At 28.3% G+C, this 57671-nt stretch carries 45 protein-coding genes (1 of these 45 only partly in view); 24 read left to right on the forward strand and 21 right to left on the reverse strand.

Going from position 1 to position 57671, the window contains the following annotated elements; all coding sequences use genetic code 11:
• The 7 genes from R4I97_RS02240 to R4I97_RS02270 all read right to left on the reverse strand — a co-directional run.
• Positions 1–711, reverse strand: partial view of a glycerate kinase gene (locus R4I97_RS02240; protein WP_335783512.1) — the 5' portion only. Its footprint begins 417 nt before the window's first position; the window shows 711 of its 1128 coding nt (coding positions 1–711); it begins with the start codon at positions 709–711; its stop codon lies beyond the left edge, outside the window.
• A gap of 139 nt (positions 712–850) precedes the next feature.
• Entirely contained in the window at positions 851–2365 is a 1515-nt protein-coding gene (gene garD / locus R4I97_RS02245) for a galactarate dehydratase (RefSeq protein ID WP_335783513.1), read from the reverse strand.
• A 36-nt stretch (positions 2366–2401) separates the two neighbouring features.
• Positions 2402–3295, reverse strand: a complete 894-nt coding sequence (dapA, locus tag R4I97_RS02250; RefSeq protein WP_335783514.1) for a 4-hydroxy-tetrahydrodipicolinate synthase — start codon at positions 3293–3295, stop codon at positions 2402–2404.
• A gap of 45 nt (positions 3296–3340) precedes the next feature.
• Entirely contained in the window at positions 3341–4753 is a 1413-nt protein-coding gene (locus R4I97_RS02255; RefSeq protein WP_335783515.1) for a gluconate:H+ symporter, read from the reverse strand.
• Between the two features lie 43 nt (positions 4754–4796).
• Positions 4797–6125 carry an enolase C-terminal domain-like protein gene (locus tag R4I97_RS02260; RefSeq protein ID WP_295295203.1) on the reverse strand — a complete coding sequence of 443 codons (1329 nt, stop codon included), beginning with the start codon at positions 6123–6125 and terminating at the stop codon, positions 4797–4799.
• A 17-nt stretch (positions 6126–6142) separates the two neighbouring features.
• Complete coding sequence (gene garR, locus R4I97_RS02265) at positions 6143–7027, reverse strand: 2-hydroxy-3-oxopropionate reductase (RefSeq protein ID WP_335783516.1); 885 nt, start codon at positions 7025–7027, stop codon at positions 6143–6145.
• Positions 7028–7054: 27 nt separating this feature from the next.
• Positions 7055–8050 (reverse strand): NAD(P)-dependent oxidoreductase, encoded by a 996-nt coding sequence (locus tag R4I97_RS02270; RefSeq protein ID WP_335783517.1) that lies wholly within the window; start codon positions 8048–8050, stop codon positions 7055–7057.
• 229 nt (positions 8051–8279) lie between these two features.
• On the opposite strand from R4I97_RS02270, the gene R4I97_RS02275 reads away from it, so the two are divergent.
• Positions 8280–9425, forward strand: coding sequence for a CdaR family transcriptional regulator (locus R4I97_RS02275; protein ID WP_335783518.1), 1146 nt, complete (start codon positions 8280–8282; stop codon positions 9423–9425).
• Between the two features lie 178 nt (positions 9426–9603).
• A complete protein-coding gene (locus R4I97_RS02280) occupies positions 9604–11010 on the forward strand; it encodes an alanine/glycine:cation symporter family protein (protein WP_335783519.1) in 1407 nt (468 codons plus the stop codon).
• 64 nt (positions 11011–11074) lie between these two features.
• Here the strand turns inward: R4I97_RS02280 and R4I97_RS02285 are convergent, their stop codons facing one another.
• From R4I97_RS02285 to R4I97_RS02295, 3 genes are read right to left on the reverse strand one after another with little or no spacing between them, the layout of a single operon-like run.
• Positions 11075–13045: a TRAP transporter permease gene (locus R4I97_RS02285; protein WP_335783520.1), complete on the reverse strand. Its 1971-nt coding sequence runs from the start codon at positions 13043–13045 to the stop codon at positions 11075–11077.
• Entirely contained in the window at positions 13042–13533 is a 492-nt protein-coding gene (locus tag R4I97_RS02290; RefSeq protein WP_335783521.1) for a DUF1850 domain-containing protein, read from the reverse strand. The genes R4I97_RS02285 and R4I97_RS02290 overlap by 4 nt, the downstream gene beginning before the upstream one ends.
• 17 nt (positions 13534–13550) lie before the next feature.
• On the reverse strand, positions 13551–14498 hold the full coding sequence (locus R4I97_RS02295) for a TAXI family TRAP transporter solute-binding subunit (protein ID WP_335783522.1): 948 nt from the start codon (positions 14496–14498) through the stop codon (positions 13551–13553).
• 305 nt (positions 14499–14803) lie between these two features.
• Here R4I97_RS02295 and R4I97_RS02300 point away from each other — a divergent pair, with 305 nt between their 5' ends.
• The 10 genes from R4I97_RS02300 (at position 14804) to R4I97_RS02345 (ending at position 29099) form a co-directional block, all read left to right on the forward strand.
• Positions 14804–16498 (forward strand): FAD-dependent oxidoreductase, encoded by a 1695-nt coding sequence (locus tag R4I97_RS02300; RefSeq protein WP_335783523.1) that lies wholly within the window; start codon positions 14804–14806, stop codon positions 16496–16498.
• A gap of 288 nt (positions 16499–16786) precedes the next feature.
• A complete protein-coding gene (locus R4I97_RS02305) occupies positions 16787–17806 on the forward strand; it encodes a leucine-rich repeat domain-containing protein (RefSeq protein WP_335783524.1) in 1020 nt (339 codons plus the stop codon).
• 29 nt (positions 17807–17835) lie between these two features.
• Entirely contained in the window at positions 17836–18843 is a 1008-nt protein-coding gene (locus tag R4I97_RS02310; RefSeq protein ID WP_335783525.1) for a leucine-rich repeat domain-containing protein, read from the forward strand.
• 24 nt (positions 18844–18867) lie between these two features.
• Positions 18868–19836: a leucine-rich repeat domain-containing protein gene (locus R4I97_RS02315; RefSeq protein WP_335783526.1), complete on the forward strand. Its 969-nt coding sequence runs from the start codon at positions 18868–18870 to the stop codon at positions 19834–19836.
• A gap of 220 nt (positions 19837–20056) precedes the next feature.
• Entirely contained in the window at positions 20057–21970 is a 1914-nt protein-coding gene (gene flgK / locus R4I97_RS02320; RefSeq protein WP_335783527.1) for a flagellar hook-associated protein FlgK, read from the forward strand.
• 140 nt (positions 21971–22110) lie between these two features.
• Entirely contained in the window at positions 22111–24912 is a 2802-nt protein-coding gene (locus R4I97_RS02325; protein ID WP_335783528.1) for a methyl-accepting chemotaxis protein, read from the forward strand.
• Between the two features lie 76 nt (positions 24913–24988).
• A complete protein-coding gene (lnt, locus tag R4I97_RS02330) occupies positions 24989–27025 on the forward strand; it encodes an apolipoprotein N-acyltransferase (protein WP_335784052.1) in 2037 nt (678 codons plus the stop codon).
• A 12-nt stretch (positions 27026–27037) separates the two neighbouring features.
• A complete protein-coding gene (locus tag R4I97_RS02335) occupies positions 27038–28177 on the forward strand; it encodes a chemotaxis protein CheB (protein WP_335783529.1) in 1140 nt (379 codons plus the stop codon).
• Position 28178: 1 nt separating this feature from the next.
• Positions 28179–28667: a hypothetical protein gene (locus R4I97_RS02340; RefSeq protein WP_335783530.1), complete on the forward strand. Its 489-nt coding sequence runs from the start codon at positions 28179–28181 to the stop codon at positions 28665–28667.
• A gap of 24 nt (positions 28668–28691) precedes the next feature.
• Entirely contained in the window at positions 28692–29099 is a 408-nt protein-coding gene (locus R4I97_RS02345; protein ID WP_335783531.1) for a hypothetical protein, read from the forward strand.
• Here R4I97_RS02345 and R4I97_RS02350 read toward each other — a convergent pair.
• Positions 29096–29572 (reverse strand): hypothetical protein, encoded by a 477-nt coding sequence (locus tag R4I97_RS02350; RefSeq protein ID WP_335783532.1) that lies wholly within the window; start codon positions 29570–29572, stop codon positions 29096–29098. The genes R4I97_RS02345 and R4I97_RS02350 overlap by 4 nt on opposite strands.
• A 369-nt stretch (positions 29573–29941) precedes the next feature.
• On the opposite strand from R4I97_RS02350, the gene R4I97_RS02355 reads away from it, so the two are divergent.
• The 5 genes from R4I97_RS02355 (at position 29942) to R4I97_RS02375 (ending at position 36755) form a co-directional block, all read left to right on the forward strand.
• Complete coding sequence (locus tag R4I97_RS02355) at positions 29942–30214, forward strand: hypothetical protein (RefSeq protein ID WP_335783533.1); 273 nt, start codon at positions 29942–29944, stop codon at positions 30212–30214.
• A 329-nt stretch (positions 30215–30543) separates the two neighbouring features.
• Positions 30544–31392, forward strand: coding sequence for a BglG family transcription antiterminator LicT (licT, locus tag R4I97_RS02360; RefSeq protein ID WP_335783534.1), 849 nt, complete (start codon positions 30544–30546; stop codon positions 31390–31392).
• A gap of 104 nt (positions 31393–31496) precedes the next feature.
• Positions 31497–33425, forward strand: coding sequence for a beta-glucoside-specific PTS transporter subunit IIABC (locus R4I97_RS02365; RefSeq protein WP_335783535.1), 1929 nt, complete (start codon positions 31497–31499; stop codon positions 33423–33425).
• A 183-nt stretch (positions 33426–33608) separates the two neighbouring features.
• The gene (locus tag R4I97_RS02370) at positions 33609–35033 is read left to right on the forward strand and encodes a 6-phospho-beta-glucosidase (RefSeq protein WP_335783536.1); all 1425 of its coding nucleotides are present in this window, start codon (positions 33609–33611) and stop codon (positions 35031–35033) included.
• Positions 35034–35411: 378 nt separating this feature from the next.
• Entirely contained in the window at positions 35412–36755 is a 1344-nt protein-coding gene (locus R4I97_RS02375; RefSeq protein ID WP_335783537.1) for a tetratricopeptide repeat protein, read from the forward strand.
• A 262-nt stretch (positions 36756–37017) separates the two neighbouring features.
• Here the strand turns inward: R4I97_RS02375 and R4I97_RS02380 are convergent, their stop codons facing one another.
• A complete protein-coding gene (locus R4I97_RS02380) occupies positions 37018–38142 on the reverse strand; it encodes a leucine-rich repeat domain-containing protein (RefSeq protein WP_335783538.1) in 1125 nt (374 codons plus the stop codon).
• A gap of 274 nt (positions 38143–38416) precedes the next feature.
• Between R4I97_RS02380 and R4I97_RS02385 the strand changes: the two genes are divergently transcribed.
• Positions 38417–39514 (forward strand): ankyrin repeat domain-containing protein, encoded by a 1098-nt coding sequence (locus R4I97_RS02385; protein ID WP_335783539.1) that lies wholly within the window; start codon positions 38417–38419, stop codon positions 39512–39514.
• A gap of 91 nt (positions 39515–39605) precedes the next feature.
• On the opposite strand, the gene R4I97_RS02390 is transcribed toward R4I97_RS02385, so the two are convergent.
• The 3 genes from R4I97_RS02390 to R4I97_RS02400 form a co-directional block, all read right to left on the reverse strand.
• Positions 39606–40013 carry a hypothetical protein gene (locus R4I97_RS02390; protein ID WP_335783540.1) on the reverse strand — a complete coding sequence of 136 codons (408 nt, stop codon included), beginning with the start codon at positions 40011–40013 and terminating at the stop codon, positions 39606–39608.
• A 23-nt stretch (positions 40014–40036) separates the two neighbouring features.
• A complete protein-coding gene (locus tag R4I97_RS02395; RefSeq protein ID WP_335783541.1) occupies positions 40037–40429 on the reverse strand; it encodes a hypothetical protein in 393 nt (130 codons plus the stop codon).
• A gap of 77 nt (positions 40430–40506) precedes the next feature.
• Positions 40507–41271, reverse strand: coding sequence for a hypothetical protein (locus R4I97_RS02400; RefSeq protein ID WP_335783542.1), 765 nt, complete (start codon positions 41269–41271; stop codon positions 40507–40509).
• A gap of 120 nt (positions 41272–41391) precedes the next feature.
• Between R4I97_RS02400 and R4I97_RS02405 the strand changes: the two genes are divergently transcribed.
• Entirely contained in the window at positions 41392–41862 is a 471-nt protein-coding gene (locus R4I97_RS02405) for a hypothetical protein (RefSeq protein ID WP_335783543.1), read from the forward strand.
• Positions 41863–41941: 79 nt separating this feature from the next.
• Here R4I97_RS02405 and R4I97_RS02410 read toward each other — a convergent pair whose 3' ends face one another.
• Positions 41942–42250 (reverse strand): hypothetical protein, encoded by a 309-nt coding sequence (locus tag R4I97_RS02410; protein WP_219708171.1) that lies wholly within the window; start codon positions 42248–42250, stop codon positions 41942–41944.
• A gap of 242 nt (positions 42251–42492) precedes the next feature.
• On the opposite strand from R4I97_RS02410, the gene R4I97_RS02415 reads away from it, so the two are divergent.
• The 3 genes from R4I97_RS02415 (at position 42493) to R4I97_RS02425 (ending at position 46920) form a co-directional block, all read left to right on the forward strand.
• Positions 42493–43860, forward strand: a complete 1368-nt coding sequence (locus R4I97_RS02415; RefSeq protein WP_335783544.1) for a phage terminase large subunit — start codon at positions 42493–42495, stop codon at positions 43858–43860.
• Between the two features lie 462 nt (positions 43861–44322).
• Positions 44323–45432: a hypothetical protein gene (locus R4I97_RS02420; RefSeq protein ID WP_335783545.1), complete on the forward strand. Its 1110-nt coding sequence runs from the start codon at positions 44323–44325 to the stop codon at positions 45430–45432.
• Positions 45433–45744: 312 nt separating this feature from the next.
• Positions 45745–46920 (forward strand): cell surface protein, encoded by a 1176-nt coding sequence (locus R4I97_RS02425; protein WP_335783546.1) that lies wholly within the window; start codon positions 45745–45747, stop codon positions 46918–46920.
• A 316-nt stretch (positions 46921–47236) separates the two neighbouring features.
• Here the strand turns inward: R4I97_RS02425 and R4I97_RS02430 are convergent, their stop codons facing one another.
• The 5 genes from R4I97_RS02430 to purF all read right to left on the reverse strand — a co-directional run bounded on the left by R4I97_RS02430 (position 47237) and on the right by purF (position 55672).
• Entirely contained in the window at positions 47237–48145 is a 909-nt protein-coding gene (locus tag R4I97_RS02430; protein ID WP_335783547.1) for an Rpn family recombination-promoting nuclease/putative transposase, read from the reverse strand.
• A 59-nt stretch (positions 48146–48204) separates the two neighbouring features.
• Positions 48205–49488 carry an adenylosuccinate synthase gene (locus R4I97_RS02435; RefSeq protein WP_335783548.1) on the reverse strand — a complete coding sequence of 428 codons (1284 nt, stop codon included), beginning with the start codon at positions 49486–49488 and terminating at the stop codon, positions 48205–48207.
• A 153-nt stretch (positions 49489–49641) separates the two neighbouring features.
• Positions 49642–51078 (reverse strand): DNA methylase, encoded by a 1437-nt coding sequence (locus R4I97_RS02440; RefSeq protein ID WP_335783549.1) that lies wholly within the window; start codon positions 51076–51078, stop codon positions 49642–49644.
• 117 nt (positions 51079–51195) lie between these two features.
• A complete protein-coding gene (lon, locus tag R4I97_RS02445) occupies positions 51196–53724 on the reverse strand; it encodes an endopeptidase La (RefSeq protein WP_335783550.1) in 2529 nt (842 codons plus the stop codon).
• Between the two features lie 556 nt (positions 53725–54280).
• Positions 54281–55672: an amidophosphoribosyltransferase gene (gene purF, locus R4I97_RS02450; RefSeq protein ID WP_335783551.1), complete on the reverse strand. Its 1392-nt coding sequence runs from the start codon at positions 55670–55672 to the stop codon at positions 54281–54283.
• Between the two features lie 168 nt (positions 55673–55840).
• Between purF and R4I97_RS02455 the strand changes: the two genes are divergently transcribed.
• Both R4I97_RS02455 and R4I97_RS02460 read left to right on the forward strand, forming a co-directional pair.
• Positions 55841–56905 (forward strand): AAA family ATPase, encoded by a 1065-nt coding sequence (locus tag R4I97_RS02455; protein WP_335783552.1) that lies wholly within the window; start codon positions 55841–55843, stop codon positions 56903–56905.
• A 4-nt stretch (positions 56906–56909) separates the two neighbouring features.
• Complete coding sequence (locus R4I97_RS02460; RefSeq protein WP_335783553.1) at positions 56910–57569, forward strand: DUF3226 domain-containing protein; 660 nt, start codon at positions 56910–56912, stop codon at positions 57567–57569.
• Positions 57570–57671 lie beyond the last annotated feature (102 nt).

The raw sequence follows: 57671 nt of genomic DNA on the forward strand, positions 1-57671 counted from the left end.
AAATTTTTCTTTAACAATTCTTGCTATATTTTTAAGTCCGTCATCAAGTATCTGAAAGCTTTCTTCTGTAACACCTTTTTGTTTTCCGTATATAGCAGTAGCTCCATTTTCACCATATAGTGGGTTTTTCACATCACAAGCAACCTTTATTTTTATATCAAATATTCTTTTATCTACATTGCTGTCATCTATGTAAGCAACCTTTATCATATTTTCAGCAATAGCATTGAGTTCATTATTATCTTTATCTAAAAATCTATATCCTAAAGCACTAGCCATTCCAATACCGCAATCATTAGTAGCACTTCCGCCTATACCTATTAATATTTCTTTTATATTACTATTTAAAGCATCTTTTATAAGCTCTCCAGTTCCATAAGTTGAATATTTCAAAGGATTTCTTTCATTGTCATCAACTAAAGTAATTCCTGACGCTTCAGCCATTTCTATAACAGCCTTATCTTTACTAATAATACCATATTTCGCTTCTATAGTTTCACCTAATGGATTTTTTACATATACCTTTTTTATATTTCCGCCTGCTGCATAAATTATAGAATCAACTGTTCCCTCTCCGCCATCAGCAACCGGTATTTTTTTTATAATAGCATTTTTAAATACTTTTAATACGCCTCTTTCTATGCAGCTGCAAACTTCCATACTGCTAGCACTTCCTTTGAATGAATCTGGTATTATTATTATCTTTTTCATTAGATTTCCTCTTAATTATTATGAAGTATTATATACTATAATGTGTTTTTATAAAATTAAAAATAAATAGAAATTGATTATATATAAGAAAATGAAAAGAATTTTAACATTCCTTTCATTTTCTATCGTACATAAATTATTATGTAATAGGAGCAGGATTAAATATACACATATCATTATAAAGATGATATTGCTCTGTAAATGTTTTTTTTATTCCGCTTGCCACATCTAATATTTCATTAAACAGCCTTTCTCCAACCTCTTTTATATCAGCCTCTCCTGTAACAATATCTCCAGCACTAAAATCTATTAAATCACTCCACATGTCTTTCAAATCATTTCTTGATGATACTTTTATAACAGGAGCAGCAGCTAATCCATAAGGCGTACCTCTTCCTGTCATAAATACCTGCAAAGTAATCCCAGAAGCTAACTGAGAAGGTCCGCATACTATATCACTAGAAGGAGTAGCAGCGTATATCAAGCCATGTTTAGTAGGGATTTCACCAGGAGAAAGTACTTCTACTATAGGAGCTGTTCCAGATTTTGCAATAGACCCTATAGCTTTTTCAACTATATTAGCAAGTCCTCCTTTTTTATTTCCAGGAGTAGGGTTAGCACTTCTATCAGCCTCTCCTACAGCTAAATAATCATCATACCATTTCATTTCTGAAGCGAGCTTTTTTCCTACTGTATCATCTTTGCATCTTGCCGCTAATATATGCACACCATCTCTTGCTTCCGTAACTTCAGAAAACATGACTGTAGCTCCAGCTGATACAAGCATATCTGAAGCATAACCTGCTGCAGGATTAGCACTAATACCAGAAAAAGCATCACTGCCCCCGCACTGCATACCTATACAAAGTTTAGATAAAGGCAAAGTTGTTCTTTTTCTTTGATTTAATTTTTCAAGTTTCTTCTCTGCCATTTCCATGAGAGAATTCATTATATTATGAAAACCTTTCTTTTCCTGTAATATAATAACATTATCCTCATTAATTAAATTTTCATCTAAAATCATATCTACAGTAAGCTTTTCACATCCAAGCCCTACCACCATAACCTCAGAACCGAAATTAGGATTTTTTACTAAATTCCTTAAAGATCTTATAGGAATATCAGCATTTTTAGCATTTATTGCAACCCCGCATCCATAAGCATGATTAATAGCAATTATATCATCTACATTTTTATATTTTGGAAGCAGTTTTTCCTTCATCTCTTTTACAGCCACATTTAAAACTCCAGCAACACATTGTACAGTTGTGCTTATAGCAAGTATATTTCTTGTACCTGCAAATTTACTTCCCGGATTATCATAGCCTTCAAATGTAGTTCTTAAAGGTTTAGGAAGATTAGATACAATATTTTCAGCAAACACTAAATCTTCTAATTTAGGAGCTAAAGGAAGTCTTAATATATGCTCATTCACCCAATCGCCTTTTTTTATATCCTGCAAAGCAAAACCAATGCAAATACCATACCTAATAATAGCCTCATCTTTTTTTATATCTTTTAAAGCTATCTTATGTGATTGAGGTATATTAGAATTAACTTTAAAACCCTCATCGATATATTCGCCTTCCTTTAAATCCTTTATTGCTACAACTACATTATCATTTTCATTAATTTTTATAAAAGATTTTTTCATTATAATCCTCTTTTTACAAATCAATTTAATAATAATTTATTTGATTAATCCTGCTTCTCTTAGTACAGCTCTCAATTTTTCTATTTCATCATCTTTAAGTTTCTGTATAGGGTCCAAACATTTTCCTACATTAATTCCCTGCTGAACTAATCCTTCTTTAATAACTGCTGGGAAAGTTCCCATATTACTTATTATTCTAATAGGAGCAAGTGCAAATTGAGCATCTAATGAGCCTTTTAAATCTCCTGCCATAAATTTCTCATATATATCAACAGTTAATCTAGGAGCAACATTAGCACATGATGCTATAGCACCTTTAGCACCGCAGCATAAACCAGCATATATTAAAGTATCTCTTCCTAAAAGAACATTAAAATTTTCATTATCTCTAGTTAAACGAATATATTCTGTTGTATTAGTCATATCTCCAGTGCTGTCTTTTACACCAACTATATTATCTATCTTAGCAAGCTTAGCTACTGTACTAGGCTCTATAGTAACATTAGTCTTGGGTTTATTATTATACAATACTATAGGCAATGATGAATGAGAAGCTATAGTTTTATAATGCTGATATAATTCATCTTGTGTTTGAGATATAAACATAGGTGTCAATACAGAAATGGCATCCATTCCTACATCTTCACATATTTTTAATAATCTTAAAGCACCTTTTGTTGATATGCTATTAACTCCCCCGTAAACAGGTACTCTTCCAGCTGCCGCTTTTTTTACAGTTTCTAATACTTTTCTGTATTCCTCTTCATCAACAGCATAAAATTCTCCTGTTGTTCCCATAGGAAACAAACCATGAACTCCCTCTTCTATTAAATGAATAGATAACTCTTCTAAAACTTTATAGTTAATATTTCCATTATCATCTATAGGTGTTACTATAGGCGGAATAATTCCTTTTGGTTGAAAACTCATAATTATATCCTTTCTAATAGGTTATTTTTATATAATAAATTATTCTTATCTAATAAATATTTGCATAACAAATAATACTGCTAAAGCTAAAAGCGACATTATCATAGATACAGTAAATTTACACATAACCTGATCTTTTAATTCGCTTACACCAAACATACCATTAAATACCCAGAATCCGCTATCATTGAAATATGAAAACGATATAGCACCAGCACAGCAAGCCTGAGCCAACAATATAGGAGAAGTTCCTAAATCACCCATCAAAGGTGCTGTTAAAGTAGCAGCAGTAGTTATTGCAACAGTAGCAGAACCTAAAGCTATTCTCATTAAAGCAGCTATAACAAAAGGTATAAGCAAAGCAGGTATAGGCAAATTAACAACTACATCACCTAAAACATCCCCAAGTCCGCTTACTTTAATTACATTTCCTAAACATCCGCCTGCTCCTGTAATAAGCATTATCATACCTGTTGATTTTACAGAATCTTCCAAAACTTTTAACACATCTTTTTTACTGTCTTTAAAAGCAAGTCCGTAAATAGCAATAAGTGTTCCTATCATCAAAGCAACAACAGGGCTTCCTAAAAAATCTATTATACTATTTAAAACTCCAAGTTTTGCATTTGATACATCTAATATAGTTTTAGCAAAAATCAATATCAAAGGAACTACTATAGGAGCTAATGACATAACAAATGAAGGAAGTTCTTTAGAGCCCATTAATTTTTCAAGTTCTGACATAGAACGTATATATTCTGCTTTAAATTCTTTTTTATCAAATCCACCTTGCTCATTTGGTATTTGATATATTTTTGTTCCAAGCCATTTTGTATAAAATATCGCAGCTATTAAAGGAATAATAGATACTGCAATTCCTGTAAGTATCATGGCTCCCATATCTACATTAAGAAGACCTGCAGCAGTTAAAGGTCCTGGTGTAGGCGGTACCAATGAGTGAGAAAGCTGTAATCCTGCAGCCAAAGCAAGTGCCAAACCTACAACAGACTTTCCTGTAACTTGAGACATACCTTTCAATAATGGAGCAAAAATTAAAAGTGCTGAATCTGCAAATACAGGTATAGATACTATTAAACCTGTAATACCTAAAGCCCATTCTTCTTTTTTCTTACCAATAAATTTTATAAATGTAAATGCCAGCCTTTCAGCTCCGCCTGATTTCTCTAATACCCCGCCCATCATAACACCTAATCCTATAATAATACCTGTGCTTGATAAAGTGTTGCCAAAACCAGACTGTATTGCTGTTATTAAGCCTGTTATTTTTTTGCCGTCTGCATTTGTTATATCAGTTATCGGCATGCCGCCTATAATACCAGTTATCATGGCAGCTATTAATAGGGCTATAAATGTATGTATTTTTGTAAACATTACCAAAAATATCATTATGCCTACACCTAAAATAAGCCCTAATATCATTCTTGTTGCTTCATCCATACTTATACCTCTTTGATTTTAATATATATTTTTTTATTATTTATTACCTTACTAGACAAGGTTTCTTAGGATTGAATTTCCAATTAGGAATTAAATACTGCATTCCTATAGAATCGTCCCTAGCACCCAAACATTTTTCCTTATATAATTTGTTAGCTTTTAATATTTGATCCATATCAGGTTCTATACCCAAACCAGGTTTTTTAGGTATATTTACATATCCATTTTCTATTTTTAAAGGTTCTTTTGTTAATCTCTCTATGCCTTCCTGCCATATCCAGTGAGTATCTATAGCATTAATATTACCAGGTACAGCAGCAGCAGTATGAGAAAACATAGCTAAAGAAATGTCGAAATGGTTGTTAGAGTGAGAGCCCCAAGTTAAACCAAAGTCATTACAAAGCTGTCCTACTCTTACAGAACCTGACATAGTCCAGAAATGAGGATCAGCCAAAGGAATATCTACTGATTGCAATATTATAGAATGGCTCATTTCTCTCCAATCTGTTGCTATCATATTAGTAGCGGTAGGAAGTCCTGTAGCTTTTCTAAATTCGGCCATTATTTCTCTTGCTGAAAATACACCCTCAGCACCGCATGGGTCTTCACAATATGTTAATATTCCATGCATATCTTTACATATTTCTATAGCCTCTTTTAAAAGCCATCCGCCATTAGGGTCTAATGTAATTCTTGCCTCAGGATATGCTTTTTTCAAAGCTTTTATAGCTTTTATTTCTTCTTTACCTTCTAAAACTCCGCCTTTTAATTTGAAATCATTAAAGCCATACAATTCTTTTGATGCTTTAGCAAGTTCAACTATAGCTTCTGGAGTGAGAGCTTCTTCATGTCTTATTTTGTACCATTTGTTAGGTGCATTATCATCATGATAATATTCTAAATCTGTTTTGTTTCTATCACCTACATAAAACAAATATCCTAACATTAATACTTTATCTCTTAATTGTCCGTTTCCTAAAAGAGATGCAACAGATACTCCTAATGTTTGACCCAATAAATCTAATAAAGGAGCTTCAACTGCTGTCATAACATGTACGCCGGTTCTTAAATCAAATGTTTGAGAGCCTCTTACGTCGTTTTCATCTTTTAAAGAATTTTGTATTTTTATAAGAGTATTTTTATATTCACCTATGCGGCTTCCTTCAACTATTGATTTTACACTTTCAAGACCTTTAGTAATTTTTTCGCCGCCTGGAACCTCTCCTACTCCTATTTTTCCTTCACTGTCTTTTAATATAACTACATTCCTTGTAAAGTATGGAGCATGAGCACCGCTTAAATTTAAAAGCATGCTGTCTTTACCAGCTACTGGATATATTTCCATTTTTTCAATTTTTATATCAATACTCATAATATTTTATCCCCGTATTATTTTTTTAAAGAAACATTTGTGATTTTCTCATAATATTTTAATATAGCACTATGGTCATCAGCAGCACATCCATCAGATTTTAGATACTGCATTATTTCCATAACTTGAGCAGTTAAAGGCAAATAAGAGTTTACCGCATGAGAAGCATTTAAAGCATTATTTAAGTCTTTTATATGAAGTTCAATTCTAAAGCCAGGCTTAAAATTATGTTCAAGCATCATAGGTGCTTTAGCGTCCATAACTGTAGACCCTGCAAGTCCGCCTCTTATAGCTTTATAAACTAATTCAGGATCTGCACCTAATTTTTTTGCTAAAATTAAACTTTCAGAAACTGCTGAAATATTGATAGCTACTACAACCTGATTAGCTAATTTAGCAACATTTCCAGAACCTAATTCTCCTACATAAACTACTGAAGAAGCCATAGGTTTTAATAAATCAGAAACTTTATCAAAAATTTCTTTCTTACCGCCTGCCATCACAGACAAAGTACCGTCTATAGCTTTAGGTTCTCCTCCTGATACTGGAGCGTCAATGAGCTCTATAGATTTTTTAGAAAGCTCTGCACCTATAGCTTTTGATTCTACTGGGTCTATTGAACTCATATCTACAACTATAGTTCCGCTTTTAGCTCCTTCTATAATTCCATTCTCACCTAAACAAACCTCTCTAACTTGGGGAGAATTTGGAAGCATAGTTATTATAACATCACATTCTTTAGCTACTTCTGCTGGATTATTAGCTGCTTTAGCTCCCTCTTTTACTAATTCTTCAACAGATGCCTTTGATCTGTTATAAACTATGAGCTCATGTCCTGCTTTTAACAAATTTTTGCTCATAGGTTTTCCCATAATACCTAATCCTATAAATCCTATTTTCATTTTTGTACTCCTTTATTTTTTATTTTTTTATTTAATAATTATTTCATTTTGGCACTTATTAGTTTTTAAAAATTCTGATACATTGTTTAATGAAGTTTCTATTTGATTCTTTACAGCTTCATCAGTAAAAAATCCTATATGAGGTGTTACAATAATATTAGGATGTCTTAAAAGAGCAGCAAAATGTTCATCTTCTATATATTTTTCTCTATAATCAAATCTAAAATATTTGTTCTCATTCTCATAAACATCTAATGCCATTGCTGATATTTTTCCGCTATTTACTGCTTCTAAAGCATCTTTAGTGTTTAATATTTCTCCTCTTGAAAGGTTAATTATAATTACTCCATCTTTCATCTTTGATATAGAATGAGCATTAATCAAATACCTTGTCTCTTCTAATAATGGAATATGATAAATTATCACATCACTATTTTTATATATTTCATCTAAAGAAACATATTCAGCTATAGCTTTTAATTCATCTTTTTCAAACACATCATTTACAAGTATTTTTTTAGGAGAAAATCCGCTTAAATGTTTTACAGTAAGTGAACCTATTTTTCCAACACCTACTACGCCTATTACTTGATTTCTTATTTCTTTAGCAAGTAAATTCTTTATTGTGAAATCTTGATTATTGATTCTTGTTATATATTTATTATAATTTCTAAGTAGAGCAAGAACACACAAAATAGCATATTCACTTACTGAATTTGGAGAATAGCTTGGAACATTTGCAAATTTTATTTCTAACTCTTTTGCCGATTTTAAATCTATATTATCCGTTCCTGCAGATTTGGTTGAAGCAAATTTAATATTAAACTTCTTCATCATCTCTAATACTTTTCTATTTACAGTACCTGAACCTGTAAATATTACAGCATCAAATCCTTCAGCAAGATTTATATTATCTTCTGTTAAATGCTGAGGAACTAATTTTATTTCAAAACCAAGATTAAATGAAATAGAATTAAATATTTCTATCTCTTCATCTCTAACAGAATATGCTATTATTTTCATTTGAATATCCATTCATAAAATTTTATTCATGCTTAATAATTATATTCAAATTAAAGGCATAATCTTTATACAAATGGTATAATAATGAAAATCTTTTTTGTATAAAATATACAAAACTATAGATAATTACATAATATTATTGTGTATATTTTGTTTTTTTATTATAATATTTATACATATTTTGTACGAAATATCTATTATATGCAAAACAAATGGAGAATAATTTGTTATGTCTATTGATGAAAAAATAGCAAGAAAACTATTAAAAGAGATAATGGATAATATTAATTATGAAGTAAATATTAATATTATGAATGAATATGGTGAAATCATTGCAAGCGGAGATGAAAAAAGAATAGGGAAAATACATTTAGGGGCATTAGATGTTATAAGAAATGCCAAAAGTATGGAATATTTTGATTATATAGATAATGATACTGAAAGCAGTAAACCTGGAGTAAATATACCATTGTTTATAAATAACGAAATTATAGGAGTTGTAGGGGTTACAGGTAATCCTAAAGAAATTAAATTAATAGCAAATATGGTAAAAATGCTTACCGAAATATTAATTAGAAGAGAAATAGATATAGATAAACAGATATTAAAACAAACTACATTAAATAATTATATATATAAAATTATATCTAAAGATTGCCATAATTATGTATCTTCTATTAATATTTGGGCAGAAAATAATAATTATTCATTTGATATCGATAGAAATGTATGTTTATTAAAAATTGAAAACAATGGAAAATATGATATGTATAAAATATCTGAATATCTAATCAATAAATTACAAAATATAAAATATTTTTACAAACAAGATATAATAACATATATTGGTAATAAACAATTTATTATAATAAAAAGTTTTAATAGCAAAGAAAAAATACAAGATAAAAAGAAAATTATTAATTATTTTTTTACAAGCCTTAGAAATGAAATTAATATAGATATAAAATTTTCTGCTATGTGCGGCTGCATAGTAAACAATTTAGAAGATATGCATAAAAGCTTTGAACAAGCTAACTTCTTATTTAATTATATAGCACACACAAATAATAATACATATTTTATAGAAGATTATATGTTAGAATATATTATTCTAAATGAAGGATATTTTAGTTCTTATATGATATTAAAAAATACTTTGAACATAATTAATAAAAACATAGCTTTTAAAGAAACAATAATCACAATGAGTAATTGCGATATGAATATAAACAAAACATGTGAAAAACTATTTATGCATAGAAATACAATTTTATATAGAATGAAAAAAATTAAGGAAATACTAGACTTAGACCCAATAAATAATCACATGGATAGAATAAAATTTTATATAATAGCAACTATATTAAAAAAATAATTATATTTTTGCCCTATTATACATTGATAAAAATCAAATATATTTAAATACATTTCAAACTATATATAAAAACTTTTTGACAAAATTATAAAAATAATATATATTTCTTACAATACTATGATTAGTAATTTTCACAATTCTAATATTTATAATTTTTTATAAGATAAAGGATATGCTTATGAATATTATTAATGCTATTATAACAAACACAAATAATGTTATGTATGGATATTTGCTGTTATCTGTATTTTTTGTGGTGGCTGTATTTTTTACTATTAGATTAAAAGGAATACAAATTTCTCACTCTGTACATGCTCTAAAACTTTTATTTTCAAAACATGAAAAAGGTGACGGAGTATCAGGGTTTGTAAGTTTTTGTATAAGTACTGCTTCAAGAGTAGGTACAGGAAACATTACTGGTGTTATGGGTGCTATTTCTGCGGGCGGACCTGGGGCATTATTTTGGATGTGGCTTATGGCGCTTTTGGGCGGAAGTTTAGCCTTTACAGAAAGCACACTCGCTCAATTATATAAAGAAAAAGATTCTCAAGGAAAGTTTATAGGAGGAGCTTCTTTCTATATAAAAAGCAAACTAAAAAAACCAATAATAGCTACTATATTTGCATTGTGTATGATATTCACCTACACTACTTTTAACGGTGTTCAAGCAAATACTATATCAAATGCTTTATCAAAATATAATGTATCTGTAATGATTACTGCTATTGCTTTAACAATTATTACAGCATTGATATTATTCAGCAAAAAGAGAGACACTATAACACATGCTTGCGTATTTATAGTGCCTGTTATGGCAATACCATATATACTTATAGGGCTTTATATATTCTTTACTAATTTATCATCAGTGCCTTTAGTATTTCAGAATATATTCGTACAAGCTTTTAAGCCAAGTGCAATGTTTGGAGGAGCTATAGGAGCAACCATTTCAAACGGATTAAAAAGAGGATTATTTTCAAATGAAGCAGGTATGGGAGGAGCTCCTCATGCAGCAGCTGCAGCTCATACTTCTCATCCTTGTAAACAAGGTCTTATACAAATGTTCTCTGTATTTACAGATACTTTGCTTATATGTTCTATTTCTGGTTTTATACTTCTATTATCTCCTGAAGCTATGAAAGCTGTTAAAGATATGGAGGGAATAAAACTTTTCCAATATGCTATGGAATCTCATTTGGGCAGTTTTGGTTCTTATTTTATCACTATATGTATATTGTTATTATCTTATAGTTCTATACTTGGTAATTTCTTTTATATAAAAACAGGTGCTTTTGCTTTAAAAGATAATATGGTTTCATATGTAATAGTTGGGCTTATGACTATAGTAATGGTGTTTGCTGGTTCATTGGCAGAGTTTAAAACTATATGGGGAGCGGGCGACATGTTTATGGGAGTTATGGCGTTGCTTAACATTGTCATTTTAATAATACTCAATAAGCCTGTATATTTACTTACAAAACATTATGTATCACAATTAAAAGAGCATAAAGAACCTAAATTTAATAAGAACTCAATTTCAGAATTATCAAACGATGATGCCGTAAGCCAGTGGAATGCAGATTAATAAATAATAAATAATAAGTAATAAAGGGGGCTGTTAATAAGCCCCCTTTTATTTATAAGTTTATTCAAGCAATAGCCTTTTTCTTTCTTGTTAATATTTGAAGTATTACAAGGACTGCTATTAAAACTATACCTATTATGTCCGTATAAATTTCAGGATATATAGAAAGAAGACCAGCTATTATAAATAATATTCTCTCAATAATATTACATTTTCTAAATACATACCCCTCAAGCCCAGCAGATACAGCAAACATACCAATAAGCGAAGTAATAAGTATAGGTATCACTTCAACAAAAGTAGTATTAATCATAAGTATCTGAGGATTAAATACAAACATATAAGGTATAATAAAAGCACCTATAGAAAGCTTCGTAGCCTCAAAACCAGTCTTAAGCGGGTCCGATTTAGCAATAGCAGCACCAGCCATAGCAGCCAAAGCAACAGGAGGCGTAACATCGGCTATAATACCAAAATAAAATACAAACATGTGAGCCGCTAAAGGTTCAAAGCCAAGACCTATTATAGCACCAGCAGCAATAGTAGAAGTAATTAAATAATTCGCAGTAGTAGGAACGCCCATACCAAGTATAATAGAACTAATCATAGTAAGCATAAGAAGAAGTATAGATATTCCGCCTGATATAGATATAAGCCCTGCGCCAATTTTTAAACCTAAGCCTGTTAATGTAATAACCCCTATTATAATGCCCGCCATAGCACAAGCAACAGCAACACTTATAATGTTTCTTGCTCCATTGACAAATACATCTATTAAGTCATTAAAAGTAAAACTTCTCTCTCTCTTAAGAATTATATCAACTATAGAGTTAACAACAGCAACTAAACCTGCAGCTATTATCCCCATAAGCCCTGCATATATAGCAGTCTTTCCAAGAACAAAGAAATATATTATGGTAGCAAGAGGAATCACTAAATAACCTTTCTTCATTAAGAGCTCTCCAATCTTTGGAAGAGAATCTTTTGATAAACCTTTAAGTCCAGTCTTTTTAGCCTCCAAATGCACCATTATAAATATACCAGTAAAATAAAGTATAGCAGGTATAATAGCAGCCTTAGCAACTTCCTTATAAGGTATCCCCAAACTCTCAGCCATCAAAAAAGAAGCAGCACCCATTATAGGAGGCATAAGCTGTCCGCCTGTAGAAGCAGAGGCCTCAACAGCTCCCGCAAACTCTGGTCTATATCCTAAAGACTTCATCATAGGTATAGTAAAACTTCCAGTACCAACAGTATTAGAAACAGAACTTCCAGAAACAGTACCAAACATAGCACTTGTAAGTACAGCAACCTTTGCAGGACCTCCGTCATAACTTCCAGCTATAGCATTACATATATCTATAAAAAATTGACCTATTCCCGTCTTATCAAGCAAAGCACCAAAAAATATAAACAAAAATATAAATGTAGCAGAAGCTCCAATAGGTGTGCCCATTATGCCTTCAGTGTTATAATATAAATGTGAAACAAGTCTTTGTATAGAATATCCCCTGTGATTTAAAAATCCCGGTGCATACGCTCCAAATAAAGCATAAACTATAAAAACTAATGATATTATAAGTATAGGGGTCCCCACTATTCTTCTGCAAGCTTCAAACAAAATTAATATACCAATTATACCTATAATAATATCAGTAGCGTTATATATACCTGCCCTTCTTACTAAACTGTCAAAATTAATAGTAATATACAGCCAAGAACAAGCACCAACTATTGCAATTATTACATCATACCAAGGAAGTTTATCTTTAGGCATATCCTTCATAGCAGGAAAAAGTAAATATGCAAGCGCCATAACAAAAGCTAAATGTGTAGCCCTCACCACCTGAGCAGTTATCTTACCAGATAAAATAGAATAAAGCTGAAACAAACAAAAAACTACAGATATAATTATAATTAAATACTTCTTCCAATCTTTAAATCTTCTGTATCTCGATTCACTGTCATATTTGCTCATATAATCATCTAACTCTTCTGCCGTTACATGTATAATATCATGATTATTATGCTTCATTTACTCCCCCTTATAATATTTTTTATTAAATCAATTAATGACACTTTTATATATTTTATCTTTATGTTCGTTTGAGGTTTAAATAAACCTTTAAGCATTATTTCATTATCATCTACTGTTATGCTGTGCTCAGCAATAATGCCCACAAATAAATAAAAATCTTTAATAACTCTATTTATGCTATTAATTTCTATATAATCATCTCTAATGATAATATTTTCATTATTTTCAGGTTCAGCTATACCGGCACCATAAGAAACGAAAGTTGTTTTACTTAATATTATATTATATTTATCATCTATAATATAATAATCTCTAACTCTGCCTTTATTAACAGAATGCGTATATGAAATTATAAATTCTTTTTTTATTAAATTAAATATATATTTATTATTATCTTTTACGCTTTCTAATACTAATCTCGGAAAAATAGGAATAATAGCAGTAAAAAGCAGCAAAGATAATAATAGTATAATAACTTTTTTCATAAAATAATATAATTATATTATTTTACTTGGTATCCTAATTCTTGATAATATTTTAAAGCACCGCTGTGGAAAGGTATGGATATTCCTTCATAAGATTGAGCTGCATTTAATTCCTCTCCCTTAGCATGTGCCGTAATTAAATCTTCTTGTTTATCAAATAAAGTCTTTAACATATTATAAACATCTTCTTCAGGTATATTGTTATTAACAGCTATTGTAGCTTTTACAGCAACAGCTTTAGTATCATTAGTAACACCTTTATAAGTGTTAGCAGGTATCATTACTTCTGTATAATAATTATATTTCTTCATTATATCAGCAATCTCAACATCATCTAAACCAATCATCACTATGTCAGTAGATAATGACAATTCTTGCAAAGCAGCATTAGGAATTCCTGCCACTATAAAACAAGCATCTAATGTGCCATTTTGTAAACCATCGCTAGACTCTTTAAAAGAAAGACTTGATTTTTGTATATCATTAAAAGTTAAACCATAAGCTTCTAATATCTGTTTAGCATTAAATTCAACACCGCTTCCAGCATCTCCAACAGATACCCTCTTTCCTTTCATGCTTGCTATATTAGTAATGCCGCTTGCTTTTGTAGCAGCTATTTGAACAATCTCAGGATATAATGTAAGCATTGCAGAAAAATTAGTTAAAACCTCTCCGTCAAAAATATCACTTCCATTATAAGCATAATACATAACATCATTCTGAACCAAAGCTAAATCTGCTTCATGCATATCTAATAATCTTAAATTCTCAGCAGAAGCACCAGTAGACTGAGCAGTAACATTCATAGCCTCTATGTTGCTATTCCATATATTGGCAATAGCTCCTCCAAATGAATAATACGTACCGCTAGTACCTCCTGTAGCAAAAATGTAATTCTTATTATTACTCTTACTACAGCTAATTAATAGCAATAATGAGCTAAAAATAACAATAAATTTTTTCATAACAATTCCCCTCAATTAACATAATTTACTTGACTATAATATAATTTATTGCCAAAAAGTCAATATTACTATTCATAATAATAAAAGATTTTTATATATTTTTATTATACAATAATTCACATATTAAAACATAATGTTAGTACAATAAAACTTTATTAACAGCTATTATAATACACATAAAGTCTTTTAATAAAAATATTTTTGTTAAAAAAATTTAAAAAAAATGCAAAATAAATTTGACTTTAATTATAATATACCTATACTATGTACATATAAAAACAATAAAAAATGTGGGAGATTTATTTATGAAAAAAATACTAATAGTTGGAGGAGTAGCCGGCGGAGCTTCTGCTGCTGCAAGACTTAGGAGATTAAACGAAGAAGATAAAATCATATTATTTGAAAAAGGTCCGCATGTTTCTTTTTCCAACTGTTCTCTTCCTTATTATGTCGGAGGCCTCATACCAAATGAGGAAACTTTACTTTTAATGTCTCCCGAAAAGTTTTTGAAACAGTTTAACGTAGATGCTAGGGTTAATAGCGAGGTAGTATCAATAGACAGAGAGAAGAAAGAAGTTACGGTGATAAGCGAGGGTAAGGAATATAAAGAAAGCTACGATAAACTTATATTATCTATGGGTGCTAAACCTATAGTTCCTCCGATTAAAGGAATTGAAAAGGTTAACATTTTTACTGTTAGAAATGTTGTTGATATAGCTAAAATACATTCTTTCTTAGGCGGCAAAAAAAATGCTAAGGTTGCTGTTATTGGCGGCGGTTTCATTGGTATAGAGATGGCTGAAAACATTAAAGAAGCTGGTCATGATGTAACTATTATAGAAGCTTTGCCTCAAATTATGAAGCCTTTCGATTATGATATGGTTCAGATTCTTCATAGAGAACTTATAGATAATGGTGTTAATTTAATAGTAGAAGATAAAGTTGATAGTTTTGAAGAGAATACTGTTGTGCTTGCTTCTGGTAAAAAAATAGAGGCTGATGCTGTTATACTTGCCATAGGTGTTGCGCCTGAAACTGATATTGCTGTTAAGGCTGGTATTGAACTTGGCAAAACTAAATCTATTAAAGTTGATGCTAATTATAGAACTAATGATAAAGATATTTATGCTATAGGAGATGTTATAGAAATTTACGGAGCTTTATGTCAGGATTATTACAGACTTGCTTTAGCTGGTCCTGCTCAAAAACAAGCCCGTGCTGTAGCTGACCATATTAATGGAAGAACTGTTGACAACAGAGGATATATTGGTTCTTCTGTAATTAAAGTATTCAGATATAATGGTGCTTCTACTGGACTTTCTGAAGGCTATATTAAAGCTATGAATTTAAATATTAATTATGACACTGTAGACATCATACCTTTTGATAGTGTTTCTATTATGCCTACTGCTAAACTTTTACATTTCAAATTAATATATGAAGTGCCTACTGGTAAAGTATTGGGTGCTCAGGCTATTGGCAGAGGAAATGTTGATAAAAGAATAGATGTTATTGCTACATTAATAAAATTCGGCGGTACTATTTATGATTTGAAAGATTTAGAATTATGTTATGCTCCTTCTTTCGGTACTGCTAAAGATGTTGTTAACTTTGCTGGTTATGTTGCTTCTAACTTAATGAATGGAGATTTCAAACAAATACATTATAGTGATGTAAGAAATATTTTAGAAAAAGACCCTGAAGCTTATTTCTTGGATGTAAGACTTAAAGAAGATTTTGAAGCTGGTCATTTAGAAAAAGCTGTTAATATACCGCTTGGTGCTTTAAGAAGCAGATTCGACGAAGTACCTAAAGACAGACCTGTTTATATTACATGTAAAACTGGATTAACTAGTTATACAGCTTGTAAAATATTAATTAATTTAGGATTCACCAATGTTGTTAATGTTTCTGGTGGATTCATAGGTTTATCACAGTATGAATACTACAATGATAAATTCTATAACAGAAAACCGATACTAACTAAATATTTTGCATAACTTCTTATATTGTTGTATATGGGAGGCTGTTCTGGCCTCTCATTTTTTTGGCATATTCAAAAAATTATTGTTACTACATGTAATAATATATCATTTTTACATACATAAAAGATTTTTTTATGTAGTTTCCGGTAACATTTTTAAAAAATATCGTTATTTTTTATGTAATAAATTTGACCTTTTATATATAAATGGTATCTTTAAAAAAATATGTTATAAAAAAATAGCCTATATACAACAAAATATCAATATAATAAGAACACAGCAATATTAAGAGGTTTATGCAAAATGAAAAAAATTATAATATTTATTTTAATTGCAGCTTTAATGCTTTTCTCATGCAAAAATAATTCAACAAATGCAGACACTTCATCAGATAATAATAATGGAAGCAACATAGGTGGAAATAATAATGATGGAAACAATGAAGGCTCTATTACAATTCCGCCTCAAATAGAAAAATATGCCATAGATATAGCTAGTGCAACTACTAAAACAATTGAAGAAGCTTTAATAAAATATGAGGCTGACCATAGCGGAGAATATAAATTAATATTTAAAGGTACTTCAACTGCTCAATATGATTGGGTTGGAGGAAAATCAATAGCAGGATTTCTTAATGAAATATCGTTAAAAAGTATCAGTGTTATTGTATCTTTAGAATATGTTAATTTCCCAAATGATAAATTAAACGACTATATATTGGGTGGAATTCAAAATTATAATAGAAATGTAGTTAAAGTAATTCTTCCAGATACTATAACAACTATAGGAAAAGATGCTTTTAGATGTGCAAATCTTACAAATGTAAATATGCCTAAAAACTTAAAAACAATAGAAAATACAGCTTTTTATGAAATGAAAATGGAAGAGCTGATATTACCTGAAGGATTAGAAACTATAGGAGCTTTTGCTTTTTCTATATGCAGCAATATGCAAACTTTAATAATACCTGATTCTGTAACATCTATTGGAGAAGAAGCATTTGAAAGTTGCCAAAAAATAACAAAAGTAAAACTTCCTAATAATCTAAAAACTTTAGAAACGAGAGTTTTTTCAAGCTGTTATGCATTAAAAAGTATAACAATACCTTCTTCTGTTACAGAAATTAAAAGATCTGCATTTTATTATTCAATTGGGTTAGAAACTGTTACATTTTTATCACCTAATCCTCCTAATATTGAAGAATTAGCTTTTGATGGTACAGCTTTAAAAACTATTTATGTGCCAAAAGGAAGCGAAACACTATATGAAGCATTAAAAGGTAAATATGGTATACCAGACAATGTTAATATAATAGGACAATAATATACAACAATATAAGAGGTTTGTTCAAAATGAAAAAAATACTTATACTTATTTTAATTACAGTTTTAATGCTGCTCTCATGCAAAAATAATTCAACAAATGTGGACACTTCACAAGACAACAACGAAAACTCAAATAATAATAATAACAATAATAATGGAAGCTCTACTGTAACTCCAGAAGAACTTGAAAAATATGGAATAGATATAGCTACCGCAACTACTAAAACAATTGAAGAAGCTTTAATAAAATATGAATCTGACCACAAAGGAGAATATAAATTAATATTTAAAGGAAATTCAACTGCTCAATATGATTTTATAAAAGGATCATCTATAGCAGGATTAATTAACGAAATATCATTAAAAGATATAAATATAACAATAACTTTTGAATATGTTAATTTTCCAAATAATACATTAAATCCATATATATTAGGAGGCGGTCAAAATCTGAATAAAAACATAGTAAAAGTAATTCTTCCAGACACTATAACAACTATAGGACATGATGCATTTAATTGCAATAATCTTCAAAATATTAATATGCCTAAGAATTTACAAACCATAGAGGATTCAGCTTTTTTCGAGATGAAAATGAAAGAACTTATATTGCCTGATGGATTAACAACTATAGGTAAATGTGCTTTTCGTGGATGTACTTTTACGAATCTAATAATACCTGATTCTGTAACATCTATTGGAGAGGAAGCATTTGAAAGTTGTGCAAATTTAATAAAAGTAAAACTGCCTAATAGTATAAAAACTTTAGAGAGAAAAGTTTTTGGAAGCTGCAACAAATTAAAAAGTATAACAATACCTGCTTCTGTTAAAGAAATAAAAATATTTGCTTTTCACTATGCTGAAGTTTTAGAAACTGTTACATTCTTATCTCAAACCCCTCCTACTATTGGAGATTATGTTTTTAATGGTACAGCTTTAAAAACTTTTTATGTTCCAAGTGGAAGTAAAACAGAATACGAAAAACTAAAAGGGAAGTCTGGCATACCAGATACTATAGAAATAATAGAACAATAATAAAATTAAGAGGTTTATACAAAAATGAAAAAAATAATAATATTTGTTTTAATTACAGCTTTAATGCTACTCTCATGCAAAAATAATACAACAAATGTAGATACTGATAACAATAGCGGCTCTACTGAAACTCAAGAAGAACTTGAAAAATATGCCATAGATATAGATACAGCCACCAAAGAAAATATAGAAGAAGCTTTGAATAAATACTATCAAGATAAAGGAGAATACAAAGTAATTTTTAAAGGCACTTCTTTAAAAACCTATGATGGAATGCTTTATGGTACAACATTATCAGGAATAATAAAAAAAATAAAATTAAATAATATAATAGTATCTCTTGAACATGTTAATTTTCCTGATAATAAATTAAATAACTATATATTAGGCGGCTGGCAAAATCTAAATGATAATATAGTTCAAGTAATTCTTCCAGATACTATAACAACTATAGGAACTGGCTCATTTAATTGTATTAATATAGTAAATATTAATATTCCTAAAAATTTAGAAACAATAGAAGATGAAGCTTTTTATAGCATAAAAATGAAAGAACTTATATTACCTAATGGAGTAAAAGCCATAGGAAAAACTTCTTTTTCTGGATGTGAGTTTATAAATATACTAATACCTGATTCTGTAACATCAATTGGAGAGAAAGCATTTGAAGCATGTAGAAAATTAACTAAAATAACATTACCTAATACTATAACAACTTTAGAAAAATCGGTTTTATCAAGCTGTTCTTCATTACAAAGTATAACAATACCTTCTTCTGTTACAGAAATAAAAGATAATGCTTTCTATTATTCTAAAGTTTTAGAAAATATTACATTTTTATCTGCAGCTCCTCCTACTATTGGAAAAAGTGTTTTCAATGGTACAGCTATAAAAAATATTTATGTGCCAAAAGGAACTAAAACACAATATGAACAACAATTAAAAGGTAAATCTGGTATACCGCAAACTGTAAATATAGTTGAATTACAATAAAAAATTATATTTTAAACTATAATTTCAATATTTTACTTGCTGAAAATGCTCTTTTATTAGAATATTGTATTTAAAACATTTCAATAATTATAAAGGTAACATAATAAATAGTTATTATGTTACCTTTCGTTACAATAATGATAAAAAAAATGTAATAATTTTTTTTATAAATACGATAAGTATAATAACAAGCAGTAAACTATTTTTAAGGAGCACAATAATGTCAACAAGCTCATTTTTTGGCATAGAATTAGGTAAAAGATCCCTTCAAAACTTTAAAACAGCTTTAGAAGTAACAGGGCATAATATAAATAATGTAGCTACTAAAGGATACAGCAGACAAAGAGTGGTAATGCGTACATTCGATAAACCTCTCGAAGAGCCAAGTTTAAACAGAGCAGAACGTGCAGGACAAATAGGTCAAGGTGCTGAAATAACTACAATAGAAAGATTAAGAGATGAGTTTATAGATTCAAAAATAATGGTAGAACTTGGAAGCGATGGATATTGGAAGACAAAAAATAATTATTTACAGCAATTAGAGGCTATATATAATGAGCCTGGTGAATATAATTTAAGAAATGATTTAGATGCATTCTGGGACGCTTGGCAGGAGATGAGTGTTAACCCTGCTGAAAGAGGCACAAGAATGACTTTAGTAGAGAGGGCTGACAGAATAAATAACTCATTTAATCAGATGTATAATCAAATGGATTCTATGAGAAACAATTTAAACGCTCTTGTAGAAAATAAAGTTAATAGAATTAATGATATAGCTAACTCTATTAGAAGTTTAAATACTGCTATAGTTAAACAAGAAGCATTAGGTCAGAGTCCTAATGATTTATTAGATAAAAGAGATTTATTGTTAGATGAATTATCATCTTTAGCTAATGTTGATATAAAATCTATTGACCCTGATGAAACAATGATTTATATAGGAAGCCGTTCATTAGTGCAGGGAAATGTGGTAAACAAATTAACTTTAGAGAGAAGTGCTCTTAATGAAGGTATGTTTGATGTTTACTGGGAAAATGACCATGTACAGCTTAATTTACAGGGCGGAGAATTAAAGGCTTTATTAGAACTTAGAGATGTAGATACTGTTGATGCTATAAATGATTTAGACACTTTAGCTATGAATTTGGCTGACAGTGTAAACGAAATACATAGAAGCGGTTTTGGTTTAAATCAGGAAACAGGAATTGATTTCTTTACTATGAATAAACAAACTCCTTCTGTAATAGGAAACTATGATTTAAATAATGACGGTACTGAAGATTCTACTATAATGTTTAAAGTAAGCGGTGTAAATAGTGTTGATGCTAACGATAGTATAGGAAGCTCTGGAACATTGGTATTTGGAAGCAAAACAAGAGAGGGTGCTGATGTTGCTATAGATTATACTGCACAAATGAAAGTAAAAGACTTGATAGATAAAATAAACTCAAGCGACGCTAATGTATCAGCTTATTTAGATGATAAAAATAGGCTTGTATTAAAAGCTAAAGGTTTTGATGATTATGTTAAGCCTTCATACTTTATTAAGCATATAGAAGATTCTGGAGACTTTTTGGTTGGCATATCTGGTTTATTAAATCAGTCCGGAGCTAATGGTGCTTACAATTGGCAGGCTACAAACCAGGTTAATCAATTAGCTGGCGATTTTAGAAACTTCACTGTAACACCAGAAAAACACCCTGCAGCTGCAATTAGTGTAAATGACATAATAAGAAATGATGTTAACTATATAGCAGCTTCAAAAGGTATAGATACTACAGGTAATGGCTTTAATGATAAATGGAATGGTGTTGGTGATGGCTCTAATGCTTTGGCTATAGCTAATTTGAAAAATAAAGAAATAATGGTAGACAGCAAATCTACATTTAATGATTTTTATACTGGAAGTATTTCTCAAATAGCTTCAAGAACAGAAACAGCAAATTCTGAAAGCGAAAAACAAACTATTGTTATGGAATATCTTGAAAAGTTAAGACAGTCTGTTTCTGGAGTTAATTTAGATGAAGAAGTAGCACAAATGGCAATGTATCAGCATGGATATAATGCTTCTGCAAGAGTTGTTAGTGTTATGGATCAGCTTCTTGATGTAGTTATAAACAGAATGGGTGTATAAAACATCTTATAATAATACAATAAACAAAAAGCGGTATCTATTTTTATGGATATCGCTTTTTTAATTTAAGTATTGTATAATACTAAAAAATATACTTAGTTATTCCGAGATTAGTAGTAATATAGTAGGAGCTTTTTTAAATGAGTATAAGACTTCGTATCACTTTAATGATATTTGCTGTAATGGCCTTTATAGCTATTAGTTCTAATTTTTTAAGCAGCAACCTTAATATAGAAACTTTCTATAAAGTAATAGATGACAATATGAATAATAATTTCAAAATTATAGCTAATAACTTTGAAAACAAGTTCTATGCTTCAAGAGAAGAAGTAAATAAATTAGCCTACAAATCTGCACTAACCTTTAATACAATAGATAGAAGAACTGATGCATATTTAAATAATAATGCCTCCAATTTCTTAATGGAAAATATTAATGAATCAAATCCATATATTGATAGAGTGTTAAGTATTCTATTTATACCAAATTATAATTTAGGCTTTAATGAGCTTCCTAAATCATATAATATCAATACAAAAACAACTAATTTTACAATTATAACTAATGATATAAACGGGATTTGGAGTAATTTAAATACATATTCTCCTACAGATGTATATTATAAGACTTTTTTATCTTCTATGTTTAATAGAACATTATTAAATATATCTAAAACTATTGTTGAAAATGACTCTATTATTGGTGTCGCTAATGTGGCTGTATTATTTGATTATACTAACAGCAGCGAAATAAAAAATATATTTAATATAAATTCATCTGAACTTTTGGTCATTAACAAAAATGATTTAACTATTATTAACTCTAAAGATAATAAATTAAACAAAAGCAAACTTGATATAATTTATCCTGTTTATTATCAATTATTTAATTCAAATTTAGCTAAAGATGAAATAGTAACAGAAAATATAAATATATATGGAAAAGATTATAGAGTTTATATAAAAAGCATATCTGATATTTTAAATGTTGTTATGCTTATACCTAATACTTATTATGATTCGCAGATAAGTTATATGAATAGGTCTATAGTTTATACTATTATTATGGTATTTGTTATATCTGCTATTATAATAGGATTTTTTATAAAATTGATATTCGCATCATTAACCAGAATTTCTGATATAGTAGGGGATTCTATTAATAATAAGGATTTATCTGTTGAAATACCAGAGCTTTCCGGAGGAGATGAAGTATCTGAAATTACAAGGTGGATGGGAATATTAAATAATAATTTTCAGGCTACTATAGCAAACGTAAAAAAGATTATATCTATATCTAAAAAACAAAGTGATAGATTTACAAATCAAATATCTTCAAATGCAGATATAATACATAATATAAATGAGTCTATAGAAAATATAAAAACTAATATTCATGAAGAATTAAATAATTTAGAGATAGTAGAAAACAGTAACAAAAATATTTTGGAATATATAGATATTAACTCTAACAACATAGATGAAATAGACAGAGATACAAAGGAACTTCAAGAAAAAATAATAAAAGAGGGAGACAGTATAGAGCAAATATCTGTATCTGTAGAGCAGATGTCTAAAACAATAGAAGGTATAGACAATATTATATTTAATGCTTCCAATAAAACAAAAGACTTACATATAGCTTCTATGAAAAGTAAAGAAAAAATGCAAGCTACATCAACAGCTACAAGTGATTTGAGAAATGCATTAGGTTTTATATCCAATTTCGTAAGCTCTATAAGAAACATAGCACATCAAACAAACTTACTTGCTATGAATGCCGCTATTGAGGCAGCTCATGCTGGTAAATATAGTTCAGGTTTTGCTGTAGTTGCTGAAGAGATAAGAAAATTATCAGAAGTTTCAAATGAACAGGCTGATAATGCCAATAAAGTATTACAAACAATAGAAGAGAAAATAATAGTAACAACTAATGATTTAACAGAATCTACAGCTCAATTTGATATGCTTGCTAGAGATGTACAAGAAGTTACAGAGATAATGGGAAGCGTACATAACTCTTCTGTTGAACAGTTAAAAGCTATTAATGAAATAGTTAATTCAATTACTACAATATCAAGCTCAAGTGAAAATATTAAAAAACAATATATAAATGTAGCAAGCAAATTAGGCGATATAAAAAATAATATTAATACTCTAAATACTTTATCTGTCAGTGCTTCTAAATCTATGGCTAAGCTTAGAACTACATCAGATGCCATATATGAAAATATAGATAAAATATATTCTAACTCTAATGAACTTTCTAATTATGCAAATACAATGAACAAATTTGCAAATGATAATAATAAAATATTAACAGATTTAGATAATGAAATATCAAAATATAATATAAACACTAAAGCCTCTTCTGCAACTACAACACAAAGAGTAAGAGGAATATCTTTAATAATATTGAAAGACTTTGTAAGAGAAAAGTTTGGAGAAGAGGGCTATCAGAAATGGCTTACTGCTATGGAGCCTGCTTCTTCATTAATATTTAAAAATGATATATCTATAAAAGAATGGTACCCTTTTATGGCTGGTTTCCACAACCCTCATAAACTTGTATGTGATTTGTTTTATAATGGTGATAATGCTGGTATAAGAGATATTGCTGAATACCACTATAATAGACTTATACCAAAATATTTTAATATAATATTACTATTTGTACCTAGATATTATATTTTACGTTATGTAGCTGAAGTAATATTTAAAGAGATACATGACCCTGTTAGAATTGAGGTTATTAAAAGCAGAAAAAGACTATTAGTAGCTCATATGAAAAACTTTACAGGAAACCCTGAAATATTAGAGCTATCTTTAATGGCTTGGTCTTCTCTATTATTAGGCTCTATTACGCATGTTAAATCTTCTTTAGAAATAACTAAATCTATTAAAGACGGAGAGCTTTATACTGAATTTGTTTTGAAATGGTAGAATAATTTAGTCTAATAAATATTTTGATATTTTTAACATTATAACCTATAATAGATATTAAAAAAATTGGGAAATTATAAAAGTGACAAAGAGTAATTCATATACTTACGGAATAATTATATTAAGCATCTCGGCTGCTATGCTTTTAACTTTAGCTTTTCCTCCGCTCAATTTCTTCCCTGTAGCATTTATAGCTCTTTTTCCTTTAAATATTATTATATATAAAGCTGATAAAATTAGGTATTATGTATTATCTTCTTTTTTATTTGTAATAGTATTTTTTGGATATTTGCTTGTATGGGTGGCAGCATTTATGCTCAAAGAGACAGAGGCTACTGTTTCTTTTTTAGCTTTATTTACAATATTATTTTTGCTTACTCTGCTCTTTTATTTCCCAGCTATGATAGTAAGCGGTTATCTTTCAAAGGCTTTTCCTAATATAAGATTTTTAATAGTGCCTGCAGTATTTACTGTTATGGAATATATGAGAAATGTTGGATATTTAGGTTTTCCTTGGGGTATTATAGGGTATTCTCAGTGGAACTTTTTACCATTTATACAAATAGCTGACACTATAGGGGTGCTTGGCATAAGTTTTTTAGTTTATTTATCTAATGCTGTTATTACGCACTATTTAATATTATATGTAGAAAAATCTGAAAGTATAAAAAATAATAAACAAATAGCAAACAAAAGTATTTTTATACCAGCTATAGCGACTGTATCAGTATTTTTTATTATTTTAATATACGGTCTAATAAAAGTAAATTATGTAGAAGCAAAAAGAGTTTCTATGCCTAAAACTAAAATGGCGCTCATACAAAAATCTTTTGACCCAAATATTCCTTGGAATAGCATATATACAGGCGAACCATATAAAAGAAACTCTCCTGGTATACAAGGACTTGCAGAGAGATTTCTATTAAAATCAGAGAAATTTCAAAGTGAAGAAAAACCAGATGGATATACTCAAAACAGCACTATATCTGTGAAAAGAATATGCAAATTAGCAACCGATGCTGCATTATCAAAGCCTTCTCTAATAGTATATCCAGAATCTGTAACAATGGATTCATATAACTATTATTTATCTCGTTATGAAGAGATGTTTAGATATGGCATGGCTTCTAACTCTACATATCCTGCAATTTATAATACTTATCTTTTGTATAGTACAATAAAAGATACACAAACCCATCATTTACTTGGAACAACAATTATAGAAGAAAACACAAATGAAAATGCATATAATCCTTATAAATACTATAACGGAATAGCATTTATAAATGAGCAGGGAAATATTGTTGATGATTACAGAAAAATAAAACTAGTTCCTGGAGGAGAAGCTTATCCTTTTCAAAATAATAAGTTTCTTCTAAACACTTTCCCATTTAAAAATATTATAGCTCTAATATATGAACAATTTGATAAAGCAGGTGCAAGCAGATGGGAAATAGGTGATAAAATATCAGTATTTGAGCATCCAAATGGCTATAAATTCTCTGGTATAATATGTTATGAAAGTGCTTTTGGAGATTTTGTAAGGCAGTTTGCTTATGACGGCGCTCAAACTATAGCCGTTATTACAGAAGATGCTTGGTCTTATAGCGACAACTCTTTACTTCAACATTTTTACATGTCTGTATTTAGGGCAATAGAAAATAGAAGAGATATAGTGCATAATGGAAACTCTGGTGTTACTGGACATATATCAAGCAGCGGAAAGGTAATATCTACACTCCCTTTCTGGAAACCTGATTATATGATTGCTAATGTAGCTTTAAATGATAACATCACAATATATACAAGATTTGGTGAATGGTTTGTAGTATTATGCTTTATTGGAGTAGCTGCCCTATTTATTATAAAATTAAGCAGTACTATTAAAAATATTTATCAAAAAACTAAAGATACAATATATACAAAAATAAAAAAAAACAAAGTAAAAAATAGCAACAATAAAGTTCCTAAAGATATAAACAATAATGAAAAACATATTTATGATATAAAGAAAAAAGAAGAACCGCCTCAGAGTATATTCGAACAAAATACTTCAGAAATATTTAATACTTTAAACGAAATTATAGAGGAAGATGAAAAAAATAATAAATAATTTTGGTGTATTATGGGATTATTTATAAATGTATTAATAGCAGAAGATTCCAAAGAAATTTCTGATGATATAAAAAAAATACTCTTAAAAAATCCTGCTGTCAAGATAGTAAATATTGTAAATAATGGCATAGATGCATACAAAACAATAGCAAATAAAAAAATAGATTTTGCATTTGTAGAATTTAATTTACCAATAATGGGAGCGTATGAGCTTCTTAAACAATTAAAAAATAATGACATAAATACTAAAATAATAGTATTATCAACTACAGATAAAAATGATGATTTAAATAATAGATTAATAAATTTAGGTGCATTCAAAATTATAAATAAAAATGCAAATATAGAATATATAGAAAAAGAAATACTAAACATCATAACAAATAAAAATATTAAGCAGGAAAAAATAAAAACAACTGAAATAAAAATAGGTGAGGCTATAAATAATAATTTCTTGGAAAATATTAGACTACAAAGAAATACTATCAACACTTATCCGCATCATGTAAACAGAGTGAATGAAGTTATAAATAAAATAAATTATTCAGATTTTAAAAAACCAAAACTCATAGCAGTAGGAATATCCACAGGAGGTCCTAAAGCCTTAAGAATATTAATACCCTCTATACCAAAAAACTTTCCAATACCAATACTCATAGCACAGCATATACCAAAAGATTTTTCATGTTCTTTAGCTAAGGGACTAAATGATGTATCGCAAATTACAGTTAAAGAAGCAGAGGATAATGAAGAAGTGAAAGCCGGATTTGCCTATATTTGCCCAGGAGAAAATAATATGGGCATATATTTAGAAAATAATAATATAAGAATAAAATTACAACCAGATTTAAAATTTGACTTACCTTATATGCCGTCAATTAATTACTTATTTAATACAATTAATGATAATCTCAAAGATCAATCAATAGCAGTAATAATGACCGGCATGGGAAATGACGGCACTGAAGGAATGATTAATTTATACAATAATAAAAATCTCACCATTGTACAAGATAAAATTACAAGTACTATATTCGGCATGCCTAAAAGTGCTATAGAAAATAATGCTGTTAATTTTATAATATCGCTTTATGATATGGCAGATTTTTTAATACAATACACAACAATAAAATTAAAAGGGAAATATTAAAATGAATAAAAAGTTTTTATTGATAATAATCGGTATTTTTATACTTACAGCATGCAAAAAAGAATATGAAGCAGATTCTGAATATGGCGCCTATATGTTTGAAAAGTATATATCAACATTAATATCTGCAAAAGATACTTTAGAGTTTACTTCAAACATAGTTACTAATCTCGATGAAAATACTGTAAAAAAAATAAACGAGATGTATGTGCTATATGAGCTTACAACTGCTGATATTATAGAATCTATAAAAAACAGGGCTTCTATATATCAGAGAATATTTTCAGACGATGAAGAAGCTCTTTGTAATTATTTGCCTAAAGACGGCGGGTATTATGATGTCGCTATCACATATAGAAAATATAATGACATAAAAATAGCTCAAATAGAATATCCTTCATTTAATAAAATTTCTAAAAACTCAATTGAAATTGTGGGAATATATTTAAATGATAAATGGAATATTTTAACTATTAACTTTTTTAATTGAAAAATAATATATTAAGGATAACAAATGAAAAAAATCATTTTAATAATAATAAGCTTATTTAGTATATCTTGTCTTGATGATGTTAACACTATAAAAAAAGAGAGTTTATTTTCTTTTTATACAGAAATGAAAAATGAAATAATAAATGAAAACATAAAATGGTTGGAAAAAAACTCTAATATAGAAGATATAAACAAAATAGAAAATATAATATTAAAAAATAATGATTCTATAAAAAATATGCTTTCATTAGAAGACGGAGAATATTCTTCTACCATAAATTATATAACCGCTGAAGCTAATCAAAATGACAGAGGAAGCTATATTATAAGAAATACAAAATTAAGCCCTACCTACTATTATATAACATTAGTATACGAATCTTCTAAATGGAAAATAGAGACTATAGATAAATTGCCTTTAAATAATTAACTTTTTATTTCTGATATTTTAACTTCTTTTACTTCTTCAGTATTAGAAACTTTTTTTAATGTCATTTTTTCTCTGTCAAACTCGGCAATATAATAATTGTTTCTTAAAGCTAAAACTATATTTTTAGCACCATTAATACCGTCATTTTTTTTATAAGAATCTATCATAATTTGCAAAAGAGACATTGTAGAAGGAATGCCTATATATACAATAGCAACGCCCAAAGAAGGAATTGTAGCCAATGATGAAACTAATACGCTTTTACCTTTACTTAAAGTTTTTGAAGATATAATCGCTGTTACTGCTACTACAACTCCGCCAATAAGTAATCCCCAAGCTATTTTACCTGTATTTTTAATATTAGATATTTTTTTACCCAAAGAAGATTCTATGTAGATAATATCTTCATCTCTCATAATAGCATCAACTATATCGCTTTCATTTTTGCATATAATAATTTCTTTTCTATCCATAATTCACTCCTATGTTATTATATAATAAATTTATTAATAAACAAGATAAATGAACTTTTTTATTAATTATTCTATTTTTATAAAAACATCTATAAAAATAAAAAAATTATAAATGCTATTAAATATTTTTAAAATCTACTTAAACTCCCCGCCCTATTTTATTTATTATCTCTATTTGAAATGCATAATCTTTTCTTTTCTAAAACCTAAACAGAAATTTTAACTCCCGCCCAAGCTTTATTTATAATATATATAAATTGTTGACAATAAACTATTCGTATATTATCATATAATAACAATGATGATTTATTTATGGATTATAATATACAAAAACAAAATACATATTAATATTTAAAATAGGAGTTGTATATGTCAGGATCAACATTTTGGTTTGTATTTTTATTAGTGATAATGGTTATATCTGCTTTTACTAGATATTTTATATTACCCAAAATATTTAGCAAAGATTCAAAAAAATTTAAAAAATATGTTGAAGAAGCATATAATGATTTAGATAAATACTACAATTCAGGTAATGAACACTCTAAAGAATTAATAAAAAATTCAATTATTGGTATGGCTAAAGAAGGAAATGATATAGCAATGAAATTCTGTGAAGATAAAGGCTGGAATATTAAATAGGGTTAAAAAATTAATTACATTTCACTCCCCCTATCTTTATTGTTTTTATCTGCAATTTTTGATTTGGTATTCTTTATTGTTTAAAAAGAAATCTTAACGCCCGCCCAAGTTTTATTTATTATTATTATCATATATGTAAATATAAAAAAATCGTTGACAATAAAGTATTCATATATTATCATATATAAGCAACTGGATAGTTATTGTTATTTTCATTAAAAATATTTTGAAAAACAAGCTAAACCTATTTATGCAAAAATGAAATGTAGTAAAGTCATATATTTTATTTTTACATAAATAGGTTTTTTTATTTTTTAGGAGAAGTCCTTATGAAAATAGGAAAGATACTCAATAATAATGTAGCTGTTATTTTTGAAGAAGATGGCAAAACAGAAAAAATTGTTATGGGAAAAGGTATAGCTTTTTCTAAGAAAATTGGAGATATTATAGACGAAGAAAAAATTGATAAAACTTTTCTATTAGAAAATTCAGATAATAATAATAAATTGCAGCAGCTATTAAAAGATATACCCATAGAATATTTTCATGCAGTAGAAAAAATTATTGAATATGCTAAAACTAAAACTGAAAGAAGTTTAAACGACTTTTTATATATTACTTTAATAGATCATATATACATGACTGTATTAAGAAGTAAAGATGGGATAAAAATAAAAAACATCATGCTTTGGGATATAAAAAAATTTTATAAAGATGAATATGATATAGGCTTAAAGGCTTTGAGTATTATAGAAAAAGATTTTAACATAAAGCTTCCAGAAGATGAGGCAGGTTTTATAGCTTTACACATAGTTAATGCTCAAACCAATAGTGATTTTAATTGTATAGATGAAATGGGAAATATTACAAAACTTATACAAAAAATAGTAATGATAGTAGAAAGACATTTTGATATAAAGTTTAATGAGGATTCTGTTTATTATAATAGATTTTTAACGCATTTAAAATTTTTTGCTTTGAGGCTATTTCAAAAAAATATTTATAATGGTAAGGAAGATGAAGATTTGCTTGAAATAGTTAAATTAAAATATAAAGATGCTTATGAATGCACTTTAAAAATAGCAGAATATATTTCACTTTCTTATTTTTATGATATAAGCGATGAGGAGAAACTGTATTTAACTATACATATAGAAAAAGCAAAAAGGCGTGAGTAAAAAGTATTTATAGGGTTTTTAATATATATATATATTTGGATGGTGACATTAAGTTGGCCAAACCTTCAATTATTAAAAAAATTATTAAATTGGAGGATAAGCTGATGGGAAAATATGAATCATTAGCAAAAGAAATCATTAAAAATGTAGGAGGGAAAGAAAATATTAATTCTCTTACTCATTGTGTTACTCGATTAAGATTTAAATTAAAAGATGAGAGTAAGGCAAATGATGAAGTATTAAAAAATATGGACGGTGTTGTTACGATAATGAAAAGCGGCGGACAATATCAAGTAGTGATAGGCAATCACGTGGCAGAAGTTTATGCTGATGTTTCAAGTGTTGCTGGAATAGAAAACTCCTCATCAAATGACGATGATGCAAATAAAAATACAAGTTTATTTAATAGAGCGGTTGATACAATATCTGGAATATTTCAGCCTATATTAGGTGTAATGTCTGCATGCGGTGTATTAAAAGGTATTAATGCTCTTTTTATTGCTTTAGGTCTTTATACTAATAAATCAGGCTCTTATATACTTATAAATGGTATGGGAGATGCTTTATTTATGTTTCTTCCTTTGTTTTTGGGTTTTACTTCAGCTAAGAAATTCAATTTAAAACCTACAATAGGATTGGCAATAGGTGCTGCTATGTGTTATCCTTCTTTGCAATTAAATACCTTATTAGGAAGCGGTGAGCCTTTATATACATTGTTTAATAATACAATATTCTCTTCTAATGTTTATCTTAATTTCTTTGGCATACCTATTATTTCTATGAATTATACTTCAACTGTTATTCCTGTTATATTTGTTGTTTATTTTGCTTCAAAATGTGAAAAGTTTTTTAGCAAAATAGTACCTGATGTTGTAAAATTCTTTGTACTTCCTATGCTTGTAATATTTGTTTCTTTATCTGTAGGATTTATAGTAATAGGGCCTGTTACAACTTTTGCTTCGCTTGTAGTTTCAAAAATAGTATTTACTATAAGAGATTTCAGTCCTTTAGTTTCTGGCGCTATAGTTGGAGCTTGCTGGCAAATATTAGTTATATTCGGTATGCATTGGGCTTTTCTTCCAGTTCACTTTAATAATATTATTACATTAGGATATGATACTATAATAACTCCTTATTTCGGTTCTACATTCGCTACAGTAGGAGTTGTATTCGCTATTTTATTAAAGACAAAAAATAAAAAACTTAAAGATGTAGCTTTCCCAAGCGGAATATCTGCTGTATTTGGTATAACTGAACCTGCTATTTACGGAGTTATATTGCCGTTAAAAAAACCTTTTATAGTAAATTGTGTGGTTGCGGGTATAGTTGGAGCTTTCTTTGGTTTATTTGATTTGCATAAATTCTTTATGGGCGGACTTGGTGTATTTGCATTTCCCGGCATGATAAATCCAGATGGAACTCATACAAATTTAATTATTTCTGTAATTGGAGCTTTGGCTGCTGTTGTTTTAGCTTTTATCATTACTTGGATAATATATAAAGATAAACAGTCTGCAACAAATAGCGATAATAATGAACATATTGACATAAATCAAAATAACTCTAAATTGTTAGAGAAAGAAACTATATTCAGCCCATTAAAAGGGAAATTATTGAAATTAAAAGATTCAAAAGACGAAGCTTTTGCTTCTGAAAGTTTAGGCAAAGGTGCTTTAATAATACCAGAAGAAGGAAAGGCTGTATCCCCTGTAAATGGAACTGTTACTACTGTTACACCAACACTTCATGCCATCGGAATAACTTCTGAAAGCGGTATAGAAATATTAATACATTTAGGAATTAACACTGTAGAATTAAACGGAAAACATTTTAAAAGCACTTTAAAAGAAGGTGATAAAGTTTCTGTTGGAGATATTTTAATAGAGTTTGATATTGATTCAATTGTTAAAGAAGGCTATTCAATAGAAAGTCCAATCATCATAGTAAATACTAATGAGTATTTAGATGTATTAGAAACAGAATATGATGTTAATATAAATTATAAAGATTCAATATTAACAGTAATAAAGTAAATTATTATTTATATATCGAAAATTTTTAAATTTGTTAATTGATACACTTTGTGTAGAATTTTGAACTTTGTTGCCTCACAAAAAAGTTCAAAAAAACGCAATTACTGAAACTTTATATTTTAAAAATATGTATTAAACATAGATTATAATCTAAATTTAGACAAAATACAGGAGTTAAAAAATATGGCTTTTGACAAAAACTTTTTATGGGGCGGTGCTACTGCTGCTAATCAGTGTGAGGGTGGTTTTGATAAAGACGGCAGGGGGCTTGCTAACGTTGATGTTTGTCCTATTGGTGAGGATAGAATAAAAGTAATATCTGGAAAAATGAAAATGTTTGATTTTGATGATAAGCATTATTATCCTGCTAAACTTGGTATTGATATGTATAATCATTACAAAGAAGATATTAAACTTTTTGGAGAGATGGGGTTTAAAGTTTATCGTTTATCTATTGCTTGGAGCAGAATATTTCCGAAAGGCGATGAGAAAACACCTAATGAAAAAGGTTTATTATTCTACGAAAATATTTTTAAAGAGTGCCATAAATATGGAATAGAGCCTTTAGTAACTATTACACATTTTGACTGTCCTATGCATTTAATAAAAGAATACGGCGGCTGGAGAAACAGAAAATTAATTGATTTTTATGAAAACCTTTGCAGAACTTTATTTAATAGATACAAAGGTCTCGTAAAATATTGGATAACTTTCAATGAAATAAATATGATACTTCATCTTCCTTTTATGGGAGCAGGACTTTATTTTGAAGAGGGAGAAGATGAAAACAAAATAAAATATCAGGCAGCACACAATGAATTAGTTGCAAGTGCGTTGGCTGTAAAAATAGCTCATGAAACAGACAGTAACAATAAAGTAGGTTGTATGTTTGCTGCTGGAAGTACATATCCTTTTGACTGTAAGCCTGAAAATGTATGGGAAGCTTTATGCAAAGATAGAAAAGAGTATTTCTTTGTAGATGTTCAGGCACAGGGAAAATATCCTAATTATGCTTTGAAAATGCTTGAAAGAAATAATTGCATGCCTAAAATGGAGCAAGGAGATTTAAAACTATTAGAAGAAAATACTGTAGACTTTGTTTCTTTCTCATATTATCATACAAGATGTGTGAATATTCATGATGATACTCAAACTTCTGCTGGTAATGTATTTGCTTCTGCTAAAAATCCATATCTTAAATATACCGATTGGGGTTGGTCAGTTGATCCTTTAGGACTTCGCACAACTTTGAATGAAGTTTATGACAGATACAGAAAACCTTTGTTTATAGTAGAAAATGGAATTGGTGCTGTTGACACAGTAAATGAAAATGGTGAGATTATAGATAATTATAGAATAGATTTTCACAGGGACCATATAAAAGTTATGAAAGATGCTGTTGAGATAGACGGTGTTGATTTGATGGGATACACTACTTGGGGCTGTATTGATTTAGTTTCTGCAAGTTCTGGAGAGATGAAAAAGAGATATGGTTTTATTTATGTTGATTTAGATAATGAAGGCAAGGGCACTTTAAAAAGAACTAAGAAAAAATCTTTTGATTGGTATAAGAAGGTTATAGCATCTAATGGTGAAGATTTAGATTAATTATCACGCACGGTGAGTAAAATTTAGAATATATGTTTATTAAAAATTATAATTTACATTATATAAAAAATATATTTACCGTGCGTTAATAAAAATACACTAATCTAATAAACGCTTGGGCGGGTGTGCTTTTATTAAATGAGCATTAAAAATAAATAAAATAATAATTGCAAATTAATGCAAAAAATTTTAAATGGCGGGAAATTAAAATAAAATTTTTTATATGATTCAAAATACAATTTCACTAAATTTTTTTATAACTATAATTCTAAAAAAAGAACTATATATAGCTTTTAATATTTTAAATTTAAATATTTTTATATAAATTAATAGATAAAAATCAAAATATTGTTTATAATATTAATGTGGGTTTGTATTATGAAAGAAATTATATTCAATATAATATTAGTTTCTATAACTTTTCTTATTGTATATAAATGTTATAAAACTAGTACAACTATAGTATTGTATACTGTAAAGACAAAATATAAATTTTACAAGATTCTTCACAAATACTATAATATATTTTTTATAATTTTATTTATTATATCCTTATTTTCTTTTGCTTTTATATATTTTCATCATACCAACAACGTAGAAAAAAGATTTGATAAAGCTCTTAAATCATACGAGCAAAGCCTATCAAATATATTTAATAATTTATCAATAGAAACAAATAATTATACAAATGAAAGCATAGCATCTAATACATCTTCATTATGCACAAAGGACAGAATATCAATAAATAATAACAATATTATAAATATGAGTGAAGAAGATAGTTTTGATGAATTAGAAAGATCTTTTGAAATAGGTTTAGATTTATTAAAGGCATCACTTTCAGAAATAATGAAAAACTCAAATGATGTTCTCACGTTCTGGTTTGCTTTTCTATCAGTGATAATGGTTGTATTTACTTTTGCAGGAATTTTAATTAATAATAATGTTTTGGAACAATCAAAAACTCAATTAAAACTTATAGAGAAAGAGGCAAGAGAATCATTAAAAAATATAAAAGAAGAAAGTAAAATAGAAACGAAAAAATTAATAGATGAGAATAAGAAAAATATACAAATATCAAATTTATTTAATTTAGGTATTCAAGCTATCAATAATAAAGATTATAAATTATCTGAAAAATATTTTTCAGATATTATTAATTTAGATAATAGTAATTCAGCAGCTTACAATAATAGAGGTATTTCTAAATACTATCAGAATCAATATGATAAATCTATAGAAGATTATAATGAGGCTATAAGATTAAATCCTAATTATTCAACTGCTTATAATAATAGAGGTATTTCTAAAAATTCTAAGGGTAAATATGATGAAGCTATAGAAGATTATAATGAGGCTATAAGATTAAATCCTAATTACTCAGAAGCTTATAATAATAGAGGTGTTTCTAAACATTATCAAGGTAAATATGATGAAGCTATAGAAGATTATAATGAGGCTATAAGATTAAATCCTAATTATTCAAAAGCTTATTTTAATAGATATAAAGTTAAATCATTATTATTAGCAAAAATAGTTGATGAAAATTCAGAAGAATACAAAAAATCTTTTGATGATGCTTATAATGATTTAGATACGGCATTCAATTTAGCTAATAAACAATTGAAAGAAACAATAAAAAATCATGTTATTGATAAAGCTAAATCAGATGATAAAATCGCAGAAAAATTCTGTAAAGAAAAAGACTGGAATATAAATTAAAAAATTTAATTACATTCCCCACCCTCTATGTTTTTTGCTTTTATCAGAACTTCTTAGCTTTGTATTTTCTTATTATCTAATAAGAAATTATAACGCCCACCCAAGTTTTGTTTAATAAAAAAATTATTGACCGCACGCAGAGTGTATTGAAAATATACGCTTATTTCAAATTGTAATTTCAACTATATACAAAAATGCATTCACCGTGCGTTCATAAATTTCATATTAATGAATTTTTGCTCTAATTAAATAACAATTATTTTTATTGTATCTCGTTTATAACCACATCTGCAGAAATACCATATTTACCTTTTAGAGCTTCGTATGCATCTTTTGAGCCTTTAGGTACATTTATAGTTTTTAAAGGAGTATCTTTAAAAATATCATTTCCATTCATTGAAGGAGGATTAGCTGACAAAAATGTTATGCTTGTTAATAACGGGCATGTATAAAAAGCTGAATCCTCAATATTTTTAACACTAGCAGGTATAGTGATAGTTGATAATTTACTACACCAACCAAAAGCAGAGTTCCCTATAGTTGTTAATTTTGGATTTGCACCTTCAAACACAACATTTTCAGCACCGCTACATGCATAAAAAGCTAAATCCTCTATAGAAGCAACAGACTCTGGTATAGTTATAGTTTTTAATCCAGAACAGCTTGTAAAAGCAGATTTAGGTATAACACTTAAATTTTTAGACAATTTTAAAGTTTGTAATTGCCTACATGCCTCAAATGCCTCTTTTCCTATACTTGTTACAGAATCAGGCATATCAATACTTTCTATAGCAGAAATTTCAAAAGCATAATCATTTATAGTTTTTAATCCATCAGGTAAATTAATATTTTTTACTTTTGTATTGAAAAAAATACTGCTTCCTATTTCTTGTAAATTTTTAGGCATATTTACTTCTGTTAAAACTTTACAATCAAAAAATACTTCATCTCCCAAAACAGTTATATAATCAGGTAGAATAACTTTTGTTATGTTATAATACATAAGTGCAGTATTTACTAATATATAATCAGGGAGTTTATTATTTTGAAATGTCACATTTTTTAATGACACTATTATATTGTTAATGTCTTTAATCTCATTTATTATACCGCCAAGACTGTTAAATTTATCATAATTTTTTGTAGAAGTACCTGTAAATATTACTTTATATTCGCCCTTATCTTTATAATATTTTTCTAATGCAGCTTTTATGGTTTCTGCTGTGGCAGTATCTATATCTATGCCGTATTTTTCTACATCTTCATCTGTAGTAGGCGTATTATTATTGCCTCCAGAAGATGCTCCTCCCTCTGATGTATCAGGAGAAGTTGATTGGCTTTTGCATGATAAGAACAAAGCCAAAATTAAAATTATTACTTTTTTCATTCTTAATCCTTATTATATAAATATAACAAAAAATATTATTTAACCAATAATTTTATTAAACCTCTTTATTTTTAAAACAAGCTCAACGCACGCAAAGAAAAACTTAAAATATAATTTTATTAAGAATTGAATTTGAATTATAAACAAAAATACGCCTACCGTGCGGTGAATAAATTATTGGTTTAATCAAGTTTTTTGTGCCAATTATTCAATATTATATATACGAATTCCGAATTTGTAATAAGGCTAAAACTATATTTGAGGAATATTTATTATGCGTTATTTTAGTTTGATTTTTATACTTATTTTTAATATATCTTTTTTATTTTCTCAAAATACTAATACTGGTAAATTGGACCAATTATTAGATTATGCTAATACAGGCAATATTAATGGAATAAAAAGATTAATATCTGATGGTTCTATTTCTAGTTATATAAATTTTGGAGATATGCAGGGGCATAATGCTTTAATAACAGCTACTTTTAGAGGTTATAAAGATATAGTTGTTTTGCTATTATCTCAAAAAATAGATGTTAATGCTAGCTGTATACATGGAAAAACTGCTTTAACTTATGCAGCAGAAAACGGATATGTTGATATAGCTTCTTATTTACTTGCTAAAAATGCTAATCCAAATATAAAAGTTAATAATGGCACTACAGCTTTACTTCAAGCAGCTGGAAAAGGGTATTATTCTATAACAGAAATGATTATTAATGCTGGTGCTGATGTTAATATGTCTGGACTTTATATTAATCCAGATGATGCTAATTATAATATGACTCCTCTTATGGTTGCTGCCTATAATAATCATGATGATATAGTTAAATTATTGCTTGATAATGGAAGCGAAATAAATAAAGTTAATAATGTTGGAGCTAATGCTTTATTTTATGCTATAGCTAAGGGCAATGGAGAAGTGGCTAAAATGCTTCTTGAGAGAAATGCCGATGCCAATGTAGTATCTAGTTATGGATATTACGGCAATATTACAACACTTGCTTTAGCTTCATCTTTAGGGTTAAATGATATAGTGTCATCACTTTTAATAGGTAAGGCTGACATTAATTATAGAATGGCTGATGGAAGAACTGCTTTAATATGGGCTAGTATATCTGGTAAGAAAGATATTGTTTTATCATTAATTAATGCTAATGCTGATGTTAATATTAAAGATAATGACGGTAAAACAGCTTTAATGTTTGCAGCAGAGAATGGCGATTATGATTCGGTTCAATATTTACTTGACGGCAATGCAGATTTAAGTATAGTAGATAATTTATCAAAAAATGCTTTAATGTATGCTATGGAAAACGGAAACACTGATATAGTGGATTTAATTACAAAAAGAAGCTTGGTGAAGAAATAATTTATTAAAATATAGAAAGTGTATGGGGTTTGGATTATATAAAAAGGCTTTGAACTATATGTTTAAAGCCTTTTGTATTGTGTAATTATTATTATTGTTTTGTAATTGTACCAGTATGAAGTTTGTTGCCATCATCTATACTGTAAGAACCAGTTTTATTATCACTATTAAACATTAATGTTAAAGTTAAAGTTAATGTTGATGTTGAATATGTTAATATTACATCATATGTTTCATTTCCTTTATCCATAGCATTATTGCCATTAAAATCTACTCCTTTAGTATTTACATTTACAGAACCATCTTCTTTTATTGTAATAGTGCCGCTTCCAGTTCCTCCTGTACTACTATCTTCTTTAAAATCCCAAGTACCAGCATGTTTAGCTATGCCTTGAGCAGTCTGTGTTCCATCTCCTGTTTTGTCTGCATTGCTGCAGCTTACAGCTAAAACAGTCACTAAAAATAAAACCGAAATTAAACTTAAAAATTTTTTACTCATATTTTACTCTCCTTTTTTATATTTTATTCATTAATTATTTTTGATATAGTTCCTTCTCCAATAAAGTCATCATATATAGTACCAGAATTATCAGATTCAAAAGTAATAGTTACTATAGAAGGATCTACAGTTGAGCCATGTTGTACATTCATAGTATATTTATTTCCAGAACCTTGTACATTTTCAGCCTTTCTTTCTCCTGCAGTATCTTTTATAATTACTATTCCATTAGTACCTATAATAATATCATAAGTAGTCATACCATTATCAAATGTAGCTGTCCAAGTGCCTGCATATTTAGCTATGCCTTCAGGAGTTTGAGTTGTACCGCCGTCACCTGTTTTGTCTTTATTGCTGCAGCTTATAGTTAAAACACTCATTAAAAATAAAACCAAAATTAATATTTTTTTACTCATAATTTCATCCTTTTTTATTTTAAAATAAAAGGCTTTGAACTAGATGTTTAAAGCCTTTTAATTTTTAAATTAAATATTTATTGTTTTTGTTTAGACATATTACCACTTCCACTACTTTCAGGGTTATCAGATATAGATAGAGTGAAACTTCCACTATTATCATTAATAAATTTCAAAGTGAGAATATATACACTGCTATCTGGACCATTTGGTGTAAATTTAACCTCATATATTTCATTACCTTTGTCTGTAATATCGTTAATTGATGTCTGTTGTTCTGCTCCAATATTAAGGTCTATAGTACCATCATTTTTTATTGTCATAGTCATATTAGCTTGTCCTTGTTGCTGATTAGGAGTAAGTGTCCAAGTACCTTCATAATACCATAAACCTTTGTTTCCGCCATTTTGTTTTCTTATAATTCCAGTTCCCCAAAATTCAGAACTATCAGTTATAGTACCTGAAGTTCCATCATTAAATGTAATTGTTATAGTATCATTTTCATCTGAAATACGCTTTATTTTCATAGTATATGTATTTCCATTTTCTGTTATATCTGTAGCTTCTTTTTTAGTGAGTGAACCATCATCTATAGTTACTGTTCCATCATTACCTATAATAACCTCATAACTATTAACATCACTAAATTTAGCTGTCCAAGTGCCTGCATATTTTGCTATGCCTTGAGGAGTTGGAGTTGTACCGCCGTCACCTGTTCCGCCTGTGCCGCCATTTCCGCTATTATTATCACCGCTTCCTGTTTTATTTGCATTGCTGCAGCTTAAAACAAGAATACTGCTCAAAAACAATATACTAACCAACCTTAAAACTCTTTTACTCATATTTTACTCTCCTTTCTTACTTTTATTAAATATAACAAAAATAAATCATTTTTTCAAATTAATTTTTATTATAATTCCTTATATTTAATACTTATATTATATATAAAAAAATGGATTATTATGAATAAATACAGCAAAAAAACAGAAATCAAAATATATAATTTTATAAAAAAAAATAACCCGACAATCGAAGAAATAGCTAATGAATTAAATATAAGCTATGATAAATTAAAAAGCTATATCAATAAATCTAGTAAAAAATATAAGAAAACTCTAATAAAAAAAATTAGAAAAGCAAAAGATGAATATTTTATTGACGCTAAAATAAAAATAGAAAATGCATTAATAAAAAAGTCATTAGGATATTATAGCAAGGATATTATAAAAGAAATAAAAATAGATAAAGAAGGCAATGAGTCTAAAACAAAAAAAATAGTTTATAAATATAATCCGCCAAGCGAAAGAGCAATAATAGTTTTTCTTGAATTATTAAAAAAGCGCAATGATAAAAGATTAGAATATATAAGAAAAAAAATAGAAGAGAAAGAAGATAATAATAGAATTAATATAAGAGTAGGGTTTAATAATTAATAAAAAACCTATGCTAAAGAACAGCATAGGTTTAAAAAGGGACGAAAGAAAATAATTTGTATATAATATTATAGAAATATTATTTTACCCTAGCACCTTTACCTCTTACTCTTAATTTTGTAGAGAAACCAGATTTTACAATCTCATATCTAGGCATAATTAAAAAATCATAATTTGTATCTTTCAATGCTTCTGCTATAAGCTGTTCTTTCAAAGTTTCATCTCCAGAATCATATGGAAGCTCTGCTGTTAAAACTTCACCTACTACAATATCATCTCCTGTAAGCTGCAAACTTTGAGGTATATTATCTACAGTTGCTATTGTTGAACAAGATAAAAAAACTAAAGCAAATAATACTGCTGCGGCAACATAAAAAGATTTTTTCATTTATATATCTCCTATTCTTTTGTTTTTTTGAATTATATAAAATTTTCTAAAAAGTTGATTTGAAGTATTAAAAAAAATTAAATACTTCAAAAAAAAATTAGTTTTTTGTTAACGCACGGTAAGCATAGTTTATAAATAAAACAAATTTTGCTTAATAATTAAATTTATGTTTTTTTATTTTCACACCGTGCGTATAAGATTTCTTATAATTACTTATAATTTTTACACATTTGAGACAATTTATGAATATTGATATAAACATTTTAAAACCTTTTGAAAAATGGATTAACACTGAAAAACGACTAAAAATAGCATTCGGCGGACGAGGCGGCGGAAAAAGTGAATCTATTGCAAGAATATTAATAGCTAAAAGCTTTGAAATTAATGGAGTGATATTATGTGCGAGAGAGATTCAAAAATCTATTTCATACTCAACCTACCCTCTTCTTATAAGCATTATAAAAGAACTCAATTTAAATGAATTTTTTATAGTAAAAAGAAATGAGATAATAAATAAAATTACAAACTCTAAGTTTATATTTTTAGGAATTAGAGAATGTTCTATAGAAGAGATTAAATCTATTTATAATGTAAGAATATGTTTTATAGAAGAAGCCCAAACTCTCACACAAAGAAGTTATGAAATATTAGAGCCTTCCATAAGGGCAGATAAAAGTGAAATATGGCTTGCATTTAATCCCCGTTTTGAAACTGATTTTATTTATAGGGTTGTAAGTCAATTTAATTTAGATAATAAGGTTTATAGAGATAAAACAAACAAAGAGTATTATTATAAAGAATATGAAGATTCTAATATATTAATTACTTTTATTAACTATGACGGCAATTATTATTTTAGCGAAATATTAAATAAATCAAGATTATCCACATTAAAACTTATGCCAAAAATGTATGAACATATATGGCTTGGCAAAATTAAAAATAAACAAGGAAAAGTTTTTTTATATTCAAAATTAAAGTTCTATGATGAAAATAAAGAAAGAGAGAAAATATATTCTTATGAGCATAAAGCAATAGTAGACCCTGCATTTGGTGAGTATAATTGTTTTACTGCTGTTATAGTTTATACGCAAATAGGTAACGATATTTACTTGATAGACAGCGGGCTAATGCGTAATGATTCAAACTCAACAACTGATGAAGGCATCACAAATTTTTTAGTAAGCAGAAATGTAAAAAAAATATTCTGCGAAAGTAATTTTGCTCAAAAGGAATTAGTAAAAAGACTTGAGAAACATTTTGAAGTAACGCCTTTTTTTGTGCATAAAAATAAAATAGAGAGAATAGTAAATGCAAGTTATGTGATATATGAAAGAGTATATTTTCCTATAGGCTGGCAGGAAGTACCTGATGGTTCTGACACAGATAAATGGCTTCAAACAAATAACGGACGCGGATATATAGCTCTTCGTCAATTGCTTAATTTTGATGATTCTATAACCAATATTAAAGGAGATGTTTTTAGTTATTTGGATTTTCCAGATGCTTTATCAAGCTTAATAAGTTTTGGAATGGAAGAGACAGAAGATAATGAAAAAATTGAAGAGGATAAAGATAATAGTTTGATGGATTTTATTTTTGGGAATTAATTTTTTATAAATTTTTTGTTGTTTTTTCCCGCATCAAAAAGTGCAAGTTCTATAGTTTTATAAGTATTCTAACTTCATATATAATAGTTTTTTATTCAACTTTTACCGCCGCAAAAAGTTGCAAAAAGTGCCAACATTTTAACTATATATGTTGGAATATAATTAAATATAAAAAATAATACCATATGTTTTCAGATATACTTCATAAAAATGCAGCCTTTTTGCTTCTTTGTGGCAACAAAAGAAGTGGGGTGCGGGGCAAAGCCCTGCAAATATTTTAGTTAAACAAATAATTTTTTATATTAATGTATGTTTTGTTTTATTCAACTTTTTCCCGCAGCTACGCGGTGCGGACTTCGTCAAAGAACCAAAAAGTGCGAGTCTTATAACTTTATATCTTTGGAATATGTAAAACTAAAATAATATCTACATCTTGTAAATATATATAAAAAAGGAGCATATATGGATAATAATTTAAACTATATAAAAGAAATGAATGAAGAGCTTATTAAAACTCAAACTTATATAGGCAGTATTAATAATGCTATCGGTGTTGAATTAAAAGAAAGTTCTAATGTTGCTGCTGACTCTATTAATTTAATTAAAGAAAATATAAACAAAATAGATATAAAAAGTTTCTCTTCTGATATTAATAGTATACTTTCAAGCACATCAACTTTGTACGGAAGTATATCATCAAGTTTTTTTTCATTTTTTGATTATGACTTGAGTATTTATGACAATGCTATAAATGATGCAAAACAAAAGCTTGAAGAGTTTAATAATTATCAAAATGAACTTAGAGAAAGCAACAAAGAAAAAGAAGAAGAGTATTATAATGATTTTTTAGCTCGCTTAGATGAGGAATTAGAACTTGCTATAGAAAATGATGATTTGATGAGTGCTGAGGCTATAAGAATAAAAAAAGAAGAAATAGCAAAAAAAAGAGAAGAAGAAAATAAATTATTATTATTAGAAAAAGAAAAGAATGAACAAAAAGAATTATTAGAGAGAAACTTAGCAGAGGCTGAATATAAAAAAGATTATGCTAAATGGGAAAATGAAGTAAAATTAGCGGAGATGGAAAAAAGTAAGGCTATTGCCGATGCTGTATTAATACCTTCTCTTGCAATAGCAAAGTCTGCATTAGGTGTTGCTACTTCTTTTGCTGAGGGAGGTTTGGTTGGTTTTGCTGCAGGGTTGGCTGTTTCTGCTACAACTATTGCTTCTGCTGTTTCTGCTGCTTCTGGAATAGTATCTTCAACAAATGCTTTAGACAGTGTAAAATCTAATCCCCCTACCCCTCCAAAGTTTGCTTTTGGCACTACAGGTTACACTATACCAGAGGGAGGTACTGCTATAGTTGGAGAGATGGGGGCTGAACTTGTTAGAAATAATGGAGGTAAAATCACCGTTCAAAGTAATGCACAATTAAATGATAATTATAATTCAAAAGATGGTATGCATATAGAAAATGTGATTTTTAATGTATCTCAAGTATTAACAGAAGAAGAAGTTTATAAGTATATGAATGATTATAAATATAGAAACTCACAAATGTATGTAAGATAATTAATAAAATAATATATATAAAGTATTAAAATATATTATTTAATTTTGAAGCATAAGCAATTTTATATTATGTTAATTTGAATAAAAAATCACAAAAAAGTTTTACAAAATGCATTTTTTCCTGTTTTTTATAGACAAATTGTAGGTTTTGTCCTAAATTTATCAAAAATCATATTGACATTTTCTAAAAATTCCATATATTTAAAGCTATGAGTAATTAGTTCTCTTAAGTGAGGACATTTTCATTTATTTTTTGTTTTAGGAGTTAATGCCCTAATGGGTGTAACTATAAAAAAATTTAGGAGAAAAAAAATGAAAAAGGTTTTATTAACCGCTATGGCTTTATTGACTATAGCAAGCACATCAGTATTTGGTATGTACGGTGCAGATTCTGATTGGATTGATTTCCTTGTACACGGTAATCAATTAAGAGCAAGAATGAATCAATTTGGATTCGTTTTAGGTAACGATATGATTAGAGGTACATTTGGTCTTAATTCTGAAGGTACTACTTTAGGTGCTATAATGAATACTACTACAGTTACTCCAAATGGTGGAACTACTAAACAATTCTTTAATTTCCTTCCTACAGTTTCTGCAGGTATAGGTTATACTTCTGATGTATTTGGTATTGGTCTTGGTTATAACTATACATATAAACATGATGTTGTACCAGCTCAAACTAAAAATGGTTATGGTCTAAGCATACACACTCCTGTATTAGCTATAAACGCTATGAATGACAGCTTAAGAATAGCTATACCTGTACAAATAGCTATGAAAAATGGTGATATACCTAATGTTTCAGATAGCACAAAATATATGGGTATAAGCATGGACCCACAAATTAGATACTATACTGGCATTGAAGCTATCAATGAAATAAGACTTTATGTTTATTATGGTATGAATCAATATACTGGTCAAGATGGTACAAAACAAACAGCTTCTTCATTTGGTTTTGAATTAAGACCATATTTTGGTGCTACAGTAGGCGATGTTGCTCTTAAACCTTTTGTTAAAATTGGTTATGACACTGCTTTAGATGCTAAAGGTAAATCTACTGCTGTTCCTGCTTCTACTAGAGTATCATCTAGTTCAGTTGTTTATTATAGTGCACCTGTAGCTGGAGATACTACAACTGTTACTTATGATTCTAACCCTTGGGAATTAAGATTAATTCCTACTTTAGGTTTATCTGCTAACAGCGATATAGTTTCTCTTTACTTAGAAGCTGGTGTAGGTTATGTTGCTAATGATACAGGTCGCAAATTGGATGCTGGAAGATATGGAATAACACATAAATTAGGTTGGAGCTCTTACGGTGAGATTTATATCACTCCTGTTAAAGATTTGGAATGGTATTTCGAAGCTGAAATTGGTAACTATAATTTAGATAATCTTGAGACTGCTGGAACTATTGGAGGAGATTTTAACGTTCAGTTCAATGCTTCTACTGGTATTACTTGGTATTTACCTGCTCTATAATAGAGTATTAAAAGCTTAAAAAGACAAGGGGGGCTTGATTGCGCCTCCCTTTTTTATTGCATAAAGTGCAAGTGTTTTGGCTTTATATGTTTAGAATATGTAAATCTAAAACAATATATATTTTATATATATAAAAAGTTGGGATTAATGAAATGCAGTCTTTTTGGTTCTTTGTGCCACGTCTTACCTAAAGGTACTTCCTAGGGTCGCCGACACTCCCTTCGGTCGCAAAAGAAGTTGGGTACACCCTATAGACACGCTTCGCAGGCTGGATAGCCACCGAAATATAAAAACAAAAAATTAATAAACTTAAATATTAAATATTATCTATTTCCTCTATGCTTAAGCCTGTTAGCTCAGCTATAGTTTTTGTATCCATTCCCTTATCTTTCATTGCTTTTGCTATTATCAATGTGCTATATTTTTTACCTTCTTCTCTGCCTTCTTCTCTGCCTATTCCTATGCCTTTTTCTATGCCTTTTTCTATGCCTTGCTCTATACCTTTCTCCCATTCTCTATGAAGTGTTTCTCTTTGGAAATATTCTTCTGCTTCCTTTATCTTATATGCATCAAGTAAGGGATTTTCTGATATAAATGATTTGCATTTTTTATCTACTTCATCAAATATTGTATTTTCTTTTATTAGGTTTGACATTCTCTCGCCTCCAATAAAAAATTTGTACCAACTATTTAAATCTTTATTTAATTTTTTATCATAATTAAATTTCGGCAATTCCAAAAAATGAAATTGGCAATGGTCTGTAAGTATTTTATTGTGTTTTAATTCTTTTAATATATAACAGCTATAGCAATCTTCTATGCCGTCAAATAAGACAAAATCTAAAATATTGATGCTTATAACAGGAAGAAGTTTATTATAATCATCTCCTTTATTTAGGTTTAAACTATAATTGCTAGCCCAATAAAATAATGTTCTCTTAATAAAAGTTTCATTGCCTTGCAGCTGTATCTCTATTATAACAACTTCACCTGTGTCGGATGTGCATTTTATATCCACCACGCTTTCTTTTGAATTAAGATATTTCTGCAAATTAAATGGGTTTAATATCTCTAAAGTTTCAAAAGTTTTGAAGTTCAAATTATCCATAACAGCATTAACAAAATTTAATACTATTTTTTCATTTCCAAGATTTGAAAAAAGATATCTTACAAAACAATCATTCTTTTTGTTTAATGTATCTACAGTGATGTTAAACTCATTCATAAATATATTATAGCAAAATAGAAGCTAAAAGTCAAAAACACTGTTATTTTAATATTCAATTAAAAAATATCTTTTATGATGATAGTCTCATCTCTTCCAGCTCCAACAGACACTATTGATATTTCTGTGTCAATTACTTCGCTTAATCTTTTTAAGTATTTTTTAGCATTTTCTGGAAGTTTATCATATTCTCTAATGTTTGTAGTGCTTGTTTTCCAACCGTCAAACTCTTCGTATACAGGTTCAACTTTTGAAAGTATATCCAAATCTGCTGGATAATCTTCTAATATTTCGCCGTTATATTTGTAGGCAACACATATTTTTAGTTTATCCAATTCATCTAATATATCAAGCCTTGTAATAGCTATAGAATCAAGCCCATTAACATAAGAAGCATATTTTACAACACAAGCATCAAGCCATCCGCATCTTCTTGCTCTTCCTGTAACAGTACCGTATTCTCCGCCCTTATCTCTTATAAACTGCCCAACATCATCAAAAAGCTCTGAAGGGAAAGGACCCTCCCCAACTCTTGTAGAATAAGCCTTAACAACCCCTATAACATTATCTATCTTTCTCGGTCCAACTCCAGAACCAGTACAAGCACCTCCCGCAGCAGGATATGATGATGTTACAAATGGGTAAGTTCCATGGTCTAAGTCAAGCATTGTAGCCTGAGCACCTTCAAATAATATGTTTTTCTTTTCTTTTATTGCTTTATTTAATATTGTAGTAGTGTCAGCAACATAAGGTCTTAATCTATCAGCATATTCTAAATACTCTTTCAATAACTCTTCGTAATTAATTCCTTCATGATTATAAAGCTTTTTAAGAAGTTTATTTTTAAGTTCAACATTAAACTTTAATTTTTTAGCAAATACTTCTTTATTCATTAAATCAACTATTCTTATACCTAAACGGCTTGCTTTATCCATATAACAAGGACCTATTCCGTTTTTAGTAGTGCCGAGTTTATTTTCACCCAAATCCTCTTCTTGAAGTTCATCTAATATTTTATGATAAGGCATAAGAACATGAGCTCTGTTAGATATTTTTAGATTAGACATATTAACTTTTTTTTCTATAAGACCGTCAATCTCACTTAAAAACACCTTAGGCTCTATTACAACACCATTACCTATAATACACACTTTATCTTTATGAAGTATACCAGAAGGAAGAAGCCTTAATTTATATTTTATATTATCAACAACAACGGTGTGTCCTGCATTACTTCCGCCCTGAGAACGAACCACATACTGAGCCTTATTAGCAAGATAATCAACAATTTTTCCCTTGCCTTCATCACCCCACTGTGTACCAACTATAATAACTGAAGCCATAAATATTTCCTCCTAAGTAAAATGTGTTTGTAAAAATATGTGTACAAACTTTTTATAAAAAACACACGAAAGATATTATATAAAAGAATTATCACAATTTCAAGCACTAAAAATCAATAAAGTTTTTATTTACTTTTGTTTTAATTGAATATATTATTGTTTTCTAAGAATTACAATATGCTCATTACACATAGTTTCTGATTTTTTGCCTGCTATATTTGTTGGTGAGTTTAATGATGGCATTACTTTGTTAATTATATTTCTATTAATTGTATAAACATAATCCATATTATATTTACTTGCAATTTCTGTTATTATCTTATCTGTTTTTAAAAGTTCTCCTTTAACAGTTCTGTTTGCAACCACCCAAAATTGATAAGCTCCTTTTTTAGTTTTTTTAGAAATTGAAGATATTGCTTTTTCTAAGTCTAAATAAAAACTATACACATCACCAGCGCGTTCTAAATCAATATTTTTAATAGACTTAAGTGATTTATTTAAAGTTTTACTTGGAATTGAAAATTCAAATCCTTTTTTAAACTTAGCTCCTCCCATCAATTTTTTATCAAGCGTCATTATTTCTTTTTGAGAAAGTTCAAATAAATCTAACCATTGAAGTGATAATCTGCTGTATTCTCCATAAGCAACCGTTGTTCTGCTGTCTCCATAAGGAGGAGATGTAATTACTAAATCAATAGATAAATCAGGAATACAAAATAAGTCTATAACATTATTATTAAATATTTTAACTTTTGAATTACTATTATTTTTTAAACAGGCTTCAACAAAACTATACATTTTTTCAATATTACTTTCTAAAATATAAGTGAATTCTTTTAATACATCTGGAGTAAAATTTTCAACTTTTATTGGAGACATTCTAAACATTTTAAACTCTCCGTTTCTGCGATTAGATACAATCCTAATTAATTCACTAAATGCCACAAATACAAAATTTCGTATATTTTCATTTTTGATTGTTAGAATATGTTTTTTAATCATTTGAAGCTGTAATATCACTCTCGGTTTAAACCAATAGCCAATATTTTTAAAATCAGGTACTTCAAAATTAATTTTATTTAATTTTATATATTCTCTAAGATATTTTGGAGCATTATCTCCCCAACCATTTTTTGATGTAATATCAATTTTTTTCTTACAATACTCATCTGCACCTTCATAAAAATTCATATTTTCATTATAATCATTATTAATATTTTCTAAAAAAACTGAAACTTCTTTTTTAAGCTCATGTATATTAAGTTTATTAGTTTTTACTTTTGAAATAAGTATAGCAAGCGGATTAATATCGTTTCCATACACTGTTTTAATATTAGCAAGCATACCTTCAACAAGAACTGTACCTGAGCCAGAAAATGGGTCAAGCAAAGAATCAACCTCCATAATTTGCTTAACTATATTAATAATATTTCTGCTTATAGGCGGTACCATTACAGCTGGATAATTATGTATAGTATATTCTTTTGTGTTTTCATTTTTGAAATCCCAATAATTGTTAGGAAGCTTTTTAAGTATAGATATTAATTTTTTATCTGTTTCTAACTGATGAGCTATTGTTTTTTGTTTCATAATTAATAGATTTTTTATATAGAGTTTCTTTATTCTAAATTAATAATAAATAAAATCAATAATAAAAAGGCTCAAACTTTTAAGTTTAAGCCTTTTATATTATAAATATATTAATAATTATTTTTTTGCTTTTTTAGATTTACTTGATGCTTTATCAGTTTTTTTATTTTGTTTATTTAATTTAAACATAAAGTCAAACACCTCTTTTACATCTTTTACAGGGTAGAAAATAAGAGAGCTTTTAACTTTATCAGGTATTTCATCTAAATCTCTTTTATTTTCAAAAGGTATTATAATATGCTTAATGAAACCTAATCTCTTAGCGGCTATAGTCTTTTCTTTAAGCCCTCCAATAGGAAGCACTTTTCCATTGAGAGAAAGCTCTCCTGTCATAGCAGTATCATTTCTAATAACTTTGTTCATAGCAAGCGATAATAAAGCAGTAGCCAAAGTAATACCCGCAGAAGGACCGTCTTTTGGAGTAGCACCTTCTGGTATGTGCAAGTGTATTATAGCGTCATTAAAATAATTCTCATCAACGCCGTAATTTTTAGCAACACTTTTTACATAGCTGTAAGCAATCTGCACACTCTCTGTCATCACCTCTCCAAGCTGACCTGTTATATTTATAGTGCCTGCATCTTTTTTCTCTTGTACTTTAATAGATTCTATAGTTAAAGTAGCCCCTCCCATAGAAGTCCAAGCTAAACCTATTGCATTTCCTGGTTTTAAATCTTTTTCTGTGAAGTCTTCTGTAAAGATTGGCTTTTTTAAGTACTTTTCTAAATCTTTAGAATCTATAGTTATATTATAATTTTCTTTGTTGTTTGATACTACATCGGCAGCAATTTTTCTGCATATTTTTTCTATCATTCTCTCGAAGTTACGAACCCCCGCCTCTCTTGCATAACCATTAACTATATTCTCTATAGCCTTGTTTGTAAACTTAACATTTTTAGCAATTAAACCATGTGCTTTTAATTGTCTTGGTATTATATATTTTGTAGCAATTTTTAGTTTCTCTTCCATAATGTAGCCAGAGAGCCTAATTACTTCCATTCTGTCAAGCAAAGGTCTTGGAATAGTGTCTAATGTATTTGCTGTTGTAATAAACAAAATATTAGATAAATCAAAAGGCAAATCAAGATAATGGTCTCTAAAAGAAGAGTTCTGTTCTGGGTCTAACACTTCAAGCAATGCACTTGAAGGGTCGCCCTGAAAACTTGCACCTAATTTATCTATTTCATCAAGCATTAAAACAGGGTTTTTAGATTTAACAATTTTTAAAGCCTCAATTATTTTACCAGGCATAGCACCAATATATGTTCTTCTGTGTCCTTTAATTTCTGCCTCATCTCTCATACCGCCTAATGAAAACCTAAAGAAAGGTCTGTCTAATGCCTCTGCAATGCTTTTTCCTATAGATGTTTTACCAACTCCCGGAGGGCCTACAAAACATAGTATTGAAGATTTTTTATTTGGGTTTAATTTTCTCACTGCCAAAAACTCATATATTCTCTCTTTTACATCTTCTAAGCCATAATGGTCTTTGTCTAATATTTTTTTGCTTTTTGTTATGTCTTCTCTCTCTTTGTTTTCTTTGTTCCAAGGGAGTGCAAACAATGTATCAAGATAATTTTTTGAAACAGTATACTCTGGAGAATGTGTATCTATTGTAGAAATTTTTTCTATTTCTTGCTCCATTCTCTCTCTTACTTCATCTACAATTTTTAGTTCTTTTAACTCTTTTTTATATTTATCTATATCTTTTTGTTTTGGGTCTGTGTCGTAGCCTAATTCTTTTTTTATCTCTTTTAACTGCTCTTTTAGAAAATAATCTCTCTGCTGTTTTTGTATTTTGGAGTTAATGCTTCCTTGAATTTTTTGCTGAAGTTTTGTTATCTCTCTCTCTTTTTGAAGAAGCAGTAAAACTTTTTCTAATCTCTCTTGTACATCAAAAGTTTCTAATATTTCTTGCTGACTGGCTCTTTCAACATTTATCATAGAAGTTACAAAATCTGCTAATTTACCCGGGTCATCAACATTCACCATAGTAAGACGCATCTCTTCTGTAAAAAGAGGATTGCTTTCACTTAATGATTTCACCTCAGAAAGTAAAGCTCTTGTATATGCTTTTATCTCTTTTGCCTCTTTATCATTATTGGTTGTTACTATGTCTGGTATATATAATGGCTCTGCTCTAATTACAGGTTCTGTGGAAATATACCTTATTATTTTATATCTCTTAATTGAATTAATAAGCAGATTAAGCCCACCGTCTGGAAGATTAAGTTTTTTAAATACCTTTACAACAACACCAACTTTATATATTTCATCTATAGTCGTTTTTTTTATATCTTTAGGCTCATCTTGTATATACAAATTAAGACCTAAAAAGCCATCATTTTCTGCTATGGCTTTATTTACAGCATTAGCCTGAGAGGCTGGTATTGGAAATGGTGCATAAAGACCAGGAAATAATGGCTTTCCCATAACAGGTATTATTATTAATCTTGATGGAAGTTTATCTTCAACTATTGATATTGCATTATCAGAATTGTCATCATTCTCTTGAGACGTTTCAATAGTTTCATTTTCTATATTTTCGTTTTTTTCTATATCTTTATTTTCATTATTTTCACTCATTTTATTTTCTCCAAAAATATGTTTTTACATTATAAACAAACTAATTATTTTGTCAAAATTTAATACATTTTAAATATAAAAAAATAAATAACATAATAATTATTTTTTTAAACATATATAATTATATTATTGTAAATAATGAACGATTTATAGTAAAGATTTTTAAAGTTTATACTATACGTGTGGCTTTAGTCACGGTGATATTTGACAAAAGGAAGTGCCTGCGACTGAAAGAAGTACCTTTAGGTGTGGGATTAGTATAAAAGAAGCAAAAGAACTGCATTTCTTAGCTAAAATACAAACATTATATTATTTATTATATTATTAATATATAAGATTTAAATACTTGCACTTTCGCGAAGCGTGCCCGGAGGGTACATGCCACCAGTTCTTTTATCGACACTCTGCGTGCCGTAGGCAAGGTACCTTTCGGTATTGGTATAAAAGAACCAAAAGAACTACATTGTTTAGCTTAAAATGTTGGTATTACAATATAGTTTATACAGAATAAAATAAAAATTTACACCAAATACATTTATTTTATTATATATATTTTTTATTGTTTAGGTGTTGATGTTGGATATTCTCCATTAAAACAGCCTATACAATAGTTTGTGCCGCCTAAAGCTTTAAACATATCTTCTATAGATAAATATTCTAAACTATCTGCATTAATCTCTTTACAAATTTCTTCAACAGAAAGTTTTGCGCCTATAAGTTCTTTTTTTGAAGATATATCAACTCCATAGTAGCAAGGGCTTTTTATAACAGGAGAAGCAGACCTAAAATGAACCTCTTTAGCACCTGCTTTTCTTACTATATCAATAAGTATTTTGCTTGTAGTGCCTCTTACGAGTGAGTCGTCTATTAGTATAACTTTTTTGCCGTCTATTAAATGTTTTAAAGGATTGAATTTTAATTTCACAGTTTCTTCTCTGCTTGACTGTTCTGGCATAATGAAAGTTCTGCCAATATATCTATTTTTAACCAAACCAATGCTATAAGGTATACCGCTTTCTTTTGCAAAACCTAATGCTGCAATGGTTCCAGAATCCTGTACGCCTATTACAATATCAGCATCTACTGTATTTTTTTTGGCAAGTAAAACACCTGTTTGAAACCTTACATTATATACATTAATACCGTCTATATTGCTTTCAGGTCTTGCAAAATATATATGCTCAAAGGCACAAGGACAATTTTTTAATTTAGTATTTTTGTATTTTATAGATTGAATACCATTATCGTCTATAATTACCATTTCGCCTGCTTCTATATCGCGTACAAATTTAGCCCCAACAGCATCTAAAGCACAAGACTCAGAAGCTAAAAAATAATCACCATTAGAATTAGTTCCTAACGATAAAGGACGTATTCCATGAGGGTCTCTAACTCCAATTAATTTTCCGTCTACAACTATAACTAAAGCAAAAGCTCCTTCAATTATATTGATAGTCTCTTTTATTCCGTCTATAAAATTATTTACAGTTTTTCTTGCTATTAACTTTATTATAACTTCACTGTCGGAAGTAGCATTGAATGTTGCTCCCTCCTGCTCTAATTTATCTCTTAATTGATATGCATTAGTAAGGTTGCCGTTATGTGCTATAGCTATTTGACCTAATCTAAATAGGTTCTCAAGAGGCTGAGCATTTTCTATTTTGCTTGCTCCTGTAGTAGAATATCTTACATGTCCTATAGCTATATTTCCTTCTGTTTCTTTTGGGATGTTACTTGAAAATAAATCTGAAACGAGCCCCATAGATTTATAAGTAAATAAATGTTTATAATTTGATATTGTTATTCCAGCACTCTCTTGGCCTCTATGCTGAAGTGCATATAGTGCATAGTTAAGAGTTTTTAATATGTCTTTTTTTATTTCTTTTGAGTATATGCCGAATACTCCGCATTCTTCTTTAGGTTTGTCGCATTTAAAAAATTCATTCATATATTTTAACCAATTTTTTATTTTTTTGATTTATATATATTATAATTAATTAGTGTTTTACACAATAGTTATTAAAGAATTTTATTATTTATATATATGTTTAAATATTTTGACAATAAATATTTATTGATATATTATTTATTTTATATAAAAAGTTGTAGGTTTTTTATGGATAATATTCAAATACCAAATATAAGCATAAGCAATTTTAAATGTTTCAAAGAGTTTAAAGTAGATAGTTTTAAAAGGTTTAATTTAATATTTGGTAAAAACAGTGTAGGAAAAAGCAATCTTTTAGAGGCTTTGCATATATATTCTGGTATGTTTATAAGTGATATTATTATAGCAAATTATATGCAAAGAAATATAGCATTAAATAATAATTTGGAATTAATTTTTAATAATTTTAACTGCAATAATCCTATTAATATAAAAACTACAAAAAAAGAATTAAATATATACCCCATAAAGTCATTAACAGATAATTACTTAGATGGTGTTTATTATCAAGTAGAAAATAGCAATGGAGAAATTATAAAACTTCCTCTTCTTATAAATACTAACAGACAGCTTGATAACAGTTTTGAATCAATTAATAATAAGATAATATTTGATAATCAAACTATATATTCAACATATTATAATATTAGATTATTACCTTATAGCTTTATTAATGATTATTTCTTTATAGAAGAAACTGCTAAAAGCGATATTATAAAGATGTTTAATAACCTTCAGAATTTAAAACAAGATAAAATTATAGTAGACTGTCTAAAATCTATAATACCAAATTTAAGATCAATTAGAATATCATCGGATAGAATTTGTGAGGCAGATATTGGTCTTGATAGATATTTACCTATAAATGCATTAGGTTCTGGAATATATAAAATATTCAGTTATATAGTAAGTGCATCATTTATACGAAATGGCGTTTTACTTATTGATGAAATTGATAATGGTTTTCATTATAGTTCATTGCGTAATTTATGGATTTCTCTATTTGAAGTAGCCTATAGAAGTAGTGTTCAGATTTTTGCAACAACTCACTCCTATGAATGTATAAAAGCTTTTAATGATGTTTATAACGAAGTAAAAAATAAATATAATTCAAATGACGACATTCAAGGTATAAGAATAGAAGCTGACAAAGAAGAAAAACATAAGTATCATTCTATTATATACAATAGTGAAGAATTAAATAATGCTATGGATAATTGGGAGGTAAGATAAAATAATGCTCAATAATCCTATGGCTAAAAAAGTGCTTCTTGTTGAGGGTAATGATGAAAGAGATTTATGTTCTCTTTTAATTAGCAAAAAATTAGGGTTAAACTATATAACAGGAAAATATGATAAATCTTTTATAGGAGATAATGATACTGTTCATATTATACCACTTAATGAAGTTGATAATAAAAACAACATTACTTCATTTATAAAAAGCCCTAATTATAATAATATAGAAAAACTCGGTATTTTAGTGGATGCTGAAGATAATGCTCAAGAAAGATTTAATATTTTTAATGATATTATAAAACTTAAATATAATGCAAATCAAAATATATACTATGATAATAATAAAGGTTTATTTCTAACAACAAAAACTAATGATAAAAATTCTGGTTGTTTAGAATATTTAGTTGAAGATATTATTTTAGAAAAAGATAAAGATTTGTATAATAACTGTGTTAATAATTTTTTTGATTGTGCCAATAATTATATTAATCAAGGAAGTAATGAATATCATATACTAAAATCTAAAATACTTGCATTTATATCTGTAAAATGTAAGAAGAGAAATACTATAGGTGGATTATTTCAGGATTGTAATGATTATTTGAATTCAACAAAGTTAGATGATATTATAGATTTTTTAAAAAATTTATTTAATTAGTTTAATTTTATTGTTTATATACTTAAAAATTATTTAGAACTCCCGCCCTTTATTCTCTATAGCGTTTTATTGAAATTTTAATTTAAATTATTTTATTGTTTA

This window comes from Brachyspira pilosicoli, from assembly GCF_036997485.1.
GTDB classification, from domain to species: Bacteria; Spirochaetota; Brachyspiria; order Brachyspirales; family Brachyspiraceae; genus Brachyspira; species Brachyspira pilosicoli_C.

Excerpts from the sequence above, each read along its gene's own strand:
- garD (WP_335783513.1), bottom strand. The coding sequence starts at position 2,365 with ATGAAAAAATCTTTTATAAAAATTAATGAAAATGATAATGTAGTTGTA.
- dapA (WP_335783514.1), bottom strand. The coding sequence starts at position 3,295 with ATGAGTTTTCAACCAAAAGGAATTATTCCGCCTATAGTAACACCTATA.
- R4I97_RS02255 (WP_335783515.1), bottom strand. The coding sequence starts at position 4,753 with ATGGATGAAGCAACAAGAATGATATTAGGGCTTATTTTAGGTGTAGGC.
- R4I97_RS02260 (WP_295295203.1), bottom strand. The coding sequence starts at position 6,125 with ATGAGTATTGATATAAAAATTGAAAAAATGGAAATATATCCAGTAGCT.
- garR (WP_335783516.1), bottom strand. The coding sequence starts at position 7,027 with ATGAAAATAGGATTTATAGGATTAGGTATTATGGGAAAACCTATGAGC.
- R4I97_RS02270 (WP_335783517.1), bottom strand. The coding sequence starts at position 8,050 with ATGAAAATAATAGCATATTCTGTTAGAGATGAAGAGATAGAAATATTT.
- R4I97_RS02275 (WP_335783518.1), top strand. The coding sequence starts at position 8,280 with ATGTCTATTGATGAAAAAATAGCAAGAAAACTATTAAAAGAGATAATG.
- R4I97_RS02280 (WP_335783519.1), top strand. The coding sequence starts at position 9,604 with ATGAATATTATTAATGCTATTATAACAAACACAAATAATGTTATGTAT.
- R4I97_RS02285 (WP_335783520.1), bottom strand. The coding sequence starts at position 13,045 with ATGAAGCATAATAATCATGATATTATACATGTAACGGCAGAAGAGTTA.
- R4I97_RS02290 (WP_335783521.1), bottom strand. The coding sequence starts at position 13,533 with ATGAAAAAAGTTATTATACTATTATTATCTTTGCTGCTTTTTACTGCT.
- R4I97_RS02295 (WP_335783522.1), bottom strand. The coding sequence starts at position 14,498 with ATGAAAAAATTTATTGTTATTTTTAGCTCATTATTGCTATTAATTAGC.
- R4I97_RS02300 (WP_335783523.1), top strand. The coding sequence starts at position 14,804 with ATGAAAAAAATACTAATAGTTGGAGGAGTAGCCGGCGGAGCTTCTGCT.
- R4I97_RS02305 (WP_335783524.1), top strand. The coding sequence starts at position 16,787 with ATGAAAAAAATTATAATATTTATTTTAATTGCAGCTTTAATGCTTTTC.
- R4I97_RS02310 (WP_335783525.1), top strand. The coding sequence starts at position 17,836 with ATGAAAAAAATACTTATACTTATTTTAATTACAGTTTTAATGCTGCTC.
- R4I97_RS02315 (WP_335783526.1), top strand. The coding sequence starts at position 18,868 with ATGAAAAAAATAATAATATTTGTTTTAATTACAGCTTTAATGCTACTC.
- flgK (WP_335783527.1), top strand. The coding sequence starts at position 20,057 with ATGTCAACAAGCTCATTTTTTGGCATAGAATTAGGTAAAAGATCCCTT.
- R4I97_RS02325 (WP_335783528.1), top strand. The coding sequence starts at position 22,111 with ATGAGTATAAGACTTCGTATCACTTTAATGATATTTGCTGTAATGGCC.
- R4I97_RS02335 (WP_335783529.1), top strand. The coding sequence starts at position 27,038 with ATGGGATTATTTATAAATGTATTAATAGCAGAAGATTCCAAAGAAATT.
- R4I97_RS02340 (WP_335783530.1), top strand. The coding sequence starts at position 28,179 with ATGAATAAAAAGTTTTTATTGATAATAATCGGTATTTTTATACTTACA.
- R4I97_RS02345 (WP_335783531.1), top strand. The coding sequence starts at position 28,692 with ATGAAAAAAATCATTTTAATAATAATAAGCTTATTTAGTATATCTTGT.
- R4I97_RS02350 (WP_335783532.1), bottom strand. The coding sequence starts at position 29,572 with ATGGATAGAAAAGAAATTATTATATGCAAAAATGAAAGCGATATAGTT.
- R4I97_RS02355 (WP_335783533.1), top strand. The coding sequence starts at position 29,942 with ATGTCAGGATCAACATTTTGGTTTGTATTTTTATTAGTGATAATGGTT.
- licT (WP_335783534.1), top strand. The coding sequence starts at position 30,544 with ATGAAAATAGGAAAGATACTCAATAATAATGTAGCTGTTATTTTTGAA.
- R4I97_RS02365 (WP_335783535.1), top strand. The coding sequence starts at position 31,497 with ATGGGAAAATATGAATCATTAGCAAAAGAAATCATTAAAAATGTAGGA.
- R4I97_RS02370 (WP_335783536.1), top strand. The coding sequence starts at position 33,609 with ATGGCTTTTGACAAAAACTTTTTATGGGGCGGTGCTACTGCTGCTAAT.
- R4I97_RS02375 (WP_335783537.1), top strand. The coding sequence starts at position 35,412 with ATGAAAGAAATTATATTCAATATAATATTAGTTTCTATAACTTTTCTT.
- R4I97_RS02380 (WP_335783538.1), bottom strand. The coding sequence starts at position 38,142 with ATGAAAAAAGTAATAATTTTAATTTTGGCTTTGTTCTTATCATGCAAA.
- R4I97_RS02385 (WP_335783539.1), top strand. The coding sequence starts at position 38,417 with ATGCGTTATTTTAGTTTGATTTTTATACTTATTTTTAATATATCTTTT.
- R4I97_RS02390 (WP_335783540.1), bottom strand. The coding sequence starts at position 40,013 with ATGAGTAAAAAATTTTTAAGTTTAATTTCGGTTTTATTTTTAGTGACT.
- R4I97_RS02395 (WP_335783541.1), bottom strand. The coding sequence starts at position 40,429 with ATGAGTAAAAAAATATTAATTTTGGTTTTATTTTTAATGAGTGTTTTA.
- R4I97_RS02400 (WP_335783542.1), bottom strand. The coding sequence starts at position 41,271 with ATGAGTAAAAGAGTTTTAAGGTTGGTTAGTATATTGTTTTTGAGCAGT.
- R4I97_RS02405 (WP_335783543.1), top strand. The coding sequence starts at position 41,392 with ATGAATAAATACAGCAAAAAAACAGAAATCAAAATATATAATTTTATA.
- R4I97_RS02410 (WP_219708171.1), bottom strand. The coding sequence starts at position 42,250 with ATGAAAAAATCTTTTTATGTTGCCGCAGCAGTATTATTTGCTTTAGTT.
- R4I97_RS02415 (WP_335783544.1), top strand. The coding sequence starts at position 42,493 with ATGAATATTGATATAAACATTTTAAAACCTTTTGAAAAATGGATTAAC.
- R4I97_RS02420 (WP_335783545.1), top strand. The coding sequence starts at position 44,323 with ATGGATAATAATTTAAACTATATAAAAGAAATGAATGAAGAGCTTATT.
- R4I97_RS02425 (WP_335783546.1), top strand. The coding sequence starts at position 45,745 with ATGAAAAAGGTTTTATTAACCGCTATGGCTTTATTGACTATAGCAAGC.
- R4I97_RS02430 (WP_335783547.1), bottom strand. The coding sequence starts at position 48,145 with ATGAATGAGTTTAACATCACTGTAGATACATTAAACAAAAAGAATGAT.
- R4I97_RS02435 (WP_335783548.1), bottom strand. The coding sequence starts at position 49,488 with ATGGCTTCAGTTATTATAGTTGGTACACAGTGGGGTGATGAAGGCAAG.
- R4I97_RS02440 (WP_335783549.1), bottom strand. The coding sequence starts at position 51,078 with ATGAAACAAAAAACAATAGCTCATCAGTTAGAAACAGATAAAAAATTA.
- lon (WP_335783550.1), bottom strand. The coding sequence starts at position 53,724 with ATGAGTGAAAATAATGAAAATAAAGATATAGAAAAAAACGAAAATATA.
- purF (WP_335783551.1), bottom strand. The coding sequence starts at position 55,672 with ATGAATGAATTTTTTAAATGCGACAAACCTAAAGAAGAATGCGGAGTA.
- R4I97_RS02455 (WP_335783552.1), top strand. The coding sequence starts at position 55,841 with ATGGATAATATTCAAATACCAAATATAAGCATAAGCAATTTTAAATGT.
- R4I97_RS02460 (WP_335783553.1), top strand. The coding sequence starts at position 56,910 with ATGCTCAATAATCCTATGGCTAAAAAAGTGCTTCTTGTTGAGGGTAAT.